At 69.2% G+C, this 57065-nt stretch carries 52 protein-coding genes and 1 riboswitch (2 of these 53 only partly in view); of the genes, 25 read left to right on the top strand and 27 right to left on the bottom strand.

Going from position 1 to position 57065, the window contains the following annotated elements:
• Together gatA and gatC are read right to left on the bottom strand one after the other, a co-directional pair.
• A protein-coding gene (gatA, locus tag BLU77_RS21550) for an Asp-tRNA(Asn)/Glu-tRNA(Gln) amidotransferase subunit GatA (protein ID WP_089775588.1) crosses the window boundary here: on the bottom strand, positions 1-1504 show its 5' portion. Its footprint begins 26 nt before the window's first position; the window shows 1504 of its 1530 coding nt (coding positions 1-1504); it begins with the start codon at positions 1502-1504; its stop codon lies off the left edge, out of view.
• An 82-nt stretch (positions 1505-1586) separates the two neighbouring features.
• Positions 1587-1886: an Asp-tRNA(Asn)/Glu-tRNA(Gln) amidotransferase subunit GatC gene (gene gatC, locus BLU77_RS21545; RefSeq protein WP_089775586.1), complete on the bottom strand. Its 300-nt coding sequence runs from the start codon at positions 1884-1886 to the stop codon at positions 1587-1589.
• 37 nt (positions 1887-1923) lie between these two features.
• On the opposite strand from gatC, the gene BLU77_RS23125 reads away from it, so the two are divergent.
• Positions 1924-2814: a DinB family protein gene (locus BLU77_RS23125; RefSeq protein WP_089775584.1), complete on the top strand. Its 891-nt coding sequence runs from the start codon at positions 1924-1926 to the stop codon at positions 2812-2814.
• A gap of 11 nt (positions 2815-2825) precedes the next feature.
• On the opposite strand, the gene BLU77_RS21535 is transcribed toward BLU77_RS23125, so the two are convergent.
• Together BLU77_RS21535 and BLU77_RS21530 are read right to left on the bottom strand one after the other, a co-directional pair.
• Positions 2826-3224: a hypothetical protein gene (locus BLU77_RS21535; RefSeq protein WP_089775582.1), complete on the bottom strand. Its 399-nt coding sequence runs from the start codon at positions 3222-3224 to the stop codon at positions 2826-2828.
• A gap of 218 nt (positions 3225-3442) precedes the next feature.
• Positions 3443-4324 (bottom strand): helix-turn-helix domain-containing protein, encoded by an 882-nt coding sequence (locus BLU77_RS21530; protein ID WP_089775580.1) that lies wholly within the window; start codon positions 4322-4324, stop codon positions 3443-3445.
• A 106-nt stretch (positions 4325-4430) separates the two neighbouring features.
• Between BLU77_RS21530 and BLU77_RS21525 the strand changes: the two genes are divergently transcribed.
• The 6 genes from BLU77_RS21525 to BLU77_RS21500 all read left to right on the top strand — a co-directional run bounded on the left by BLU77_RS21525 (position 4431) and on the right by BLU77_RS21500 (position 13333).
• A complete protein-coding gene (locus tag BLU77_RS21525; protein WP_089775578.1) occupies positions 4431-7820 on the top strand; it encodes a DUF5107 domain-containing protein in 3390 nt (1129 codons plus the stop codon).
• Positions 7817-9091, top strand: a complete 1275-nt coding sequence (locus tag BLU77_RS21520) for a cellulase-like family protein (RefSeq protein WP_089775576.1) — start codon at positions 7817-7819, stop codon at positions 9089-9091. Before BLU77_RS21525 ends, BLU77_RS21520 begins: the two co-directional genes overlap by 4 nt.
• Before the next feature lie 55 nt (positions 9092-9146).
• Positions 9147-10469, top strand: coding sequence for an ABC transporter substrate-binding protein (locus tag BLU77_RS21515; RefSeq protein WP_089775574.1), 1323 nt, complete (start codon positions 9147-9149; stop codon positions 10467-10469).
• 68 nt (positions 10470-10537) lie between these two features.
• Complete coding sequence (locus BLU77_RS21510) at positions 10538-11413, top strand: carbohydrate ABC transporter permease (protein WP_245708993.1); 876 nt, start codon at positions 10538-10540, stop codon at positions 11411-11413.
• Positions 11410-12267: a carbohydrate ABC transporter permease gene (locus BLU77_RS21505; protein ID WP_089775572.1), complete on the top strand. Its 858-nt coding sequence runs from the start codon at positions 11410-11412 to the stop codon at positions 12265-12267. The genes BLU77_RS21510 and BLU77_RS21505 overlap by 4 nt, the downstream gene beginning before the upstream one ends.
• Before the next feature lie 94 nt (positions 12268-12361).
• Positions 12362-13333 (top strand): hypothetical protein, encoded by a 972-nt coding sequence (locus BLU77_RS21500; RefSeq protein ID WP_089775569.1) that lies wholly within the window; start codon positions 12362-12364, stop codon positions 13331-13333.
• A gap of 88 nt (positions 13334-13421) precedes the next feature.
• Here BLU77_RS21500 and BLU77_RS22855 read toward each other — a convergent pair whose 3' ends face one another.
• The 3 genes from BLU77_RS22855 to BLU77_RS21485 are packed head-to-tail and all read right to left on the bottom strand — an operon-like array spanning position 13422 to position 15663.
• Complete coding sequence (locus tag BLU77_RS22855; RefSeq protein WP_089775567.1) at positions 13422-14273, bottom strand: 5-oxoprolinase subunit C family protein; 852 nt, start codon at positions 14271-14273, stop codon at positions 13422-13424.
• Positions 14273-14923 carry a 5-oxoprolinase subunit B family protein gene (locus BLU77_RS22850; protein WP_089775565.1) on the bottom strand — a complete coding sequence of 217 codons (651 nt, stop codon included), beginning with the start codon at positions 14921-14923 and terminating at the stop codon, positions 14273-14275. Before BLU77_RS22850 ends, BLU77_RS22855 begins: the two co-directional genes overlap by 1 nt.
• On the bottom strand, positions 14920-15663 hold the full coding sequence (locus tag BLU77_RS21485) for a 5-oxoprolinase subunit PxpA (RefSeq protein WP_089776120.1): 744 nt from the start codon (positions 15661-15663) through the stop codon (positions 14920-14922). Before BLU77_RS21485 ends, BLU77_RS22850 begins: the two co-directional genes overlap by 4 nt.
• 235 nt (positions 15664-15898) lie before the next feature.
• Here BLU77_RS21485 and BLU77_RS21480 point away from each other — a divergent pair, with 235 nt between their 5' ends.
• Positions 15899-16864 carry a cytochrome c oxidase assembly protein gene (locus BLU77_RS21480; protein WP_342741484.1) on the top strand — a complete coding sequence of 322 codons (966 nt, stop codon included), beginning with the start codon at positions 15899-15901 and terminating at the stop codon, positions 16862-16864.
• Between the two features lie 52 nt (positions 16865-16916).
• Here the strand turns inward: BLU77_RS21480 and BLU77_RS21475 are convergent, their stop codons facing one another.
• Genes BLU77_RS21475 through BLU77_RS21460 form a run of 4 tightly spaced genes read right to left on the bottom strand, consistent with a single transcriptional unit; the run spans position 16917 to position 20968 of the window.
• Positions 16917-17738 (bottom strand): ECF transporter S component, encoded by an 822-nt coding sequence (locus BLU77_RS21475; RefSeq protein WP_245708992.1) that lies wholly within the window; start codon positions 17736-17738, stop codon positions 16917-16919.
• A complete protein-coding gene (locus BLU77_RS21470; RefSeq protein WP_089775563.1) occupies positions 17735-19291 on the bottom strand; it encodes an ABC transporter ATP-binding protein in 1557 nt (518 codons plus the stop codon). The genes BLU77_RS21475 and BLU77_RS21470 overlap by 4 nt, the downstream gene beginning before the upstream one ends.
• Positions 19288-20307, bottom strand: a complete 1020-nt coding sequence (locus BLU77_RS21465) for an energy-coupling factor transporter transmembrane component T (protein ID WP_089775561.1) — start codon at positions 20305-20307, stop codon at positions 19288-19290. The genes BLU77_RS21470 and BLU77_RS21465 overlap by 4 nt, the downstream gene beginning before the upstream one ends.
• A gap of 7 nt (positions 20308-20314) precedes the next feature.
• The gene (locus BLU77_RS21460; RefSeq protein ID WP_089775559.1) at positions 20315-20968 is read right to left on the bottom strand and encodes a hypothetical protein; all 654 of its coding nucleotides are present in this window, start codon (positions 20966-20968) and stop codon (positions 20315-20317) included.
• Between the two features lie 87 nt (positions 20969-21055).
• A riboswitch (adenosylcobalamin-variant (AdoCbl-variant) riboswitch) is annotated at positions 21056-21129 on the bottom strand.
• A gap of 123 nt (positions 21130-21252) precedes the next feature.
• On the opposite strand from BLU77_RS21460, the gene BLU77_RS21455 reads away from it, so the two are divergent.
• Entirely contained in the window at positions 21253-21801 is a 549-nt protein-coding gene (locus BLU77_RS21455; RefSeq protein ID WP_089775558.1) for a cob(I)yrinic acid a,c-diamide adenosyltransferase, read from the top strand.
• 120 nt (positions 21802-21921) lie between these two features.
• On the opposite strand, the gene BLU77_RS21450 is transcribed toward BLU77_RS21455, so the two are convergent.
• Both BLU77_RS21450 and BLU77_RS21445 read right to left on the bottom strand, forming a co-directional pair.
• On the bottom strand, positions 21922-22929 hold the full coding sequence (locus BLU77_RS21450; protein ID WP_089775556.1) for a sugar phosphate isomerase/epimerase family protein: 1008 nt from the start codon (positions 22927-22929) through the stop codon (positions 21922-21924).
• Positions 22930-22960: 31 nt separating this feature from the next.
• Positions 22961-24139 (bottom strand): Gfo/Idh/MocA family protein, encoded by a 1179-nt coding sequence (locus BLU77_RS21445; protein ID WP_089775554.1) that lies wholly within the window; start codon positions 24137-24139, stop codon positions 22961-22963.
• Positions 24140-24234: 95 nt separating this feature from the next.
• Between BLU77_RS21445 and BLU77_RS21440 the strand changes: the two genes are divergently transcribed.
• Together BLU77_RS21440 and BLU77_RS21435 are read left to right on the top strand one after the other, a co-directional pair.
• Positions 24235-25437: an ROK family transcriptional regulator gene (locus BLU77_RS21440; RefSeq protein WP_342741483.1), complete on the top strand. Its 1203-nt coding sequence runs from the start codon at positions 24235-24237 to the stop codon at positions 25435-25437.
• Positions 25438-25484: 47 nt separating this feature from the next.
• A complete protein-coding gene (locus BLU77_RS21435) occupies positions 25485-25838 on the top strand; it encodes an avidin-fold protein (protein ID WP_217632535.1) in 354 nt (117 codons plus the stop codon).
• A 14-nt stretch (positions 25839-25852) separates the two neighbouring features.
• On the opposite strand, the gene BLU77_RS21430 is transcribed toward BLU77_RS21435, so the two are convergent.
• A complete protein-coding gene (locus BLU77_RS21430; RefSeq protein ID WP_245708991.1) occupies positions 25853-26431 on the bottom strand; it encodes an Lrp/AsnC family transcriptional regulator in 579 nt (192 codons plus the stop codon).
• A gap of 132 nt (positions 26432-26563) precedes the next feature.
• Here BLU77_RS21430 and BLU77_RS21425 point away from each other — a divergent pair, with 132 nt between their 5' ends.
• Genes BLU77_RS21425 through BLU77_RS21405 form a run of 5 tightly spaced genes read left to right on the top strand, consistent with a single transcriptional unit; the run spans position 26564 to position 31826 of the window.
• A complete protein-coding gene (locus BLU77_RS21425; protein ID WP_245708990.1) occupies positions 26564-28162 on the top strand; it encodes an ABC transporter substrate-binding protein in 1599 nt (532 codons plus the stop codon).
• A gap of 13 nt (positions 28163-28175) precedes the next feature.
• Positions 28176-29234, top strand: a complete 1059-nt coding sequence (locus BLU77_RS21420) for an ABC transporter permease (protein WP_089775547.1) — start codon at positions 28176-28178, stop codon at positions 29232-29234.
• Positions 29235-29236: 2 nt separating this feature from the next.
• Complete coding sequence (locus BLU77_RS21415; protein ID WP_089775545.1) at positions 29237-30169, top strand: ABC transporter permease; 933 nt, start codon at positions 29237-29239, stop codon at positions 30167-30169.
• A complete protein-coding gene (locus tag BLU77_RS21410; RefSeq protein ID WP_089775543.1) occupies positions 30166-30987 on the top strand; it encodes an ABC transporter ATP-binding protein in 822 nt (273 codons plus the stop codon). The genes BLU77_RS21415 and BLU77_RS21410 overlap by 4 nt, the downstream gene beginning before the upstream one ends.
• Positions 30984-31826 carry an ABC transporter ATP-binding protein gene (locus BLU77_RS21405; protein ID WP_089775541.1) on the top strand — a complete coding sequence of 281 codons (843 nt, stop codon included), beginning with the start codon at positions 30984-30986 and terminating at the stop codon, positions 31824-31826. The genes BLU77_RS21410 and BLU77_RS21405 overlap by 4 nt, the downstream gene beginning before the upstream one ends.
• Here BLU77_RS21405 and BLU77_RS21400 read toward each other — a convergent pair whose 3' ends face one another.
• Positions 31827-32594 (bottom strand): metallophosphoesterase family protein, encoded by a 768-nt coding sequence (locus BLU77_RS21400; protein ID WP_089775539.1) that lies wholly within the window; start codon positions 32592-32594, stop codon positions 31827-31829.
• A gap of 87 nt (positions 32595-32681) precedes the next feature.
• On the opposite strand from BLU77_RS21400, the gene BLU77_RS21395 reads away from it, so the two are divergent.
• Positions 32682-34259, top strand: coding sequence for a hypothetical protein (locus tag BLU77_RS21395; protein WP_139177882.1), 1578 nt, complete (start codon positions 32682-32684; stop codon positions 34257-34259).
• A gap of 23 nt (positions 34260-34282) precedes the next feature.
• Here BLU77_RS21395 and BLU77_RS21390 read toward each other — a convergent pair whose 3' ends face one another.
• The 5 genes from BLU77_RS21390 to ligA form a co-directional block, all read right to left on the bottom strand.
• Positions 34283-34510 (bottom strand): hypothetical protein, encoded by a 228-nt coding sequence (locus BLU77_RS21390; RefSeq protein WP_089775536.1) that lies wholly within the window; start codon positions 34508-34510, stop codon positions 34283-34285.
• Positions 34507-35493 carry a chymotrypsin family serine protease gene (locus BLU77_RS21385; RefSeq protein WP_089775534.1) on the bottom strand — a complete coding sequence of 329 codons (987 nt, stop codon included), beginning with the start codon at positions 35491-35493 and terminating at the stop codon, positions 34507-34509. The genes BLU77_RS21390 and BLU77_RS21385 overlap by 4 nt, the downstream gene beginning before the upstream one ends.
• Positions 35494-35532: 39 nt before the next feature.
• Complete coding sequence (locus BLU77_RS21380; protein ID WP_089775532.1) at positions 35533-35943, bottom strand: hypothetical protein; 411 nt, start codon at positions 35941-35943, stop codon at positions 35533-35535.
• 89 nt (positions 35944-36032) lie between these two features.
• On the bottom strand, positions 36033-36359 hold the full coding sequence (locus BLU77_RS21375) for a hypothetical protein (protein WP_175477279.1): 327 nt from the start codon (positions 36357-36359) through the stop codon (positions 36033-36035).
• A gap of 93 nt (positions 36360-36452) precedes the next feature.
• Positions 36453-38840 (bottom strand): NAD-dependent DNA ligase LigA, encoded by a 2388-nt coding sequence (ligA, locus tag BLU77_RS21370; RefSeq protein ID WP_425441231.1) that lies wholly within the window; start codon positions 38838-38840, stop codon positions 36453-36455.
• A gap of 558 nt (positions 38841-39398) precedes the next feature.
• Between ligA and BLU77_RS21365 the strand changes: the two genes are divergently transcribed.
• The 5 genes from BLU77_RS21365 (at position 39399) to BLU77_RS21345 (ending at position 44039) form a co-directional block, all read left to right on the top strand.
• Positions 39399-39806 (top strand): hypothetical protein, encoded by a 408-nt coding sequence (locus tag BLU77_RS21365; RefSeq protein ID WP_089775527.1) that lies wholly within the window; start codon positions 39399-39401, stop codon positions 39804-39806.
• Positions 39803-40240 (top strand): hypothetical protein, encoded by a 438-nt coding sequence (locus BLU77_RS21360; RefSeq protein WP_089775525.1) that lies wholly within the window; start codon positions 39803-39805, stop codon positions 40238-40240. The genes BLU77_RS21365 and BLU77_RS21360 overlap by 4 nt, the downstream gene beginning before the upstream one ends.
• A gap of 35 nt (positions 40241-40275) precedes the next feature.
• The gene (locus tag BLU77_RS21355; RefSeq protein WP_089775523.1) at positions 40276-41514 is read left to right on the top strand and encodes a multidrug effflux MFS transporter; all 1239 of its coding nucleotides are present in this window, start codon (positions 40276-40278) and stop codon (positions 41512-41514) included.
• Positions 41515-41542: 28 nt separating this feature from the next.
• A complete protein-coding gene (locus tag BLU77_RS21350) occupies positions 41543-41968 on the top strand; it encodes a GNAT family N-acetyltransferase (protein WP_089775522.1) in 426 nt (141 codons plus the stop codon).
• A 385-nt stretch (positions 41969-42353) separates the two neighbouring features.
• A complete protein-coding gene (locus BLU77_RS21345) occupies positions 42354-44039 on the top strand; it encodes an HNH endonuclease (RefSeq protein WP_089775520.1) in 1686 nt (561 codons plus the stop codon).
• 96 nt (positions 44040-44135) lie between these two features.
• On the opposite strand, the gene mnmA is transcribed toward BLU77_RS21345, so the two are convergent.
• On the bottom strand, positions 44136-45254 hold the full coding sequence (gene mnmA / locus BLU77_RS21340; RefSeq protein ID WP_089775518.1) for a tRNA 2-thiouridine(34) synthase MnmA: 1119 nt from the start codon (positions 45252-45254) through the stop codon (positions 44136-44138).
• Positions 45254-46453, bottom strand: a complete 1200-nt coding sequence (locus BLU77_RS21335) for a cysteine desulfurase family protein (protein ID WP_217632533.1) — start codon at positions 46451-46453, stop codon at positions 45254-45256. The genes mnmA and BLU77_RS21335 overlap by 1 nt, the downstream gene beginning before the upstream one ends.
• Positions 46454-46536: 83 nt before the next feature.
• Between BLU77_RS21335 and BLU77_RS21330 the strand changes: the two genes are divergently transcribed.
• Positions 46537-48168 carry a PQQ-binding-like beta-propeller repeat protein gene (locus BLU77_RS21330; protein WP_139177881.1) on the top strand — a complete coding sequence of 544 codons (1632 nt, stop codon included), beginning with the start codon at positions 46537-46539 and terminating at the stop codon, positions 48166-48168.
• Between the two features lie 20 nt (positions 48169-48188).
• Here BLU77_RS21330 and BLU77_RS21325 read toward each other — a convergent pair whose 3' ends face one another.
• Entirely contained in the window at positions 48189-49217 is a 1029-nt protein-coding gene (locus tag BLU77_RS21325) for an adenosine deaminase family protein (RefSeq protein ID WP_089775512.1), read from the bottom strand.
• A 144-nt stretch (positions 49218-49361) separates the two neighbouring features.
• Between BLU77_RS21325 and BLU77_RS21320 the strand changes: the two genes are divergently transcribed.
• Positions 49362-50693 (top strand): NCS2 family permease, encoded by a 1332-nt coding sequence (locus BLU77_RS21320; protein ID WP_089775510.1) that lies wholly within the window; start codon positions 49362-49364, stop codon positions 50691-50693.
• Positions 50694-50912: 219 nt separating this feature from the next.
• Here BLU77_RS21320 and BLU77_RS21315 read toward each other — a convergent pair whose 3' ends face one another.
• The 4 genes from BLU77_RS21315 to BLU77_RS21300 are packed head-to-tail and all read right to left on the bottom strand — an operon-like array spanning position 50913 to position 56080.
• The gene (locus tag BLU77_RS21315) at positions 50913-53324 is read right to left on the bottom strand and encodes a PEP/pyruvate-binding domain-containing protein (protein ID WP_089775508.1); all 2412 of its coding nucleotides are present in this window, start codon (positions 53322-53324) and stop codon (positions 50913-50915) included.
• Positions 53325-53368: 44 nt separating this feature from the next.
• Entirely contained in the window at positions 53369-54334 is a 966-nt protein-coding gene (locus tag BLU77_RS21310; protein WP_089775507.1) for a phosphotransferase family protein, read from the bottom strand.
• Positions 54315-55292 carry an electron transfer flavoprotein subunit alpha/FixB family protein gene (locus BLU77_RS21305; RefSeq protein ID WP_089775505.1) on the bottom strand — a complete coding sequence of 326 codons (978 nt, stop codon included), beginning with the start codon at positions 55290-55292 and terminating at the stop codon, positions 54315-54317. Before BLU77_RS21305 ends, BLU77_RS21310 begins: the two co-directional genes overlap by 20 nt.
• Positions 55292-56080, bottom strand: coding sequence for an electron transfer flavoprotein subunit beta/FixA family protein (locus BLU77_RS21300; protein ID WP_089775503.1), 789 nt, complete (start codon positions 56078-56080; stop codon positions 55292-55294). The genes BLU77_RS21305 and BLU77_RS21300 overlap by 1 nt, the downstream gene beginning before the upstream one ends.
• A gap of 82 nt (positions 56081-56162) precedes the next feature.
• Between BLU77_RS21300 and glgX the strand changes: the two genes are divergently transcribed.
• On the top strand, positions 56163-57065 hold the start of the coding sequence (glgX, locus tag BLU77_RS21295) for a glycogen debranching protein GlgX (protein WP_089775501.1). It continues 1284 nt past the right edge of the window; the window shows 903 of its 2187 coding nt (coding positions 1-903); the start codon lies at positions 56163-56165; its stop codon lies beyond the right edge, outside the window.

Here is a 57065-nt window from a genome sequence, read left to right as displayed (position 1 = left end):
TCATCAGTTCCGGGGCGTGCGCAAGCACGCTGGTGCCGTCAGCAGCAAGGAGGCGAGCCTCCAGGGCGGCGCCCACCCGGTACAGGCGCTCATCGGCACGGGCCGGGGCGAGGATCTGGAAGCCGACCGGCAGGCCGTCGTCGGAGAGCCCGCTGGGGAGCGAGATCCCGGGGATCCCGGCTAGGTTCGCCGGGATGGTGGCCACGTCGTTGAGGTACATCGCCATCGGGTCGTCGACCTTTTCCCCGAACCGGAACGCCGTCGTGGGCGCGGTCGGTGAGACGAGCACGTCGGCTGCCTCGAACGCCGCTGCGAAGTCCCGCTGGATGAGGGTACGCACCTTCTGCGCGGAACCGTAGTAGGCGTCGTAGTACCCGGCGGAGAGTGCGTAGGTGCCGAGGATGATCCGGCGCTTGACCTCCGGGCCGAATCCGGCGCCGCGGGTGGCTGCCATCACGCGCTCGGCGGTGACCGGCCCCTCGCTCGGCTCGACCCGCAGGCCGAATCGCATCCCGTCGAACTTGGCGAGGTTGCTGGACGCCTCCGAGGGGAGGATGAGGTAGTAGGCGGCCAAGGCTGCGGAGAAACTCGGGCAGGACACCTCCACGATCTCCGCGCCCGCCTCGCGCAACTGCGCCAGACCGGCGTCGAAGCTGGCCCGTACGCCCGGCTGGTATCCCTCGCCCCCGAGCTCGGTGACCACACCGACGCGCAGACCGGTCAGGTCGCCGCCGCTCCCCTCGCGAGCGGCCGCCGCGTAGGACGGCGCACGCTCCGGCAGCGAGGTGGAGTCGCGCGGGTCGTGCCCGCCGATCACATCGTGCAGCAGCGCGGAGTCGAGCACAGTGCGTGAGCACGGTCCCGCCTGGTCCAGGCTCGAGGCGAGGGCGATCAACCCATACCGCGAGACTGAGCCGTAGGTGGGCTTGATACCGACCGTGCCGGTGACCGCAGCGGGCTGACGGATCGAGCCACCGGTGTCGGTGCCGATCGCCAGCGGTGCCTCATAGGCGGCCACGGCGGCGGCGGATCCGCCACCGGAGCCGCCGGGGATCCGGTCGGTGTCCCAGGGGTTGCGGGTGGGACCGTACGCGGAGTGCTCGGTGCTCGACCCCATGGCGAACTCGTCCATGTTGGTCTTGCCGAGGATCGGCATCCCGGTGGCGCGCAGCTTCTCCACCAGGGTGGCGTCGTACGGCGGGATCCAGCCCTCGAGGATCTTCGAGCCCGCAGTGGTCACCTGATTCTTGGTGACCACGACGTCCTTGACGGCGATCGGCACCCCGGCCAGGTCCGGGAGGTCCTCCCCCGCGGCGCGCCGGGCATCGACGTCGGCGGCGGTGGCGAGCGCTTCGTCGGCGTTCACGTGCAGGAAGGCGTGCACCGCGCCGTCCACGGCGGCGATCCGGTCCAGGTGCGCCTGGGTGGCCTCCACGCTGGAGACCTCGCCGGCGCGGAGTCGGTCGGCGAGGTCGGCGGCGGTCAGTCGGGTCAGGTCCGTCACTGTGTCTCCTCGCGTGATCCCTGCGGTGCCTCGCTCCGGTGCACCTCGTACCTCGGCGCCTCTTCGCGGGGGCTCCTCGCGATCACGAGTCCTCCCCCAGGATCTGCGGCACCGCGAACTGCCCGTCCTCGGCATCCGGCGCCTGGGCGAGGATGTCCTCCAGCGGCAGGGTCTGACCCACCACGTCGTCTCGGAGCACGTTCGTCAGCGGGATCGGGTGGCTGGTAGCGGGGACGTCGTCGCCGGCGATCTCGGAGACCTGCGCAACGGCCTGGACGATCACGTCGAGATCGCCCGCGAGGCGGTCGGTCTCCTCCGGCGTGAGATCGATCCGGGCCAGCGCGGCCAGGCGCGCGACCTCGTCTGCGTTGATGGTGGACATACCGGCGAGTCTACCGACGGGCAGTACCTTGGAGTGCATGCCAGATGACGCAGCCGACCCGGCGCAGATCCCGCCTGACACGAAGGACTGGACGTGGGTGCTGGAGCGCCGATGCCCGGACTGTGGAGCCGACGTGGGCGCACTGAGCCTGGACCAGATCCCCAGCGCCGTGCGCACCCAGCTGGAGGTCTGGCCGGTGGTGCTGCGCCGCACCGAGGTGGCCGAACGCCCCGCGCCACAGACCTGGTCGACGCTGGAATACGGCGCGCACGTGCGGGACGTGCTCGAGGTGTTCATCGAACGGCTCGAGCTGTTGCTCACCGAGGACGACCCACAGTTCGAGGACTGGGACTCCGACGCGGCCGCAGCGGCAGGGCGCTACCACGAGCAGGACCCGGCGCAGGTGGCCGAGGAGATCGCGGAGCGGGGCAGGACCCTGGCAGCGGCTGTCGAGGCAGTGCCGCCCGAGGCTGCGGCACGCCCAGGACGGCGGAGCAACGGGTCCGTCTTCACCGTCACCACGCTGCTGCAGTACCTGCTGCACGACCTGGTGCACCATGCCTGGGACGTGACCGAGGGCCGTCCGAGCCGGGGCGACGCTCCTTCGACGGCAGAACAGACGGACGACACCAGCGCCGAGCACCCACCACCCCCGACCTTCGCGCGGCGGCACCGCCGGGTGATCGGGATCGCGCTGGCCGGGCTGGCGTTCGCGCTCTCCGCGGCGTACCTGTTCTGGACACCGCCGCAGACCGACGGGGATGGGCTGCAGGCGCAGGTCGTGCGCTGGAGTGTGCCCGGGTGCTGGGCGCTGATCGGTGCGGCGTCCCTGTGCTGGGCGTTCGACGTGCGGCAGAAGATCGCCACCGGCATGGCCTATGCCGCCCTCGCGGCATGGGTGGTGTACCTCGGCGCGCGGGTTCTGTGACCCTGTCGTGGTCAGCCCGACTGCTGGACGGTCCAGATCCAGTTGTTCTGGTCGGCGGGGTGGGTGCGCTGATGCGCGATCCGCCCTTCAGTCACTGACACACCGGCTTCCTGGGCTGCCTTGGTGACCTTGGCGAGGACCCTGCGCCAGTCCCCGCCACCGATCGGTTGGCCGTTGTGCTCGCGGAACTGAGTGACGTGCAGCACCGGCTGCGCCGCAGTATCGAGACGCAGGTGGATGTCCTTCGGCTCGATGAACTCCAGCGTCCACCGGTCCTCGCCGGCGGCGCTGATGCGCCGGTGCTTGCCGAACACCTGCTCCACCACCGCGCGGGCACCGGCCGCGTCGGTCGCCAGCACCGCCGTGCGGGAGTAGAGGTCGAGGTGCTCCCCGGTCTGCTTCTCGGCCACCGCCGCCCCGGCACGCTCCCCGCCTCACCGATCGTCCGGCGGAACACCCGCTTCAGAGACCAGAGCACCACCAGCACCACCAGGATGCCGAGCATGAGCAGGAAGTAGCTGTTTCCGGACATGTGGGACGCCCCCTCTGAACGCAGCGCCACCGCGGCGCCAACCGGGGCAGCATCCTATTCGCGTGGTGTCCCGCCGCAGCGACCGCCGGCCCTCGGTCACGGCACGTGCTCGGCCCGGGACGCCTTCCGAAACTGCGACGGGCTGACACCGCTCACCGCACGGAACTGGCGCGAGAAGTAGAACTCGTCGGTGTAGCCGACGGCCCGCGCCACCTCGGCCACGCTCCGGCTGGTCGTGACCAGCATCACCCGTGCCCGTGCCATCCGGGTGCGCTTGAGATAGTCGAGCACTCCTCCACCGGTGGCCTGACGGAACACTGCCGCCAGGTGCGAGGTACTCAGTCCCACATGGGCAGCGACAGCGGGCACGCGCACCTGCTCCTCCAGGTGGTCGAGCAGGTACTCCCTGGCCCGTTGGACCGGGCCGGCTTCGTCCCGTGGCCCGGCGAGCCGATCGGATCCGAGCTGAGCGAGCACGTGCCAGGCTGCCCCGGCCGCGGTCATCAGCGACGGTGTCGTCTCGTCTCGTTCGAGCGCCTGCACCACCTGCTCCATCAGGTGCACCAGTCGCGCAGAATCGTGCAGGTCGACGAGGCGCCGGGAATGCCCGAACGGCTCCAGCAGCTCCGCCAGGTCAGAGCCGGTCGCGTGAAACCACCACAACGTCCAGGGGTCGTCGACGTCGGCGCGGTACAGGTGAGCCACACCCGGCGGGAGGACCAGCGCCTGCCCCACGGTGACGGTGACCGTCCCACCGTCCACGTCGCAGGAACCGCGCCCATCGGTGCAGACCAGTACCACCGCCTCGCGGGCGCCGTGGGGGCGGATTCGACCGTGGTTGGCAGCGTGCGGGAAGTACCCCGCATCGCTCACCAGCAACCGGGAGGTGAGTCCTCGGCCAGTCGCCCGCGCGACCAGCGGGCGCGGCAGCACGCGCATCCGCTGTCCAGGGAATCCGTCCCTCGTGTAGGCCACCATGGACCTAGTCTGACGTACAATCGCACCCCATAGATCATCGAATCGTCCAGGAACTCCGGACGATCCGACATTCCGATCTTCGCGCTCGCGACCTAGCGTCGAGAGCATGCTCACCGATGAGCCGACGCTCACCCTCCCGGCCCGCCCCAGAGACCAAGCCGCCGCCCCCGTCGCCGCCTGGAGCGAACCGCTCCCGCTGCGGACCTACCACCCGGCACCGCCCTCGGACCTCCCGGCCTACCTGGATGCTCGGGTGTACCAGGGGTCCTCCGGTCGGGTGTACCCGCTACCGTTCCACGATCGCATCGCGCCGGAGCCGGTCATCTACGAGTGGGACGCGATCCACCTGGAGAACGCATGGATCCGGTTGGTGATCCTGCCGGAGCTGGGCGGCCGGATCCACCTGGCGATCGACCGGCACTCCGGCGCCGAGATCTTCTACAACAACCCCGTGATCAAACCGGCCCTCGTCGGCCTCGCCGGCCCCTGGATCGCCGGGGGCATCGAGCTCAACTGGCCGCAGCACCACCGACCTGGCACGTACCTGCCCACCGACACCCACATCACCCACGACGACGACGGTTCGGTGACGATCTGGTGCTCCGACCACGACCCCTTCGACCGGATGAAGGGGATGCACGGGGTCCGTCTCCACCCGGACCGTGCCACCATCGAGCTGCGGGTTCGCCTGTACAACCGCACCCCACTGACCCAGACGTTCCTGTGGTGGGCGAACGTCGCCGCCCGCACGCATCGGAACTTCCAGTCCTTCTTCCCAGCCGACGTCGATGTCGTGGCCGACCACGCCAAGCGCGCGATCACGGCCTTCCCCGCCGCCGACCGCCCCTACTACGACATCGACTACCCCAGCCGGCAGTCCGACACGTTCACCGCCGCGGACGGCACGCTGGTGACCGGAGACCGGATCGACTGGCCGGACAACATCCCGGTGCCCACCTCCTACATGGTCACCCGTTCCGATCACGACTTCTTCGGCGGCTATGACCATGCCACCGGCCTTGGCTTCGTGCACGTGGCCGACCGGCGCATCGCCGTCGGGAAGAAGCAGTGGACCTGGGGGGAGTCACCGTTCGGCCGTGCCTGGAACCGGAATCTCGCCGACAGTCGTGAATCTGCCCCCGCCTACGTCGAACTCATGGCGGGGGTGTTCACCGACAATCAGCCCGACTTCGCCTTCCTCGCCCCCGGCGAGACGAAGGTGTTCTCCCAGGTCTGGTACCCGCTGCGGGAGATCGGGCCGGTGACCGAAGCCAGCGAGGAGGCAGCTCTGCGGGTGCAGGTTGCCGGGGACGCCCTCTCCATCGCCGCGTTCACCACCGCCAGCCGGCCGGGGTGTCACCTCGAGGTGCTGGACGCCTCCGGCGACGTGGTGGCCGAGCACATCGCTGATCTCGACCCCGCCACCCCGGTGCGCTGGGAGATCACCACCGACGGCGCAGCACCGCTGACCGTGCGGGTGCGCCATGGCGAGCAGGTACTGGTGAGCCAGCCGACGGCGCAGACTCGCCCGACCGACCAAGGCGACAACGCCGCAGAGGTGCAGGCGGCGACCGAGCCTCCCCCGCCGGCGGAGGTGGGTTCCGTGGAGGAGCTGGGCGAGATCGCCGGGCACCTGCAGCAGTACCGGCACGCCACCCGTTCCCCTGAGCCGTACTGGGCCGAGGCGCTTCGCCGGGAGCCCGGTCACGCGGGGGTGAGCACCGCCGTCGGGATCGCACGCCTGCGGCAGGGCCGCCTGGGTGAGGCAGAGGCACACCTGCGCACCGCCGTCGGCAGGCTCACCGCCTATCACCCCACCCCGGGCGACGCCACGGCGCTGTATCACCTGGGGCTGGTGCTCACGCTCGGCGACCGTACCGAGGAGGCCTACGAGCTGTTGGCCCGTGCCTCCTGGAACCGTCCGTGGCGGGCACCCGCCGGCTACGAGATGGCACGGTTGGATGCCGCCGCCGGGCGCGACGCCACCGCACTGCACCGATTGACCGATGTGCTGCGCGCCGAGCCGGAGCACCTGCAGGCGCGCACGCTGCGGGCACTGCTGCTGCGCCGCACCGGGCGCGCTGCGGAGGCCGAAGCCGCACTGGCTGAGCTGGCCGAGCTCGACCCGCTGCACTGGTGGTCGCGCGACCTGGCCGGCGAGCCGGTCCACGCGGACGCTCAGACCTGTCTGGATGTGGCCGGTGAGTACACCGCCGTCGGTTGTCTCGCCGATGCCCTGCGGATGCTCGACCTCGCCGTAGTACGCGACGCCGGGCGTGCGCTCGGACAGCCCTCGGTCACGGCCCTGGCCCACCTGCATCGCGCCGAGCTTCTCGCCCGGACCGGGGACGACCAGGGAGCGCGGGAGGCACGGGCCGCCGCTGCCCGCGCCGATCGCACCTGGTGCTTCCCCGGCCGGCTCTCCGATGCCCTGATGCTCACCCGTGCGGCGCAACGTCACGACCCGGTGGCACAGGTGCTGCTCGGGCACTGGCTGTACGCAGCCGGACGCAAGGACGAGGCACTGACCGCCTGGACAAGCGGCGCGCGAGGGGCGGGGGACGCCGTCGTGCACCGGAACGTCGGGCTCGCCCTGGTCACGGTGGCGGGCGACCTCGACGGCGCACGCACCGCCTACGATCGTGCGCTCGCCCTCGCTCCGGGGCACCCGCGGATCCTGCGCGAGAGTGACCAGCTGGACCGGCGGCGGGGAACACCGATCGCGGAACGGCTCGCGCACCTGCAGGCGGCAGAGCGCGCAGTAGCCGAGCGGGACGATCTGGCTGCCGAGGTCGCGCACCTGCTGGTCTGCTCCGGGGATCCCTCGGACGCGTACCGGATCCTCAGCTCCCGGCAGTTCCAGCCCTGGGAGGGCGGGGAGGGCGAGGTGCTGCGCGTGTGGGAGCGCACCTGTGCGGCACTGGCGCGCAGGGAGCTGGCCGAGCAGCGGCTCGAGGAGGCGGACGCCTGGGTGCGGAAGGCCATAGCGCCACCGTCCTCGCTCGGAGAGGACCGGCACCCGTTGGCCACCACGTCCGCGTTGCAGCTCCTCGCCGGAGACGTCGCCAACGCGGACGGTCGCGCCGAGGATGCTGAGCGCGCCTGGTCGATCGCTGCCACTCAGGTGGGCGACTTCCGCACGATGAGCGCCAGCCGGCACAGCGAGGCGACCTTCCACAGCGTGCTCGCCCTGCGCCGGCTCGGGCTGCTCAGCGAGGCCGCCGCCCTGACCGAGGATCTGCGGGAGTTCACCGACGATCTCGCCGCCTCCACACCGGTGATCGACTACTTCGCGACCTCCCTGCCGGAGATGATGCTGTTCCCACCGGACCTGAGCGTGCAACGCGATATGCGTGTGCAGTTCCTGCGCGCGCAGTTGAGCGTGCTCGACGGCGATCTGCCGGCCGCCGTGGCTCGGCTGCACACGATCCTGACGACCGTGCCCGACCATCCCGACGTCCACGACCTGCTGACCACGATCGAGGAGCGACGATGACCTACTCCCCCGTACCGATCCCGGCCCATCTTCCGGAACGGCTGACCCTGACCTTGTGGGACTTCTCCTGGTTCGTGCGCACCGGACCGGGTGAACCGTTCGAGGATCTTGACCGTGCCTTCGCTGAGGCGGTCGAGCGCGGGTACAACACCATCCGCATCTGCGCGATGCCATATCTACTGTTCGGCTCCGGGCTGGACACCACCGCGCTGCGGCTCGGCTCGATGGGTGGCGAGTACGCCCAGCGGGTGCGCTGGTACGACGTAGCCGCCGAGACCACCATCGACGCACGCGAGCACCTGCTGGAACTGTTCCGGGCAGCGAAGCGTCACAACTGCTTCGTGATCGTCTCCTCCTGGGAGTACCAGCAGAGCCCGGCGTTCGCAGCCTTGCCGGACTGGTACGAGGCCCTGCACGCGGTGGACCCGGAGGAGCGGGCCGTGGAGCTGGCACGGGCACAGTCCGCCCTGGTGGACGTCCTCACCGAGCACGATCTGGCCGACCGGATCGCCTTCGTGGAACTGCACAACGAGGTCCAGATCGGGCACCTGACCGAAGGGCTCGGGATGGCCGGGGACGAGGCGGTACTGGCCTTGCACGACCGGCTGGAACGAGGACTCCGGATGTTCCACGACCTGCAGCCGGAGGTGCCGGTCACGGTGAACTACGCGGGAGTCCCGGTCGGAGAGATGCGTGGAGTACCGCACAATGCCGACGTACTGGTGGTGCACCCGTACGTGTACGGGGTGCTCGACGCCCTGATCGAGACGTATGGCCTTCGCGGACCCATCGAGGAGTACGCGCAGGAAGCCGCCCGCCGGGAGTTGCTGCGCCCGGGTGCCCCGGACCTGACCGAATGGACGGCAGGCGAGGCCTGGCGGATGCACGCGATGATCGTGAGCAAGCCCGAGATCTATACCCATGACTGGTGCGACCCCGAGGCCTTCGACCGCTGGCTGTACGACCACTACGGCGAGCACCGGCTCGCGATGAACTCCCGCCTCACGCTCTGGCTGGAGACCGCCGCCGATCAGGCAGCCGCCCGCCAGATCCCGCTCGTGCTCGGCGAGGGCTGGGTCGGCTACACGCCCAAGGACGGCCGATTCGAGGAAGGACCGGTCGGCGCGCAGATCTGCCGTCAGGCCATGGCCGAGTCCGCCCGCGTCGGCGCCTGGGGGTCGATCGTGTGCTCCAACGCCGCACCTCAGCACTCGATGTGGGCCGACGCCGACCTGCAACGGGAGGCGAACGCCATCTTCACCCGAGCCTGATCCACCCCCACCACCCGCACGCGCCGGCACGGCGCACACTCCAGGAGGTTCGACGATGAACACCACCACCCGCACCAGCCTCGTCTCCCGGCGAGGATTCCTGCTGGGCGCGAGCGCCCTCGGCACCAGCGGTCTGCTGGCCGGCTGCCTCGGTTCCGAAGGAACCCCAGAAGAGACCACCGGCTCCGATGAGACCTCCGGGTCCAGCGAGCCGACCGGCCCGGTCACGCTGCAGAACTCGCAGTCTGATCCCGCACCGCGCGAAGCGCTGGAGACCCTGATCGGCGATTACCCCGCCGATGCTGAGATCAACACGGTCGCCATCGAGCAATTCCGCGCCCAGCTGTCCACCTACCTCACCTCCGCCAACCCGCCGGACGTCCTCACCTGGTACGCCGGATCGGTGGCCCGGGACTATGCGGCCGAAGGGTTGTTGCTGGACGTCTCGGACATGTGGGAGGGCGACGGGGCATGCGCGAACTTCTCCGACGCCTTGCGCGAGCTGTCCTCCGCTGAGGACGGCAGCCAGATCTTCGTCCCGACGAACTACTACTGGTGGTCGGTCTTCTACAAGAAGTCCGCCTTCGAGGAGTGGGGCGTGAGCGCACCGGAGACCTGGGAGGATTTCCTCGCCCTGTGCGAGGACCTCAAGGGCAGGGGCGTGAACCCGCTCGCCAACGGCATCGGTTCCACTCCCTGGATGGCCTCGGGCTGGTTCGATTACCTGAACCTGCGCATCAACGGCGCCCAGTACCACCGGGAGCTGCTCTCCGGGGAGCACGCGTTCACCGATCCCGAGGTGGAGGCGGTCCTGGAGGAGTACGCGACGCTCATCCCGTACTTCGATCCCAACATGGCGTCCTACTCCTACCAGGAGGCGGTGACGCCGATGGTGCAGGACGAATCGGCCATGTACCTGATCGGAGCGTTCGTCACCCAGTTCTTCCCGGAGGACCAGCGCGACGATCTGGACTTCTTCTCGGTGCCACCAATCAACCCCGATGTACCCAGCGCTGAGGAGGCGCCCACGGACGGTTACTTCGCTGCCTCCGGCACGGACAACCCGCAGGGCACGAAGGAGTTGCTTGCCTACCTCGCCTCGGCGGAGTCGCAGCAGACGTTCATCGAGATCTCCGGCTCCTCGAACCTGCCCACGCATCCGGATGTGGACACCTCCAGCTTCTCTCCGCTGGTGCAGAAGGGCATCGAGCTGCTGAACAGCACCGAGGAGATCACCCAGTTCTTCAACCGGGACTCCTCCGATGCACTGCAGGCGACGGCGGACGATGCCCTGACCAGGTTCCTCGCCGATCCCTCCGACATCCCGGGCATCCTGGAGGGCTGGCAGGCTGCCGCTGAGCGGGTCTGGGACCAGTGACGGCACCAGCCACAGCCACGTCGACCGTGCCCAGAGGTGGTGGCGCGCGCTCGACCCGCCCGCGGTGGGTGACGGCACTGCGGCGCGTGCCGCTGATCGTCTGGGTGTTCCTGCTCGTGCCGCTGGCCGTCGAGGCGTTCTGGGTGTTCTGGCCGGCGATGAACTCGTTCTCGCTGTCCTTCACCCGGTGGAACGGTGTCGGTGCGGCCGAGCCGGTGGGGCTGGGCAACTATCAGGACCTGATGTCCGACCCCACCTTCCAGACGGCGCTGCGCAACAACGTCATCTGGGTGATCGGCTTCGGCGGTCTCTCGGTGGTGATCGGGCTAGCTCTGGCGGTCCTGCTGAACCGCCCGGGGCGGGGTATCGGGCTGTATCGGGCGGCGATCTACCTGCCGATGGTGTTCTCGCTGGCTGTGACGGGCCTGTTCTGGCGGGTGCTCTACTCCCCCGACGGGCTGGTGAACTTCTCGCTCGACTCCCTCGGGCTCGGCGGGTTGGAGCGGCAGTGGCTGGCGGATCCGGACGTGGCTCTCTACGCGGTGCTGGTGGCGGCCGTGTGGCGGCAGGTCGGCTACATCATGGTGCTCTACCTGGCGGGTCTGAAGGGCGTGGACCCGGCACTGGAAGAGGCCGCAGCGATGGACGGGGCGAACCGGTGGCAACGGTTCACCCGGATCGTGATGCCGCAGCTGCGCAGCGTGAACGCCGTGGTCTTCGCGGTCACGGTGATCGACTCGCTGCGCACGTTCGACATCGTGTGGGCGATGACCCGCGGCGGTCCGTACAACTCCACCCACCTGCTCAGCACGTACATGTTCGAGCAGGGCTTCACGTTGGTGAACCTCGGCTACGGGTCGGCGATCGCGGTCGTCATCTTTGCCCTGGCGATCGTGTTCATCATCAGCTACCTCGTCCGTTCCATCCGGCAGGAGGAGTCATGACTCTTGTGACCGCATCGGGGAACAAGCGCCGTGCGATCGGCCAGCGCTCCCCCTGGTTCCACGTGCTGATGATCCCCTTCACGCTGCTCTGGATCGCGCCGATGGTGTTCGTGCTGATCGTCTCGCTACGCCCGTTCTCCGACATCGTCGCCCGCGGTCTGAGCGCCCTGCCCACCACCCTGAGCTGGGAGGGTTTCGGGACGGCGCTGACCACCGGCGGCATCGGCGTAGCGCTGCGCAACTCGGCGATCGTCACGGTCGTGGCGGTGGTGCTCTCGCTGTTCCTGGCCTCACTGGCCGCGTACGCGTTGAGCCGGTTCCGGATCCCGGGCCGCACCGCCATCCTGCTGCTGATGCTGGCCGGCAACCTGCTGCCACCGCAGATCCTGCTCATCCCGGTCGCGAAGATCACCGAGGCACTGGGGATCTACGACACCCTGTTCGCGCTGATCATCGTGCAGGTGGGCTTCGGTCTGGGCTTCTACACCTTCGTGCTGCACGGGTTCATGCGGGCCCTGCCGAACGAGGTGTTTGAGGCGGCGCGGATCGACGGTGCAGGCCCGGTGCGGATCTACGCGCTCATCGTGCTGCCACTGGCCCGCCCGTCCCTCGCTGCCCTGACTGCGCTGGCGACCACCTGGGTCTTCAACGACCTGATCTGGGCGATGACCGTGTTGCGCACTGAGGACAACTTCCCGATCACCGCGGCGCTGCTGAACCTGCAGGGCGGATTCGTCAGCCAGTGGAACGTGGTGGCTGCCGGCGCCGTGATCGCAGCGATCCCGACCGCGGTGGTGTTCTTCATCTTCCAGAAGCAGTTCGTGTCGGGTCTGCTGGTAGGAGCGAACAAGTAGGCGAACCGATGCGGCGACAGCAGCGACACTGCTGCCGAAAGGAGACGCGCCCGGGCCATCCGGCCCGGGCGCGTCTCAGCGGTTCAGCTCAGGGGTGTCAGAAGTTGGAGTCCGAGTCACGCCCGTAGCCGCCCTGCTGGCCACCCTGCTGCTGGTCGCCACCAAAGCCGCCCTGCTGCTGGTCACCGGAATCACTCCCGTAACCACCGGACCGCTCCTGACCGGAGTCACTCCCATAGCCACCCTGCTGGCCACCGGACTGCTCGCCACCACCGAAGCCACCCTGCTGCTGGCCACCGGAATCACTCCCATAACCACCGGACCGCTCCTGACCGGAGTCACTCCCATAGCCACCCTGCTGGCCACCGGACTGCTCGCCACCACCGAAGCCACCCTGCTGCTGGCCACCGGAATCACTCCCATAACCACCGGACCGCTCCTGACCGGAGTCACTCCCGTAACCACCCTGCTGGCCACCGGACTGCTCGCCACCACCGAAGCCACCCTGCTGCTGGCCACCGGAATCACTCCCGTAACCACCGGACCGCTCCTGACCGGAGTCACTCCCGTAACCACCCTGCTGGCCACCGGACTGCTCGCCACCACCGAAGCCACCCTGCTGCTGGCCACCGGAATCACTCCCGTAACCACCGGACCGCTCCTGACCGGAGTCACTCCCGTAACCACCGGACCGCTCCTGACCGGAGTCACTCCCGTAACCACCCTGCTGGCCACCCTGCTGCTGGCCACCGGAATCACTCCCGTAACCACCGGACCGCTCCTGACCAGAGTCACTCCCGTAACCACCCTGCTGGCCACCCTGCTGCTGGTCACCACCAAAGCCACCCTGCTGGCCACCCTGCTGCTGGTCACCACCAAAGCCACCCTGCTGACCGCGCTCGCTCCCGAAACCACCCTGGTTCGGTTCGTTCGCCTCATTCGCTCCGTACGTGTTCTCGTTCATGTGCCCTCCTGCGATCGAGGCCCGCTGGACCGATACCGAACGCGCCGATCGACGCGTTACTCAATTGTTATCGCGCATCCAGGGTGTCCGCTACCGTTGTGAGCACATCCGAGATAATTCGGATGTATAATGCCCGGCTCGCCGGCTCGCCCCTGTGCGAGGCGAATGCGCCCGCAGGGCCCGGTGAATATCACTCCCACCCCCGGTGCCGGAACCGGATCTGCTGGCCAGGCCGCAGCTGTCCGACTGCATCCGCCGCTGCTTCAGTGAGCACTCCGATCACCGGATAGCCACCGGTGACGGGGTGGTCGGGCCCGAAGATCAGCGGCTTCCCGTCCGGTGGGACCTGCACGCTTCCCCGCACCACACCCTCGGAGAGCAGTTCGCCGCTGCGCTCGCGCTCCAGGTCCGGGCCATTGAGTCGCACCCCCACCCTGTCACCGGTGTCGGTCACCGTGTACGGCTCGGACAGGAACGTCGCCACTGCCGCCGTGGTGAACCAGTCCCGTCGAGGCCCCGGGCACACGTCCAACAGGAACGGGGTGTGCTCCGAGCCAAGCTCGACATCTGCGGTCGGCACGGGCCGGTGCGCGGGAGCAACACCGAGCACGTCCCCGGCCCGCACCGGCGGAGGCCCGAGCCCGGAGAGGACGTCGTGACTAGCCGACCCCAGCACGAGCGGCACGTCGAGACCGCCGCGGACCGCCAGGTAACTGCGCAGTCCCCACGGCGGTGGCCGCAGCACGAGCTCGGCGCCTGCCGGCAGCACCACCACGGCCCCGGGTGGGTGCACCATCCCGTCAGCCCTCAGTGGCGCCGGTGCGCCGGCAAGGGTGACGAGTGCCTCTTGCTCGGCGCGCAGGTGCAACCGGCCCAGCATCACCTCCAGAGCAGCCGCATCGTCGGGATTGCCGAGGCGCCGGTTCGCGGCGACGAGCGCACCCCGGTCGGCCGCCCCGGAGACCGGCACCCCGGAGGCCGCGTGGCCGGCGCGACCGAGGTCCTCGATGAGGACCAGCCCGGCGTCGAGCACCCGCAGCATCAGTCCACCTCCCGGAACCGGACCCGGGTCCCCGCACGCAGCAGTGCCGGCGGGTCCGCCTCATGGTCGAAGAGCACGGCGTCGGTGTGGCCCAGCAGCCGCCAACCGCCTGGCGAGGAACGCGGGTACACCGCGGACTTGTCACCGGCGATGGCGACCGCACCAGCGGGCACCGACGGACGCGGACTCTCCAGCCGGGACACGTGCAGGGACGGGTCGAGCCCAGAAAGGTAGGCGAAGCCAGGTGCGAACCCGAGGAAGTCGGCCGTATAGGTCGCGGCCGTGTGCCGGGCGATCACCTCGGCCGCGCTGAGCCCGGTCAGGCGGGCGACGTCCTCCAGGTCCGGGCCGTCGTAGCGGACCTCGATCACGACTGCTTCATCGTCCTGGACCGCCGGCGCCTCTGTGCTGCCGGCCGACACTGTGTTCTGTGCGAGTGCGGCCACGCGCGCAAGCGCGGCGGGGTCGCTCACCGTCACCAGCACCGTGCGGGTGGCCGGCACCACGTCGATCACGCCGCTCAGCTCGCCACGTGCCCTGGCCTCGTGCAGCGACCGGGTGAGGGCGTGCACCGCCGTCAGGTCCTCCACCTCGAGCAGGACGGCCCGCTCCCCGCACGGCAGCGCCCGGATTATGGGGACGGCACTCATGTAAACGGCTCCGGGCTCAGACCAGCTGCGTCGAGAGCGGCACGCACACGCGTGGCGATCGTGACGGCGTCGGGGGTGTCCCCGTGCACGCACAGGGTGCGCACGTCCAGCGGGACGGGGGTACCGTCGTCGGCGATCACCGCGCCGGTGCGCACCAGGTGAGCCACTCGCTCCGCGATCTCCTCGGCATCGTGGAGCACGGCGCCGGGCTCCCCTCGCGGAAGGAGCGCTCCGGTCGCTGTGTACCCCCGATCGGCGAAACCCTCCGGCACCGCGGCCAGGCCCGCCGCCCGGGCCAGGTCGAGCACGAGCGCGCCGGGCGGGCCGACGACGGCGAGCCCCGCCTCGGCAGCAACAGTCACCACTGCACGGGCATGCCCGGGATCGCGGGTAGCCGCGTGGTACAGCGCCCCATGCGACTTCAGATAACTCACCCGTGCCCCGACGGCGGCCGCCGCCTCGATGAGGTTGCGCACCTGGATGCGCAACTCCTCGACCAAGGCTGCCTCCCCGATCGTCACGGGCACGCGCCCGAAGTTCTCCCGGTCCGGATAGGCCGGGTGTGCCCCGATCCGGACCCCCTGGGACAGTGCCGCCGCGCAGGTGGCCGTCATCGTGTCGGCGTCCCCGGCATGCCCACCGCAGGCGATGTTCGCGCTGGTGACGACGGCGAGCATGGCAGCGTCGTCACCCACCCCTTCACCGAGGTCGGCGTTGATGTCAAGCGTTGCCGCATCCATGGCCGAATGATCCCACGAGGCCCTCAGCAGGAACACGGCGGAACCATACAGGGTCGCTCACCATTGACCTGATGAGCATCGGACCGGTCCGAACGCCAGCGACATCAGTGCCTCACAGGTAGGTTGATGTACCTGTGCGTGGTGGAGCGACGAGACAATATCCGGCTCGCCGAACTCTCGGCGTTGTCTCGTCGGCACGAGCCCGCTGGCAAATGATCCTCTTCGTCGAGTTCGGATGACCATGCTTTCACTTCCCCCGTTCGGGGCCGACCGTTCCATGTGGATACCTGCGGTGCCACCGTCGTGGCAGAGCTACTTGGATCTCACGCTGCACCCGCTGCCGGTCCTTCCGGTGATCGGAGCCTTGGCTGGGGGGCTGTACCTGGCAGGGGCACTCCGACTGTGGCGTGCCGATCGGCGCTGGTCTCCATGGGCTACCCTCTCGTTTCTGTCGGGCTGCGCCGTCCTCGTCATAGTGATGAGCGGCAACGTGGAGGGGTACGGCACCCGGATGTTCTCCGTGTTCATGTTCCAGCAACTGACACTCATGATGGCTGTTCCGCCTTTGCTCGTCCTGGGTCGACCTGGGACCCTCTTGCTGCGAGCCACGCCTCATCACCGACTGGGACGGGTCGTATTGGTTGGCGCACGCGGAGCCCTCCGAAGCGGCGTCGGCGCGGTCATACTCCACCCAGCCTTGATGATTCCCCTGTTCCTCCTGTGCTTCTACGGCCTGTACTTCAGCGACCTCGCCACCATGCTGCTGAGGACCACGCAAGGTCACATTGGCCTAGAACTGCTGTTCCTGGTCGCGGGCATCCTGTTCACCGTGCCCATCCTGTCGGAGGACCCGCTCCCCCACAGCCACAGCAACCTGGGCCGCGCGGCGCACCTACTGATCGAGATGCCGACTCATGCGTTCTTCGGGGTCATCCTGATGATGAGCAAGTATCCAATGGTCGAGGCCTTCACCGACCCGCCGGCTTCCTGGGGCGTGGACGTCCTGGACGACCAACAGCTGGCCGGCGCGCTGGCATGGTCCTACGGCGAGCTCCCAGGTCTGGTGATGCTGCTCATCCTTGCCTCGCGATGGTTCAAGGACGAGAACCGCCAGATGGCAAAGCTCGACCAGGACGAAAGCAGCAGCCACGAACTCGACGACTACAACAGGTACCTCCGTAGCCTCGACGCGAAGCATTGAGTTCCTGACCGTCCCGACCGGTGGTCGACGCCACCGTGCGCGTTCGCGGCTTTCAACTTCCGGCCACATCAACTCTCCTCCCGAAAACCGCCCGCCGTGCCGCACGCCGCAGCGTCAGCAGCACGGCATGCCCCGCCACGGCGATCCCCAGCACCGTGGTGATCGCCCGGGTCAGATCCCACGGCAACGAGGTCACCACGCTGTAGGTGAGGAATCGGGTGAGGTTCTCGATCAGCGGACCACCCGGCACGAAGGAGATCTCGGTGGCCCCACCGAGCAGAAACGGCCAGAACGAGAGATTCATCGCCACTCCGAACAGCACCGAGGCGACCGCTCCGTAGAGCGCCAGCATTGCAAGCTCCGCGATGCCGCGCACCCGGATCCGTCCGATGCAGTCCGGCAGCAGCCCGGCCCCCAGCCCCACCCACGCCGCACCCAGCATCTGGTACGGCAGCCACGGCCCCACCCCACCGGTGAGCAGGGCAGAAGCGAACAGCGTGGTACCGCCGAGCAGGAAACCGAACCCCGGCCCGAACACCCGGCCACCGAGCACGAGCAGCACGAACACGGTCTCCACTCCCCCGGTTCCCGCGGCGATCGGGCGGATCAGTGCCCCCACTGCCGACAGCAGGCCGAGCATCGCCACCGCACGGGTGTCCATCCCACCGTCACTGACGGCGATCGCCACCACCAGCAGCGAGGCCGCCAGCACCACACCGAGCACGATCGGCGCGGCTGCCTCGTCGTCGAGGGCCGCACCTGCGTCGAGGAAGAGCGGCCACGCGAAGGCGAGGACACCGAGCATGCTCACCGCGACCAGTGCGAGTGCCAGCCTCGGTGAGAGAGGCAGAGCCGCCGCTCGCGGTTCGCTCACGGCTCCTCCTCGGCCAGCACAGTGCTCACTTCGCCCACTGTCAACCACGGCTGTGGGCTGAGCACCTTCGCTACCTGCGGGGCGAGCAGCGCGGAGTCGGCCAGCACCTCCCGCACAGGTCCGTCGGCAACCACACCACCATCTGCCAGCTGCACCACCCGATCGGCCACCTGCGCCACGAACTCCACATCGTGGCTGGCCACCACCACCGCGTGGCCGGCATCCGCGAGCCCCTCCAGCACCACAACGAGGTGCTCCTTGGCGGCATAGTCGAGCCCGCGCGTAGGTTCGTCGAGCAGCAGCACCTGCGGGCTGCGGGCCAGTTGGATCGCCACCGCGAGCGCCAGCCGCTGCCCCTCGGAGAGATCGCGCGGGTTGGCCTCCTCGTCGACGCCAGGCACGAGCGCGTCCAGCAGGTTCCGGGTGGTCCCGGGCTCGGCACCCGCGTCGGCATCGGCAGTGCGGCACTCCGCCGCCACGGTGAGCAGGTAGAGCAGGTCCTCAGGTGACTGCGGCACCAATGCGGCCTGCTCATCCCCGTGCACGCGGCCGCTCTCGAGCCGCTGCGCCCCGGCGAGCGCCCACAACAGTGAGGACTTCCCGGCACCGTTGCGCCCCATCACGGCAGTCACGTGCCCAGAGCGAACGTCGAGATCGATGCCGTCCACTGCGATCATGCCGTCGTAGGTCACCCGCACCCGTTCGGCGGTCACCACCGCCTCCCCGGGGTCACGCGTGGGGAGCACGGGCGAACCGAGGCGCTCGCGCAGGGGTGCGCTGCGCCGTCGTGCCTCTCGCACGGTGAGCGGCACGGGCTGCCAGCCGGCCACGCGGCCGAGCTGCACCACCGGCGGTGCCACGGGGGCGATGGCGAACACCTCGGCGGGGTCGCCGGCGTGGGCTCGGCCGCCGTCGAGGGAGATCACCATGTCCGCGAAACCGACGACGCGCTCGAGCCGGTGCTCGGCCAGCAGCACCGTGACGCCGGCGTCATGGACCAACCGGGCCAGGGCGGCGAGCACATCTTCGGCCGCTCCCGGGTCGAGGGCGGAGGTGGGTTCGTCGAGCACCAGCACCCGCGGCTGAGCGGTCAGCACGGCCCCGATCGCGACCCGCTGCTGCTCCCCACCGGAGAGGGTGTGCAGCGCTCGGTCGCGCAGGTCGGCCAGTCCGAGCAGGTCCGCCACCTCCTCCACGCGGCGCCGCATCAGCGCCGGTGCCACCCCGAGCTGCTCCATGGTGAAGGCGAGCTCGTCGGCGACGGTCTCGGTGACGAAGGTCGCCTGCGGGTCCTGCCCGACCACCCCGACGACGTCCGCCAGGTCCCGGGGCTGGTGGGTGCGGGTGTCGCGCCCGGCCACCCGCACGCTGCCACTGACCTGCCCGCCGGTCAGGTGCGGCACCCGGCCGCTGACGGCGCCCAGGAGCGTGGACTTCCCCGATCCGGTGGGGCCGACCACCAGGCACAGCTCACCCTCGGCGACGACGGCACTCACCTCGGTCAGCACGGGCTCGCCGCCGTAGCGGACAGTGAGATTCTCGATCTCGATCATGCGGCCTCCGTCAGGGCAGGGGCGGCGAGCGCCGCGGCCGCGACGATGCCGAGCAGCAGCGGGTCAGTGCCGGCTGCACGTCCAGCGAGGGCGACCACGAGCGCGAGGGCACCAACTCCGGCCACGACCCACGCCCGCACGCCCCACGGCAGCGGCCGGTAGCGGGTACGCACCACCGCGCGGGAGGCCAGCACTGACGCTCCCGCTCCCACTGCGGCACCCCCGATCAGCAGGGCGAGACCCAGGCCGCGAGGAGCACTGGCATCGAGCAGGGCGTAGGTTCCGGCGATGGCGGCAACCAGCGCGGCACCCACCAGCACGGTGACGCCGCGGCGGCCACCCCGGTGATCCGGGTGCACGCGGGCGTACCCGCGCGAATCCATGGAGGCAGCCAGATCGAGCGCCTGGTCGAGCGCTCCGGCGAGCACGGGAACCAGCCGGGCAGCGAACGCCCGCAGCCCGCTCCTGACCTCGCCGCGCAGCGCCTGTGCCCGGCGGACCCGCGCGATCGCGGTGATCAGTTGCGGGGTGACGGACACGGCGATCACCGCGGCGGTGCCGAGGTGGTGCAGCGATCCCGGCAGGCACCGCAGCGCCAGGCGCGGGTTCGCGATGGCGTTGACCGCGCCGAACGTGATCACCAGCGTGGCCAGGGACAACCCGGTCAGTGCTGCACTGGTGAGGCCGTCGGCGTGCACTGGGCCGAGGAGTGAGAGGTTGGTGAACCATCCGGGCAGGTCGATCTGCGGCCACGACCACAGCACCGGGCTGGAGTCCGGGAGCCCGACCAGGAGGTAGAAGCCGGTGCGCACCGCCACGATGACCGCGCCGAGTGCGATCGCGGCCGGGAACGCCTTCGCCCATGGCGAGTCCGCCCGGCACGTCACGCCCACGAGCAGCACGGCCAGCAGGATCAGCCCTGTCGCCGCCCCGGCGGGCAGGCGCACGACGGCGACCGTCACCCCAGCCGCCCAGGCCCACCAGGCCAGGGGGTGAGTGAGGGTCGCCGTCGTCATGGCTTACTCAGCTGCGAGCGCGACGGCGCACGACGAGCACGATGGCAGCGACCAGCGCGAGCCCGAGCACGACGGCGAGGATCGGCAGCACCGGGGTGGAGGATTCCTCGGCGGGCTCGTCAGCATCCTCGGCGGACTCGTCGGTGGTCTCCTCCGGCTCGGCCACGGCGAGCACGTCGACGGGTGCGATACCCGGACCTTCGGCACCGTCGGAGTAGCGCCATCCCTCGATGGCGCCGGGCGCGGGGTCGGCCTCGTCGGCGCCGACCTCGTAGCTGGTCCACTCGCCCTCGGGCTCGGCGTTCCAGTAGGACCAGAAGACACCGTCGAAGTCCTCCGGTGCGACACAGGGATCCGGTTGTCCTCCGATCGCGCAGAGGTAGCCAGCCTCGCTGTTGGACGTGTCGAAGCCCGCAGACTCGAGCGCTTCACGACCGGTGGCCGGGTCACCCTCGGCGCAGCCGATCTCGATGTCGCCGCCGAGCTCGGTGGCATCGACCACGACGGTCACGCCAGTGTCATCCGCGCAGGCAGCGCCGACCGGCGCGGAGGTCACCGACTCGGCCCCGGCGGAGGGGGCGCCGAACGCACCGGCGAGGGACGCCGTCGTGAGGGCCGCGGCAGCGACAGCGGCCGGGAGGGAACGGAGGGTCAGGTGCATGGGGTGCCTTTCGCAAGGGACCTTGAGGGCACCGCGGCCTGCGGCCGGGGGCACCACCCGCAGTCCACGACGGGTCGAGCGTCTGCGTCCTGGGCAGGTAATCCGACTCTCACGGTTGCGGGACAGTGCCGGAGTCTCACCGGCTTCCCCTGGGTCCAGGACTGAATGTCCCAGTATGGCCGGTCCTGCCCTGACGGAGCGAATGGTGCGGTTGCGACGTACGGGAGGCGTCGGAATCACACCACAGTGCGCCGGCGACGGCATTGCTGCGCCATGCTGGGGCGATGAGGATCTACACGCGCACCGGCGATGACGGGAGCACCGGACGGCTCTACGGGGGCCGGATCGCCAAGACCGACCCCGTGATGGACACCGGCGGGGACGTGGACGAGGTGGTCGCACTGCTGGGAGTGGCGCGCGCTGAGCAGGCCGGCGAGCCCGAGCTTGCGGAGGTCATCCTCCGGCTGCAGCGCGAACTGTTCGTGCTCGGCGCCGACATCGCGGCGAACCCGGATCGACGGCACAAGCTCGACCCCGGAGTGTCGCTGGTGACCGAGGAGATGGTCACCGGTCTGGAGGAACTCATCGACGATCTGGTCGCGGCCCGGCCGCTGAAGCCAGTGTTCGTAGTTCCTGGCGCCACCGCCCAGGGTGCGGCGCTGGACCACGCCCGCGCTGTGGCCAGGCGCGCGGAGAGGCACGCGCTGGCCGCACGGGAGGCGGGCGGTCAGGTGAGCGACGCCGTCGGGCGTTACCTGAACCGGCTCTCGGACCTGCTGTTCGTGCTCGCCCGGCACGCTGCCGGAGAGACGGAGGAGCCCACCACCCGCTGACCGACCCCCGCCCACCGACCACCAGCCCACCGGGGGTGAAGTTGACGTCGGTTATGGCCAGATAATCGACGTCAAGTTCACCCCCGGTGCGGGTGGCGTCGGTGCAGGTGGCGCCCGACCTCAGCGCGTGGAGAATGCCGCGTCGAAGGCGGCCTCCGACGGCTCGTACTTGCTCAGGTTGCGCACGAACTCCAGTGCCTCGGGGGCCCCGACGAGCCGGTCCATACCGGCGTCCTCCCACTCCACCGAGAGCGGGCCGTCGTAGCCGATGTGGTTGAGCGCCCGGAACGCGTCCTCCCATGGCACGTCGCCGTGGCCGGTGGAGATGAAGTCCCAGCCGCGGCGGGGGTCCGCCCACGGCAGGTGCGAGGACAAGCGGCCGTTGCGGCCGTTGTTGATGCGCACCTTGGTGTCCTTGCAGTGCACGTGGAAGATCTTCTCGGGGAAGTCGAGCAGGAAGCCGACCGGGTCGAGCTGCTGCCAGACCATGTGGCTGGGGTCCCAGTTGATCCCGAAGGACTCGCGGTGCCCGATCGCCTCGAGCGTCTTCACGGTGGTCCAGTAGTCGTAGGCGATCTCGCTGGGGTGGACCTCCAGCGCGAACCGCACGCCCTGCTCGTCGAAGACGTCCAGGATCGGGTTCCACCGGTCGGCGAAGTCGGTGTATCCGGCTTCGACGAGCTCGTCCCGCACCGGCGGGAACATCGCGACGTACTTCCAGATCGACGAACCGGTGAACCCGGTGACGGTCTTGACCCCAAGGCGCTTCGCGGCGCGGGCGGTGTTCTTCATCTCCTCGGCGGCGCGCTGGCGCACACCTTCGGGGTCCCCGTCGCCCCACACCGAGTCCGGGAGGATGTCCCGGTGGCGCTCATCGATCGGGTCGTCGCAGACCGCCTGCCCCTTGAGGTGGTTGGCGATCGTCCAGACCTTGAGGTTGTTCTTCTCGAGGATGGCGAGCTTCTCGGCCACGTAGTCGTCGTCGGTGGCGGCGCGGTTGGGGTCGAGGTGGTCGCCCCAGCAGGCGATCTCGAGGCCGTCATAGCCCCATTCGCCGGCCCGCCGGCACAGTTCCTCGAACGGCATGTCGGCCCACTGGCCGGTGAACAGGGTGATCGGTCGTGCCATGGATGTGCTCCTTCGGACTCAGGCGGGATGGTCAGGCGGGAACTGCGGTCCAGGTGCTGTTCTCGGCCGAGGACCGCTCGACGGCGTCCAGCACGCGCTGCACACGCAGCCCGTCGGCGAAGGACGGCTCGGGCTGGTTCCCCTCGGCCAGCGCGGTCACCAGGTCGACGACCTGGTGGGTGAACCCGTGCTCGTAGCCGAGCCCGTGCCCCGGGGGCCACCAGGCGGCGATGTAGGGGTGCTCGCCCTCGGTGACGAGGATGGTGCGGAACCCGTTCGTGCGGGCCGGCTCGCGGGCGTCGAAGTACTGCAGCTCGTTCAGCCGCTCCAGGTCGAAAGCGACCGACCCCTGAGTGCCGTTGATCTCGATCCGCAGCGCATTCTTGCGACCCCACGCGAACCGGGTCGCCTCAAACGTGCTGATCGCCCCACCGGAGAGGCGCGCCAACCAGATCGCGGCGTCATCGACCGTGACCGGACCGCGCTCCTCACCTCCGACACCGGCGATCCCCACCCGCTCGGTCTCGACCGGCCGTTCCTTGATGAAGGTCTCGGTCAGCCCGGCCACCCCGGTGATGTGCTCACCGGTGATGAACTGCACGGCGTCGGCGATGTGGGCACCGATGTCGCCCAACGCACCGGATCCGGCGACGTCCTTCTGGAGGCGCCACGAGAGCGGAGCCTCGGGGTCGGCCAGCCAGTCCTGCAAGTACTGGGCCCGGACCTGGCGGATCTCGCCCAGCTCTCCCTCGGCCACGAGCTGCCTCGCGAGCTGGATGGCGGGGACGCGGCGGTAGGTGAAGCCGACCATCGCCTTCGCACCGTTCGCGGCGGCCTTCTCGGCGGCTGCGGCCATCTGCTCGGCCTCCGCGACGGAGTTCGCCAGGGGCTTCTCGCAGAGCACGTGCTTGCCCGCCTCCAGCGCGGCGATCGCGATCTCGGCGTGCGTGTTCCCCGGGGTACAGATGTCGACCAGGTCGACGTCGTCCCGTGCGATGGCCGTGCGCCAGTCCGTCTCGGTGTGGGCCCAGCCGAGGTTCGCCGCTGCGCCGGCGAGGTTCTCGGGGTTGCGCCCGCAGATCAGGTGCTGGACCGGAGACAGCGGAAGGTCGAAGAACCGGGGCGCGACCCGCCACCCCTGGGAGTGGGCGGCCCCCATGAACGCATACCCGATCATGGCGACGTTGAGCGGTGGACTCTGACTGCTCATCTGCGTGGTCTCCTTCGACGATGGGGGTGTGCGTACGACGGTACCGGGACTTTTGCTGCCAGTCGAGCAAAAGTCCGGATCTCGGGATACGGTGAGTGCTTCTGACCCACCTGGAGGAGATCGTGACGCAGCACGCCGCCACCACGCCGCGTGCGGCAGGTGCCGGCGCGTTGCTGCAACTGCTCCGCGACGGCGCCGGCCGCACCCGGGCAGACCTGGTGGCAGAGACTGGACTAGGCCGTTCGGCCGTGACCTTGCGCGTCGACGCCTTGCTGCGCACCGGGCTGCTCGGCGCCGAGGCCGGCTCGTCCACCGGGGGCCGACCACCGACCACGGTCCGGTTCGACCCGGGCGCACGGACGATCCTCGCCGTGGACCTCGGCGCCGCCCACCTGGCCGTGGCGGTCACCGACCTTGCGGGCGTCGTGCTCACCGAGCGCCGGGAACAGATCGACATCAGCGCCGGACCGGACCAGGTGCTCGACCTGGTGCGGCGCTCCGGGACTGAGCTGCTCAGCAGCGTGCCGTGCACGCCGCTGGCGGGCGTCGGCGTCGGGCTTCCCGGCCCGGTCGAGCACTCCACCGGGCGGCCGCGCACCCCGCCGATCATGCCCGGGTGGGACGGGGCCGATGTGCCAGGAATCCTCGGTGCGGCCTTCGACGTGCCCGTGCTCGTGGACAACGACGTGGATCTGATGGCTCTGGGAGAGCACACCCAGATCTACCCGGACACCCAGCACCTGATGTTCGTGAAGGTGGCCACCGGGGTGGGCGCAGGAATCATCGCCGGCGGATCGCTGCTGCGCGGCGCCGATGGTGCGGCCGGCGATCTCGGTCATGTGGCAGTTCCCGGCGGTGCACCGGTCCGATGCACCTGTGGGAACAGTGGCTGCCTCGAGGCACTGGCGAGTGCCGGCGCCGTGGTGCGGGCGCTGCAGAGCGCCGGACGTGCCGTGCGATCCGCCGATGAGGTGCTGGCGCTGGTGGCCGACGGCGATCGGGAGGCCGAGCGACGGGTGCACCTGGCCGGGCAGAGCCTCGGCGCCGTGCTGGCCAGCTGCGTCAATCTCCTGAATCCCTCGGTGATCGTGGTCGGCGGACCGCTGGCCACGGAGGCGAGCCCGATGTTCGCGGGCATCGAGGAGATGGTCAGGTCCCGGTCCCTGCCCCTGGCGACCGCCCAGCTGCGGGTGGTGCCGAGCCGGACCCGCGGACGCTCCGCCCTCGTCGGGGCGAGCCGCGCCGTGGCCGACCATGTGCTCGCGCCGGCAGCGGTGGATCGCCTCACCGAAGCCTGAGTGGTCCGGATTGTCGCGCGCACCCCGGCACAGGCGATACTCACCCGATGACTGACGACACCGACACCCAGTTCGACCTGGACGGCCTCCGCTTCCGGATGGTGTCCTCGACCGCATCCCGGGTAGATCCCGAGTCCCCCACCGAGTTCACCTACCACCAGGACGGTCCACTGCTCTGGGGTGAGTATCTCGGAGACACCGTCACCCGGGGCAGATTCGTCGGTACGCTCGCGGCCGACGAGCTGGACATCTCCTTCGCCCACGCTCGTCGCGCCGACGGTTCTGTGGTGCACGGCCGGGCCACCAGCCGGGTGGAACGACGTCAGGATGCTCTGCTCTACCTGGTGGAGTCCTTCGAGGCCGACGGCGTCCCGCACGAGAGCGTGTGCGTGCAGGTCTGAGAGCGTCCGCCGCGTCAGTCGATCCGGCTCGGGCGGTCCGGGTTGGTGCGGGTGTAGCGCATCAGGCCACGTTCGGCCACGGCCTGTCCACGCCCAGACACATCCGTCGGCAGCAGATAGCCACGGTCGAACACCTCGTCCAGGACGAGCACGGTCTCCACACTCTTGACCTGCGGGAGGGCAGCGATGACCCCGACCACGAACCCGTGGATGACGTCCACGTCAGCACCACGGATCAGCAGCATCACATCATGTTCACCCGTGGTGATCTTCGCGGACTCGATGTCCGGCATCTCCCGGATGGCATCGAGGAAGTCGGGCCATGTCTGCGGATGGACGGTCACGAACACGAGGGCGCAGATCCCCAGGCCTGCCCGCGCGGGATCGACGCGGGCGGTGTATCCCATGATGACCCCGGCCTGGGTGAGCGCCTCGACCCGGGCGTAGGCGCTGGCCCTCGAGATGCCCACCTGCTGAGCCAGCGCCGCAATCGAGATGCGACCGTTATCTCGGAGCACCTCAAGGATGCGATAGCCGATCTCGTCGACCTGACCGGCCGAACGTCCAGCCATCCCTACGTTCTTCGCTCCCATTCTGGACATTCTGCCAAAGGGCAGCCCGATTGGGGGAACTCTTGTCACAATAGACCGGCGGCCTAGACATATAGTTCGCCCCAACGCTCGATGTCGATCCACCCGTCCAGGGTGCTTCAGCCGGAGGTTTCCGTGTTCCGTTCAACCCGCCGTACTGCGATTGCCGTCGGTCTCGCTGGCAGTCTCGCCCTCGTCGGCTGCACTGGCGGCAACACCGCCAACCAGGGATCCGACGGGAACGAGACGACCGGCGCGTCGGACAATCTGGTGATCGACACCGCGTTCTCCCTGGAGACCGGTGATCCCGGCCGCAACTATGTCCCCACCGGGAACATGGTGCTGCACGCCGTGTACGACACGCTCCTCACGTTCGAAGGGTCCGCCGAGGCCGAGCCGGTTCCGTCGCTGGCCACCGTGGAGCAGAACGAGGACGCCACCGAGTTCACCTTCACCCTCGATGGTGAGCGCACCTTCTCCGACGGCAGCACCGTTGACGCCGACGACGTGGTCTACTCCCTCACCCGGGTGCAGGGGATGACGGAGTCCAAGGCAAACTTCCTGATGACCGGCATCACGGTGGAGAAGGTCGACGACCTCACCGTGCGCCTGACCACGGAGTCCCCGTCGCTGCAGCTGCCAGCCATCATGACAAACCCGGCGCTGTCCATCCTGAACTCCGAGGTGGTCCAGGCCAATGGCGGGACCACCGGAACCGACGATGCTGCCGAGGAGTTCCTCAATGGTGAGTCGGTCGGCTCCGGTCCGTACCTGCTGGACTCCTTGGACCTCACCACGCAGGTGGTCCTCACGGCCAACCCCGAGTACGACGGCGACACACCCCCGGCGTACGAGCGCATCGTCATCCGGAACGTGAGCGAGTCCGCGACCCAGCTGATCAACCTCCAGGGTGGCGACTCCCAGCTCGCCGTCGACCTGAACGGTGACCAGGTGGCCGGCCTGGGCGAAGAGTTCACCGTCACCTCGGTGCCGTCGGCCGAGACGATCTTTCTGTTGATCAATCAGGATGCCGAGGTCGGTGGGGCCACAGCGAACCCTGATTTCGCCGAGGCCGTCCGGTACGCCGTGGACACCAGCGAGCTGCTCGAGCTGGCCGGAGCCGGGGCCGAGGCCGCTACGGGCGTGATCCCGCCGATGTTCCCCGGATCGCTGGCAGATCCGATCGGCCAGGACCTTGCCCGCGCCGAGCAGGCCCTCGATGCGTCGGGCTATGACGGCGAGACGCTCCGCCTGCAGTTCCCGAACGACTATCCCGTGGGTGGGGTGGAGTTCACACCGGTAGCAGAACGTCTGCAGTCGCAGCTGCAGGAGGCCGGGATCACGGTCGAGCTCGCCCCGGCGCCGTTCGCGACCGAGATCGACCCGTACGTGACCGGCCAGGAGGCGTTCTCCATGTGGTTCTGGGGCCCGGACTTCGCCGACTCGTCCTCGTTCCTGCCGTTCGGCCCCGGCGAGAAGGTGGGGCTGCGGGCCGGTTGGACCGCGGAGGATGCACCGGAGATCGCCGAGCTCACCGCGGCGGCCACCACCGCGACCGACACCGACGAGCGGGAGCAGGCGATGAGTGACTACGCCACCGCGATGCAGGAGAGTGGTCCCTTCGTTCCGCTCCTGGTGCCGGGAGTGAACCTCGCCGGTGACGACTCGGTCACCAACATCGAGTACAACTCCACCTGGACGCTGGACATCCGGTTGCTCGCGCCGGCGAGCTGATCACGAGCAGCTCATGACGTCGACGACACCGCGCCGGCGAGTGCTCGGGCGCTCGCCCCTGGCCGGCTATCTGCTGCGCCGGCTCGGCACGTCTGCGCTGCTCCTGGTCGGTGTCACGCTGGTGACCTTCGTCCTGACCACCCTGGTACCGGGTGACCCGATCGCTGCGGCGCTCGGTGAGGGGGCGGCCTCCAACCCCGCCACCGTGGCTGCGTACGTCGAACGCTACGGCCTGGACCGGTCTCTGCCGGAGCGCTACCTGATCTATCTGGGGAACCTCGCCCAGGGTGATCTCGGCACGTCCCTGCAGACCGGACGGCCGGTGCTCGAAGACCTGGCGACGGCGATCCCGGCGAGCGTGGAGGTGGCGATCGGTGCGATCGTGGTGAGCCTCGCCGTCGCGCTGGCTCTGGGCACGTTGGCCGCGCACCGCCGTGGGAAGGTGACCGACCAGGTGGTCCGCGTGGTCTCCCTGATCGGACTCAGCGTGCCGATGTTCTGGCTGGCGATCATGGCCTATCACCTGTTCTTCCTGCGCCTGGGGATCGCCCCCGGCTCGGGCCGGCTCTCACCACACCTGACACCACCACCGCGCATCACCGGGCTGTTCACGGTGGACTTCGCACTCAACGGAGACCCGGTGGGCTTCTTCGACGCTCTCGCGCACCTGGCGCTTCCGGTCCTGGTGCTCTCCCTGTTCACGATCGGTCTGCTGACGCGTTTCGTCCGCACCAGCGTCCTCGAGGTCCTCAGCAGCGACTACGTGCGCGCGGCCCGGGCGAAAGGACTCCCCCGACGGCGGGTGATCGCCGCCTACGTGCTCCGTGGAGCGTCGCTCCCGGTGCTCACCATGGCCGGGGTGGCGTTCGGCATCCTGCTCTCGGGCACTGTGCTGGTGGAGGCAGTGTTCGCGTGGCCCGGCCTGGGCACCTACGCCTACAACTCGGCGATCGGACTGGACCTGCCAGGCGTGATGGGTGTGGGACTCGTGGTGGGTGTGATCTATCTGGTGATCAACTTCGTGGTGGATCTGTTGTACGGCGTGCTCGACCCCCGGGTGAGGTTGGCATGAGCATGAGTACGAGCCGCCGCCGGAGGCCACTGCTGCGCCGCATCCCTGCCGCGTGGCGCACTCCGCTCGCCGTGGTCGGTGCGGTGATCGCCATCGGGTGGGTGGTCGCTGCCCTCCTCGCACCCTGGATCGCACCGTACGATCCGCTCGCTCAGGACCTCCCGCGCCTGGTGCCACCGGGCACCGAAGGAACGCTGCTGGGCACCGACCAGCTCGGCCGGGACACCTTCTCCCGGTTGCTCACCGGTGCGCGGGTCACGATGCCGCTGGCACTGCTGCTGGTGGTCAGCGCGATGGTGATCGGCACCGTGATCGGAGCGGTCGCCGGATACGTGGGGCGCTGGGTGGACGAGGCGCTGATGCGCCTGACCGACCTCGTCATGGCCTTCCCCACCGTGATCTTGGCCATGGTGATCGCCGCCTCCCTCGGTGCCTCGCTCTTCAACGCCGTGCTCGCCGGCATCATCGTCTCGTGGCCGCAGTACGCCCGCGTGGTGCGTTCGTTGGTGCTCAGCCTGCGCACGCAGAACTATGTGGTGGCGGGACGCCTGCTCGGCTACTCCCCCTGGCGCACGCTCAGTTCGGACATCCTGCCCAACCTGGCCGGCCCTGTCCTAGTGCTCGCTTCGCTCGACATCGGCACAGCGATCCTGCTGCTGACCGGCCTGTCGTTCCTCGGACTCGGCGCGCAACCGCCGATGGCCGAGTGGGGTGCGATGATCTCCAGCGCCATGCAACACATCGACGCGTGGTGGCTCGGGATCTTCCCCGGTCTGGCGATCCTGTCGGTGGTGATGGCGTTCAACTTCATCGGAGACTCGCTGCGCGACATCTTCGACCCGCTCGCGTCCGCTGAACGACTCAGCGCCGGATCGCCGCCATCCACGCACGACGACGCTGATGACCTGGCCGAGCAGGACGGAGGCACCCGATGAGCACCGTGCACATCCGCGACCTGCGGATCGCCTTCGGGCGGCCCGGCCACACCACCGAGGTCGTCTCGGGCATCTCCCTCACCCTGAGTCCTGGCCGGATTCAGGGTCTCGCCGGTGAGTCCGGGTCAGGAAAGACGGTCAGCGGGCTCGCCGTCCTTGGCCTGCTCCCGGAGACTGCACACGTGTCCGGCTCCGTCCGGCTGGCCGGCACCGAGCTGGTGGGGATGAGCGAACGAGACCTGAACAGGGTGCGCGGGGCCAAGGTCGCGATGGTCTTCCAGGACCCGTCGGCCAGCCTGCACCCGCAACTGACGGTGGGCAGTCAGCTCACCGATCATGTCCGCACCCATCTGCGCCTGACCAAGCGTGCCTCCCGTGCCCGTGCCGTGGAGCTCCTCACTCGCGTGCAGGTGCCCGACCCTGACGGTGCGCTGCACCGCTACCCGCACCAGTTCTCCGGCGGGCAGCGCCAGCGCATCGCGATCGCCATGGCCCTGGCCTGCGATCCCCAGGTGCTCCTCGCTGACGAACCCACCACCGCATTGGACGTGACGGTCCAGGCGGGGATCCTGCACCTGCTGCGCGACCTGGCGGCCGAGCGTGATCTGGCCGTGCTGCTGATCACGCACGACCTGGGCGTGATGAGTGCGGTCGCCGATGACGTCGCGGTCATGCGGCACGGTTCCATCGTCGAGTCCGGCCCCACGCACCGGGTGTTCACGGCACCGGAGCACCCCTACACGCGTGAACTCCTCACCTCGATGCCCGAAGCACACGAGAGTCTGATCGATGAGAACAGTTCAGGGGGCCAGGCGTGACCGACGTGCTCTGTGTACGTGATCTCGTGGTCGAGTACCGCGGGCACACCACCGTGCGAGCGGTGGACGGTGTCTCCCTGTCCATCAGGTCCGGTGAGGTGCTGGCGCTCGTCGGTGAGAGCGGGTGCGGAAAGTCCTCCACCGCTCGGGCAGTGGTGGGGATGGAACGCCCGCACGACGGCGAGGTCACCTTCCGTGGACACGCTGTCCCGCCGCTGCGGTTGCGCCGCCGTTCCGCTGAGCTCACCGCCATTCAGATGGTGTTCCAGGACCCGAACTCCTCCTTGAACCCGCGCAAGCGGGTCGGTGAGCAGATCGCCGACGGCGCAACGGCCGCCCGCTCACGTGGGCTCACCTCCGATCCCCCGCCTGCATGGGTCGAGGCAGTCGGGCTCGACCCGGCAATGGTCTCGCGCTTCCCGCACCAGCTCTCCGGCGGCCAACGGCAGCGCATCGCGATCGCACGAGCGTTGGCCGCACGACCGGACCTGCTGGTCGCGGACGAGCCGATCTCCGCCCTCGATGCCTCCAGCCAGGCGTCCGTGGCTGCCATGATGCGCAGGCTCTGCCTGGAAGCGAACGCCGGAATGTTGTTCATCTCGCACGACCTGTCCGTCGTACGGATCATGGCGGATCGCGTGGCCGTGATGTACCGCGGCAGGATCGTCGAGTCCGGCCCCACGGCCACCGTGTGGTCCGACCCGGTGCATCCGTACACCCGCGCGCTGCTCGCGGCGATCCCCCATCCGGACGGCCAAGGGGTGCTTCCCGCCGCCCCGGCGGCGGAGGCACCCGAGGAATGGACGCAGGAGATTCCGGAGGCACTCGAGCGGGTGTGATCAGCCCAATCCGAGCCGCTCGTGCGCTCCGCGATAGATCGCCGTGCGGAGCTCGATCGCGTACGCCGTGAGCTGCGGCATGCCGAGGTCGGCCGCGACCGCGATCTCGGCCTCGATGTCGTACGGGACTCGGACGAACTGGATCCCGAACGGATCGCTCGGACCGCCGTCGGGCGTGCCTTCGATGATCACGTAGCACGCCGTGGGCTCATCGAGCGGGTTTCCGACGCTGCCGACGTTCAGCAGCGTCCTGCCGTCATCGACCTCCAGGTAGGCGTCGTGCACGTCCCCGTACGCGACGACGTCCGGTGCCGGTCCTGGTCCGGTGAGTTCGGTGGTGGCGAACATCGCGTCGAACTGCTCGCTGGTGTGATGGAAGTGGACCCGCGTGTAGACGCTGGAGGCCGATGCGTGGAAGAGCCGGATCCTGCGGCCGCTCAGCTGCAGATCATGGACCAGCGGCAGGGTGCGCAGCCACCTCCGGTCCGCCTCGGCGAGCTCGTCATGCCACCACCGGATCTCTGCAGGAACGTCCGGGCCACCACTGACGGGGAGGAAGTCGTCCCAGTTGCCGCGCACCGTCGTCATGCACCGTTGCCTGCTGATCCGCACCGCTTCGGATCCACGCGGGCCCTTGCCCGCAACATCGCCCAGATTGAGTACGGTCGTGATCCCCCGGGCGTCGATGTCGGCCAGGACCGCCTCCAGCGCGGTGACATTGCCGTGGATGTCGGAGATCAGCGCGACACGCCGTGGAGGGATGGGCACCTGATCAGCCTAGACGTCCGACTGTGGTCGTTGGCGCCGATGGTGGCGTCCCGCGGTGGTGATCCGTCCTCGGGTACCCTCGCGATCATGGTTCACGATGTCACAGCAGTCAACGAGGCTGTGCTGCGAGACCTCACGGTCCTCGACACCGAGCACCTGCTGGCATCACAAGGCGATGACCGGCATCTCGTGCTGGCTTCGGGCGCCAACCGATACTTCAACCGGTACCGCCCAGAGCCGGACCTGCTGCGATTCGGTTCGTGCACCTCCTCGACACTTTCCAGGGCGGCATTCGCCTCGGCCGAGCGCTTGCACGGATGGCTCCGCTCGGTGCCACGGGCGTCCACCGCACATGCGATCGACGACCTCTTCGAACGAGTCCGCACCCAGCTGATCGGGAACCTCGCCCCCTATCGCGTGGCCACCACGGATGTCGTGGTCACGCCGTCAGGGAGCGACGCCGAGTTCATCCCGCTCCTGGTCGGTCTGGCCGGCGGACGTCGGGTCACGAACATCGTCGTCGGTGCGGCCGAGGCCGGTTCGGGTTCGATCCACGCGGCGGGCGGCCTGCACTTCGATCATGCGACGCCGTTCGGCGTTCCCGTTCAGCAGTTCGGACCGGTGAACGAGCAGCTCAGCAGCCGGGTCGACGTGGTGCGAGTGGACGTACGGGACTGTGCCGGCGATCCCCGCCCGGTCTCCGATATCGACGCCGAGGTCACCGCGATCGCCGAGGGACGGGTGGCTGGGGGTGAGGACGTCCTCCTGCACCTCATCGCGCATTCCAAGACCGGCCTGCATGCACCCTCGATCGAGACGGTCGCACGACTCACCGGCGCGCACCCGGGGCGGGTTCTCGCTGTCATCGACGGCGCGCAGGGTAGGTTCAGTCGACGTGGGCTTGAGGAGTCCCTCGCCCGCGGCTGGATGACGATCGTGACGGGGTCGAAGTTCTTCGGTGGCCCCCCGTTCGCCGGTGCGGTGCTCGTGCCACACACACTCTGGGCGGACCGGGATCGCCCGGCCCTGCCTGACGAGTACGGCGACTATCTCGGGCGTTCGATGCTGCCCCGCACCTGGACGCGTGCCCGCGCCGCGGCGCCGGACATCGCGAACGTGGGCCTGCTGCTTCGCTGGTGGAGTGCGCTGACCGAGATCCGGGAGTACTACTCGGTCCCCGCCCCGCTGCGGTTCGAGGTGCTGCAGACTTTTCAGGCACTCGTCCCGACGATCTTGGCGAGGATCCCGGAGTTCGATGCCGACCCGGTGGACCCCCCGGTGGATCCGGCGGGCGCCGTGCGACTCCTGGAGTCCAACACCACCGTGTTTCCGTTCACCTGCAGAGTCGGTGGCGCCATGCTGGACGACACGGCGCTGCGCACCGCACGGGAGCGGCTGCGACTCGGCACCGGCGGTGGGCTACGGGCCGAGATCGGGCAGCCGGTGGTTCTCGGTGCCGAGGGGGAAGGTCGCACCGTCCTGCGGGTGGCGCTCGGAGCACCGAACAACACCGACGTCTGCACGGCCGACGCGGAGGGGTCGACCTTCTTCGACCGGATGAGCCGCCTGGAGACCGACGTCGACCAGGTGCTCCACGCCCTGGCCGAGCAGGTACGGGCTGTGGGCGCCGACGCGGCCTCGGCATCCGGCATGCTCACCCGCTGAGCAGACACCACTGCGCCCGGCCGTCAGCGCATTCCGACCTGTCCGACCACGCGCACGCGTACCGGTACGCCATCCACCTCGTCCCCGATAAGGGTGCGCACGGCCTGGGCGATCTGCTCGGAGGCGACGTTCACTCGGACGGCGTACCCTCCGCCGTCGTCGATGTGCAGTCCGATACTCGTGTCATGGCCGGCGAGCCGCACGGCTACCTGGGCCTTCGCGACGCTCGCTTCCTTGCGCGTGGTCCTCATGGCGTCGTGGCGCAGCCGTTCGCGAGCTGCACACCGAGGGCGTCCAGCACCAGTTCGATCGGGTTGACATAGGTCAGGCCGGTACCGCCCGGTCCCCCGGTCTCCGACCCGGCGAACAGCAGCCCGAGGGCAACGCCGTCCTCGGTGTAGATCAGTGAACCGGAGTCGCCACCGGCGGAGAACGCACCATCGGTTCCCTCGATCTCGATCTGGTCGTCGAACCGAAGCCGTCCCATCTCCGGTCCGTAGTCGACGACCACCTCGTCGAGTTCGATCGCGCTGACCCGGCCTGCCGTGACCGCCGTGGTCCGCCCGATCTTGCCGACCCGCTCACCACCGACGGCGGAGGTGGCCGATTCCACCGGACCCACCGGGTAGGTGGAGTCCACGGTGGTCTCGTCGAGCCGGGCGAGAGCGGCATCCACGGTGGCGACCTGACCCGGCGCGAGCGGCACAGTCATGTCCAGCGTGCCGACGCGGTCAGCCTGCTCACCGCCATCCGCGGGGCCTGGCTGCAGCACCGCATCACCCGACTCGGCGCGGGGTGAGCCAGCCAGCACGTGCCAGTTCGAGAGGGCGAACAGCGATCCGTCCACATCGGTCACGAATGCACCGAGCGTGCCGGCACTGACGTCCTCGTGCGCGATGGAGAGCCCGGGGCGCAGCGGGCGGATACGGCGCTGCAGGTCGGGTGGTGTGGGTGCTGGTGTGCTCAGCGCATGGATCCATCCGGTGTGCCGGATGTCCAGGTCGGCGGCGGCTTCCGCACGGAGTGAGTCCAGGGCACGGCGGCACGGTTCCTCGTCCAGGTACCGCACGGCGATGGCGTAGTCCGGACCCTCCGCGGTCTCCCCGCGCACGGTCAGTCCGAGCGCGAGCCCGCCAGGCCGGGCACCGGCGATCCGCGGTTCGGTCGCAGCGAGCGCCTCGGCAGCGATCCCGAGCAGGTGTGCTTTCCGATCTCGTGCGTGCTGGAGGTGCATTCCTCGAGTCTGCGCTTCCTCGCGGGGGCGCGCATCTGCTCAGTCGGTGGCTTGGTACACCAGGTGCAAGAGGGCACGGGCGTAGGCGTCCTCGACGCCGGCGGCGGTGAAGTCGTGCGTCTGCCCGTCCGGACCGGCAGTGCGCACCAGATACCCGGACTCGGTCCGCTCCATCCGCTGAAACGTGCTGCCGAGCAGGTCACGGAGCTGATCCTCACGCGGCAGCCAGAGGGCGTCGTCCTGGTCCAGGTTGTCCAAGGCCCACTCGGTGGTGCCGTTGAAGTTCAGCACCGTACCGGTGTCGTACGTCCGCGGCTCGATCACCATGTGGGAGAGGATGAAGACCTCCTCCGTCAAGGCCTGGGCCTCGATGCGGAACTGATCGCCGGGCGCGGGCTGCCAACGCAGACCAGCCTCGCGCAGGGACTGTGCAAGAGCGTCGCTGATCATCGCTCCAGTATGAACCCCGCACCGAACCGTTCCGCACCGCTGCCGAGTGGACACCACGTCCCGTCGATCCGACGGGACGTGGTGTTCGATCACATGCAAGCAGCAGCGGCATCCAGGAAGGCTGCGTCGATCGCCTCGAAGTCGAGGTGACCGATGCCGTGGTTGCTCTGCCCGTGCGCCATGGTGGCGCGCATGTTGATGGGCGTGCTCACACTGACGCCGCCCGCTTCGGCGAGGATCTCGATCCCCGCCGGACACAACCCCGTGAACTCGAAGGCGAGTTCGCCGAAAGTCACGAAGGCGGACGAGTCCGCCATGTTCGCGGCCGCGTTCGGCGTGAGGTTGTTGACGTAACAGAAATGTGCACTGGCAGAAGAAGCGCCCAGTGCGAGCGCCGCTGCGGTCGCTACGACCACAGCCAGGGTACGACGTGCCTTCATCGGCAGTCCTTTCTCGGGTGACCCCTCGGCGCGATCGTACTCCCGGAAACCCGGCCGCGGAATAGCCCGTCAGCTGTCCGACTCACCACCGACCAGATCGGCCACCGCGTCCGGGCCACCGTCGAGCAGCCGCTCGAACCCGGCCTCGTCCAGGATCGACAGTCCGAGATCACGCGCCTTGGTCTCCTTGGACCCGGCACCTGGGCCGACCACCACGAAGTCGGTCTTCTTCGAGACCGACCCGGCTGCCTTCCCGCCCGCGGCAATGATGGCGTCCTTGGCCCCGTCGCGGGTGAAATGCTCCATCGACCCGGTCACCACCACCGTGAGACCGGTGAGCACGCCGTCCTGCTGCGCCGCACCCGGACCGGGGTGGTCCGGGGTGGCGAACCGGACGCCGGCAGCCCGCCACTGGTCGAGGATCTGCTGGTGCCAGTCGACGGCGAGCCACTCGGTGACGGCGGCAGCGATGGTGGGCCCGACGCCCTCGACCTGCGCGAGTTCCTCCTCGCTCGCCGCCTCGATCGCCTGCAGGGATCCGAACCAGTCCGCGAGCGCTCGTGCGGCCACCGGTCCGACGTGCCGGATGTTCAGGCTGACGAGCTGGCGCCAGAGCTCCTTGGTCTTCGCTGCCTCCAGCTCGTCGATCAGCGTCTCGGCCTGGGCGGATGGTTCCACCACGGGGTGGTCCTTGCGGTATCCGGCCTTGCGCCGCTCCTGGGCGGTCATCCCCTCCGCCTCGGGCGGGTAGTCGAGGCGTATCTTCTGGAACGGCTTGCGTGCGACCGGTTCACCGTCGTCGTCGGTGCGAGGCTCGCCGGTCTCGGCGTCGCGCACCACCACCTCGATGGGGACGAGCTCGTCGAGGGTGAGATCGAACAGTCGAGCCTCGGTAATCAGGGGCGGCACCGCCGGCACCCGTGGTTGGGTGAGTGCGGCGGCGGTGACCTCCCCCAGTGCCTCGATGTCGAGCGCCCCGCGGGAGCCGATGTGCTCGACCCGACCGCGCACCTGCGCGGGGCAGGACTGTGCGTTCGGGCAGCGCAGGTCGATGTCGCCCTCCTTCATCGCCCGCAACGTGGTGCCGCACTCGGGACAGTGGCTCGGCATCACGAACTCGGTCTCGGTGCCGTCACGCAGCTCGACAACCGGGCCGAGGATCTCCGGGATCACATCGCCGGCCTTCCGCAGCACCACCGTGTCCCCGATGAGCACACCCTTGGCGCGCACCACGTCCTGGTTGTGCAGAGTCGCCTGCCGCACCACGCTGCCGGCCACGAGCACCGGTTCCATCACCCCGTAGGGGGTGGCCCGGCCGGTACGTCCCACGCCCACCGCGACGTCGAGCAGTCTCGTGTGCACCTCCTCCGGCGGGTACTTGTACGCGATCGCCCACCGTGGGGCGCGACTGGTGGCGCCGAGCTCGTCGTGCAGGGTCAGCTCGTCCACCTTGACCACGACACCGTCGATCTCGTGCTCCACATCGTGGCGATGCTCACCATGATGCGCGACGAACGCCGCCACCTCCTCGATGCTCGTGCAGACCTTCGAGTGCGGACTCACCGGCAGGCCCCACCCGGCGAGCAGGTCGTAGATCTCACTCTGTGCAGCGACCGGCGGGCGTGGCCAGGCACCGATGCCGTGGACATACAACTGCAAGGTCGCGACCCGCGCGTCACCGGCCTCACGCTCGAGACCGGACTTCTTGTCGAGCTGTTGACGCAGCCCTCCACTGGCGGCGTTGCGCGGGTTGGCGAAGGCGGGGAACCGCCGGGCCGCGGATGCTGCTTCGCGCTGTTCGTCGAACGGGCCCCGCGTGGCTTCCGGCCTGGATTCCCACCGCTCCCGTGCTGCCGCGACAGCGCGCTCCTGCAGCTGCGCCTGCAGCTCGTTCAACTCGGCGAACCCGCGCGTGGGGATGAACACCTCACCGCGCACCTCGACGAGAGTCGGGTGATCAGTGCCGCTGAGGTGCTCGGGGATCCCGGCCACGCGCAGGGCGTTCACGGTGACGTCCTCACCCGTGCGGCCGTCACCACGAGTGGCTGCACTGGTGAGTCGGCCGAGCTCATAACGCAACGAGATCGCGAGCCCGTCGATCTTCAGTTCGCACAGCCAGGCCGGCGTCCGGCCGGCCGCGGCCGAGGTCTTCGCGGCCCACTCGGTGAGTTCGTCGATGGAGAAGACGTTGTCCAGGCTGAGCATCCGCTCGGCATGCTCGACCGGGTCGAACAGCGCAGACCGGGAGCCGCCCACCTCCTGGGTCGGCGAGTCCGGGCGCCGTATTGACTCAAAGTACTCTTCTTCTGCCTCGAGAAGATCCATTGTTCGGTCGAACTCGTAGTCCGAGAGAATGCTCGTGTCATCCTGATAATAGGTAGCCTGAGCCTCTCGCAGTTGACCCCGCAGGCTCTCCACGCGAGAAACGACAGACTCGGTGGTCTGACGATTCGCCACTCGCTCTATAAAATCGCTGAGCCGATCCCGTAGTTCAGCGGAACTTCCATCCAAACCTTTCTGCGAAGCGCGCACAGCCTGCTCCAACGCTTCGAGCAGAGTTTCGTTCAACGGGACAGGCGGGAGCCCCTCGAACCGACTCGACAACTCACGTAGCGTTTGCGCTATCAACGGCTTCGATTGTTCGAACGTTTCCACGAATCTCGAGAATATATCCGAGCCTATTTGAGTCCTCAATGCCCCGGATTGGGAGACGGCACGGAGCACCCGATCAGACATTTCACGCCAATGTGCATCTAGTTTGCCAGATCCCAGATTCTGATGAACTATCACATACTGTTTGCCAAGAGAACTTGCCATTCTCGCAAGTTCGTCTAGCTTGTCTATGTGGACAGCATCCGATGCGTGCTCCTGATTGGGCGCAGCCTCAGAAGCGGACTGCCCTTCCTCCTTCGACAGCGACTCTCTCGCGACATGCTCGGCGGACTCCCAGTCTCTCCTGCTGCTCATGGAACCATTGTGCGCCGTCATGTAGGTGATCGTGTGGTGAGATTGAACATGAGCGCACCTCCGCCGTCGGGACCTGATCCGTACCGACAGGTTCACGACGACACGCAGGCCACTGCCGCACGGCCCCGCCCCGAGCTGGCCAACCCGAACGTCGGCGGGGTGGTGCTGCTGCTCGTCCTGGCGTCCATCGGCTACCTCGTCTGGCACGTGATCGAGTGGACCGGGCCGTTCGTCAGCTCGATGGAAGCGTGCGCCGAGGCCGGGGAGACCATCACCTGCCTGACGGGCGAGGAGCCGCGCAAGTGGTTCTATCTCCCGATCGCCGCGGTGATCAGCGCCTGGTCGCTCGCCGCCGGTGCGCGCGTGGAGGGCAAGCAGGGTCGCAGTCGCGGCTTCCTGCTCGCCCTGGCCGGGTTCACGGTGCTTGGTGTGAGCGCCTGGGTGAGTGCCTCATGAACACTGGTGGGGACCCGAGCGGTGCCTACGAGAGCCCGACCGATCCCTTCGGTGGCCGGTACCGCGACACCGGCTCGGCCTCGTACTCCTTCGGTGGTGGTGGCACGCCCCAGGTCTCCGGCACGCTTGTCGCGATCGGCCACCTGCTGGGGTGGCTGGCCAGCGTGGTCCCCCTGCTCCTCCTGGCGCTGATCAGTGCCACCTACCCAGCGGTCGAGTACGGCTGGACGCAGCCCGACGATGCGCCCTCCTTCGCGATCAGCGCTCTCGTGACGGCGGCGATGTTCGTCGTGGCTCTCGTCACCGGTGGGATCGGCCGTTCCCGTGTGCGCGCACTCAAGCCCGCTGTCGGCGTCGTCTGGTTCGTCGTGGCTGCAGCAGTCTTGGTGGGCGGGGCCGCGTGGTTGGTCGGTGCGCACGGCATCCCGCTGTAAAGGGTTTCCGCCAGGTGTGATGTGATGGAGGGGTGATGAGCCGGAACCCTCCCGAGAGTTCCCGGCCCCCGTCGCCCGAACGAGTCGGCCTCCTGTTCACCATCGTGCTCGCCGGCCTGGCGATGATCGGTCCGTTCACGATCGACACGATCTTCCCGGCGTTCGAGCAGATGGGCGGCCAGTTCCGGGCAGACACGGCTGCGATGCAGCAGGTGACGAGCCTGTACCTGCTCTCCTTCGCCGTGATGAGCATCTTCCACGGACCGATCTCGGATGCGATGGGGCGCAAACCGGTGATGATCGCTGGTCTGATCGGGTTCACCATGGCGAGCATCATGTGTGCCCTGGCACCATCACTTCCCGTATTGCTGGCGGGCCGGTTGCTGCAAGGCGGATTCGCCGGTGCGGCCACCATCGTCAGTCGTGTGGTGATCCGTGACCTGTTCTCCGGATCGGCCGCACAACGGCTGATGTCGAACGTGATGATGATCTTCTCGGTGGCGCCTGCGATCGCTCCCGTCGTGGGTGGTTGGCTGCTCAGCATCGGGCCGTGGCAGAGCATCTTCTGGTCCATCGCCGGGTACGGGGTGGTCATGGCCGTGCTGGTGGGCGTGGTGCTGCCCGAGACACTCCCGACGGCGGAGCGTCGCCCCCTCAATCCGCCCTCCGTGGTGCGCGCGGTGGTCCGGGTAGCCACACGCGGTGCGGTGGTCCGGCTTGCGCTGCTCACCGCCTGCACGTTCGGCGCCCAGTTCACGTATATCGCCGCAGCTCCGATCATCGTGGTAGACCTGCTGGGCTTGGGTGAGCGAGACTTCTGGGTCCTGTTCGTGCCGTTGATCGGCGGGATCATGGTGGGCGCGTTTATCTCCGGGCGTACCGCGGACCGGGTGCCGCGGCGCCGGCTCATCGACATCGCCATGACGTTCGCGCTCGTGACGGTCGTTGTGAACGTGCTCATCGTGGCGTGGCAGCCGTCGCTGCCATGGGCGATGATCGCTCCCCCGATCGCAGCGACGGCCGTGGGCACGATGTTCCCGGTGCTGAACCTGGAGATCCTGGACCAGGCGCCGGACGACCGCGGTGCCGCGGCATCGCTGGGCGCGTTCGGCACGCTGTTCGGCAACGCCATCCTCGCGGGAATCATCATCCCGGTGGTCGCTGATTCCCTGCTCCACCTGGCGCTGACGAGCTTGGCGTACGCGCTGCTGGCGATGGCGCTGTGGCGCTGGCACCGATCGAGGCCGGGGACCATGGCAGCCAACGAGGCGTAGCGATGGAGCAGGGACGGTGCTTCCGGTGATGTACGGGGATAGACGCACCGTGCACCTGCGTGCCGCTGACGTGGTCCCGGAGCCGGTGACACTCGCCCTCCTTCGTCCTGCCGTCGGTGGCTCCGGACCTGCCTCCGACGAGACGGCACGGCGACTGCTCGCCACCTCCACGGTCTGGGTTCTCGAAAGGGACGCACCGGTCGCTGTGGTGGCAGGTGGACCCAGCGAGGAAGGATGGACCATCCGTGCGATCGCCGTCGCCCAGGACTGCCGACGCCAAGGCTTGGGTAGGGACCTGATCGATCGCCTGTCGCACCTGGTGGGCGGTCCGTGGTTGCTCGCCGAGACCGATTCGGACGGCGTGGGGTTCTATCGGCGGTGCGGTATCGAGGTGGTCAGCCTGGGTGAGAAGTACCCAGGTGTTGAGCGATTCTCCTGCCGGCGACGCGTCTGACTCCGCACCATCCGGTATCGGCTGAGCCTTCAACCGGCCAGGCACGTCGATCTCGCCCACTATTGAAGATGTGACAGTCACCCTCCGACGTCCACCGTCGATGGCGTCGGCATGACTTGTCCACAGGACTAGTGATCGGCGGGTCATTTGTCAGTGGTTGCTGGAAGACTAGAGGCATGAGTTCGGCAGCCACGTATTCCGCATTCTTGGACCCAGCCGAGAACAAGGCACGTCCTGCGCGACGCGGTCCTCATGAGCCGCGGGTCAACGGATCCCCCATCCGATTTTCCTTCTCCCCGGAAATGCTGAGTACTCACAGCGAGAGTTTTCCACAGGTGCCGATGCTGTCCGGCGCATTGTCGGTGCCTTCTGGGAGAATAAAGCCATGACCTCGACAGCTACCGGTACCGCATTCTCGGCCCCGGCCGGGAATGCGGTGCTGGCTGCCCTCCGGGAGAACGTCACCACGGCTCGGGCGGTCGATGTCGAGCGTGCCGAGCTGGTGGTGGCGTGGGTGGGTGAGCGGGCGATCGACCCGGCCACCATGGACACCACGGCTGGTGGACCGGTGTTCGACCCGGACGAACACGCGGGCCTACCGGTTCCGGACGAGCACGCCGGACTACCGGAGACGCTGGAGCGGGCCGGGTTGCCGGGCGAACATGAGGGGTTGCCGGGAACTGCGCAGCCGATGCGCCTGGCTGGGGATGGTGCCCCATTGGTCTCGGACCTGGAGTTCACTCGGTTGGCGACGGCGTTGGGGCAGTCGAACGAGGCCGCCCTGGCCTATGTGGGCGCCATCGTGGAACTGGCCTACCGGTTACCCCAGTTGTGGTCCCGGGTACGGGCCGGGCAGGTCAGCATCCACCGGGCCCGGACAGTGACCCAGATGAGCAAGAGACTCCCGTTCGCCGGTGCCGCCTGGGTAGACGCCCAGGTGGCGTGGACGATCGGAACCTGCACGGTCGCGCAGATTGAGCGGACCGTGACCGCCGCGATGGTGTCTTTTGATCCTGAGCAGGCTGCCAGGGACGAGGAAGCCGCCCGGGAGGGGCGCCATTTCGATATCCGTCTCGATGAGGCAGGCACCACCGCGGCACCGGGACTGGGATTGGGTGTGGGGTCGGTGGTGCGGGTCGAGGGCGGCCTCGACCTCGCTGACGCGCTGGACCTCGAGGCTGCGGTGACCGACCAAGCACGTGCGCTGGCAGGGTTCCTGCCCGGCACCAGTGAGAATGTGCGCCGCTCCATCGCCATCGGCGACCTCGCCCGCGGACACACCACACTCCCCATCCCCGACAGCGGTGAGGGCGGCAGTGAAAGAGTTGCCAGCAGTGGCGCAGGAGCGACCACCACGACCGGGACCAGCATCGTGGGGGCGACTGGTGTAACTGGTGGGATGGGTCGGACCGTGATGCTCTACCTCCACCTGCCCGCCGATGCCCTCAATGACGAGACCATTGCCGGTGCGGACGATATCGGGAGCGTGTTCGGATCCGGGATCGTGGGCCGGTGCGAAAACACCAAATCACCGGTCTCGAAGGAACAGATTCGCCACTGGTGCGCCACCGCCGGCCGAATACTGGTGCGCCCCGTGATCGACCTGGCCGGACATACCGATGCCACCACGTATGAGGCCAGCCCGACACTGCGTGAACAGATCATTCTTCGTGACGGACGGTGCCGGTTCCCCTATTGCCACCGCTCCGCTCGTTCCGCCGATCAGGATCATAGTGTTCCCTTCGACCGCGGCGGCCGAACCAGTTCGGCGAATATGGCCGCCTTGTGCCGCCGTCACCACCGGGCGAAAACCCATACCGGGTGGTCGTATTCGATGATCACCCCGGGCGTGTATTACTGGGCCGCACCCGATGGTGTGCAGTACCTGGTCACGCCCGCCGGCACGTATCCCATCCCCACCGCCGGCACCAGCGTGGGGGCGCGAAACGGGCGGAGCAGCCCTCGTGGCGGCAGTCCGCCCGAAAGCAGACACGACCAGCCACGCAGCGAAACGGTCACGGATCCACCGCGCCCAAACCCGCCCGGCCACACCGACCCACCACCAGACTGACCACCCCGCCCCGAACCCCGCCGACACCACCCGTCGACGGGGACCTCGGCATGTCTCGAGCAGCCAATCCGGTCAGAGCCCATCAAGCCGAGCAGGTCACGCGCGGCTCAGCGCAGCCCCTCGCCCCGCCTTGACGATGTTGCCCTGCCCCAGCACCCGGCTGCCCTGATAGACCACGATCGACTGCCCCGGCGCAATCCCCCGCAGCGGCGATGCCAGCTCCGTGAACAGCCGGCCGTCCTGGAGCAGCACGCGAGCGGGCACCGGGTCTCCGTGCGCACGCACCTGCACACTCACCTCGGTCCACTCCCCGGCCGGCACGTCCTCGGCCAGCCAGGTGACCTCACCGGCGCTGATCTCAGTCACCGAGAGCAGCTCGCTCGGCCCCACCACCACGCGGTTCGCTGCCGGATCCACCTCGAGCACGTACCGCGGCTTCCCGTCGGCCGCCGGCCGGTTCAGCCCCAGCCCCCGGCGCTGCCCCACCGTGTAGGCGTACGCCCCGTCGTGCTCGCCGACCACGTCGCCGTCGGCGTCCACCACCTCACCGGGCGCGGCCCCGAGTCGCTCCCGCAGAAATCCCTGCGTGTCACCGTCGGCCACGAAGCAGATGTCGTAGGAGTCCGGCTTCACCGACACACTCAAACCCCGCTCAGCTGCCTCCGCACGAACCTCGTCCTTGCTCGCCGCATCACCCAGCGGAAACATCGAACGTGCCAGCCGGTCGGCCCCCATCACGGCGAGCACATACGACTGGTCCTTTGCGGCATCCTCAGCGCGGTGCAGTTCCCGCCGCGCGCCGCCCTCAGCGTCCGGCACGTCCACGATCCGCGCGTAGTGCCCCGTTGCCACGGCATCGAAACCGAGTGCCAACCCGCGGTCCAGCAGCGCATCGAACTTGATGTGCTGATTGCAGCGCACGCACGGGTTCGGCGTGCGCCCCGCCGCGTACTCGGACAGGAAGTCCGCCACCACCGTGTCCTCGAACTCCTCGGAGAGATCCCACACGTAGTACGGGATCCCCAGCACGTCCGCCGCACGGCGCGCGTCCGAGGCATCCTCGATCGAGCAACACCCACGCGAGCCGTTCCGGTGCTGGGCACGGGACCGGCTCAGCGCCATGTGCACGCCCACCACGTCATGTCCGGCATCGACGGCCCGCGCCGCCGCCACCGCCGAGTCCACTCCACCGGAGAGTGCTGCCAGTACCCGCATCAGGCACCCACCTTCCTGTCAATCGCACCCGTGTGCGCACGCCGTGGCCGGAATGCCGCACGTGCCTGCTGCACCGCCGTCGGCAACGCCGCCAACAGCGCGTCCACGTCGTTCTCCCCCGAGGTCCAGCCCAGGGTGAGGCGCAGACCGGAGCGGGCTGCGCCGTCGTCATCTCCCATCGCGGCCAGCACGTGCGAGGGCTGCTGCACCCCCGCCGTGCACGCCGAACCGGACGAAGCACACACGCCGGCGGCGTCAAGGGCGAACAACAGTGCGTCCGCATCTGCTCCCGGCACACTGAAGTGCGTGTTACCGGGAAGCCGGCCCACGCCCGCCGGCGCCCCACGCAGGTGCACGTCCGGCACCCGGGCGAGCACGCCGTCGATGATCCGCTCCTGCAGATCACGAAGGCGCACGGCCTCGGCCTCCCGAGCTGTGACGGCCTCGTGCAGAGCCACCGCGAATGCCCGGATGCCCGGCACCGGTACCGTCCCGGATCGCACTGACCGTTCCTGCCCACCGCCGTGCAGCACCGGGGTCAGACCCAGCTCCCGGCGAGCCAGCAAGGCACCGATCCCGATCGGGGCGCCGAGCTTGTGACCGGAGATCGACACGGCGTCCAGACCGGAGGCAGCGAAGTCCACCGGGACCTGCGCAGGTGCCTGTACGGCGTCGCTGTGCACCGCCACCCCGGCACGCGCGGCGATCTCCACCACCCGATCGACCGGCTGGATCGTGCCGACCTCGTTGTTTGCCCACATCACCGAGACCATCGCGGACCGCTCGTCCACGGCCGCCTCCAGCTCGCTCAAGTCGATCCGGCCGGCCGCGTCCACGCCCACCTCGACCAGTTGTGCTGACTCGTGCGCCGCCAACCATTGGGCCGGTTCCAGCACGGCGGGATGCTCGACGGCGGAAATCACCAGACCACGCCGCTCACCGGTGGCCCGGGCCCGCCAGATCCCCTGCACAGCGAGGTTGTCCGCCTCGGTTCCGCCCGCGGTGAAGACCACCTCGGTCGGGTGCGCACCAAGGTCCGCGGCAATCGACTCCCGGGCTTCCTCCACCAACCGACGCGCCGTCCGGCCGGACGCGTGCAGCGACGACGGGTTCCCGACCTGCTCGAGCGCCTCCGCGAAGGCAGCAGCAGCGGCCGGACGCACCGCAGTGGTCGCCGCATGATCGAGATAGGTGGTCACAACTCCCCAGTCTACGAGCCGAGATCCCAGGGCCGGGGCGAGTAGCCTCCAGGCCAGCAGGGCGAGAGCGAGAGGACGGGCGCGTGGCACGCGAGGACGAGATCGGCGAGGACTACCCGCACGCGCCCGCGCCAGATGCAGGCGCCCCGGCATCGACTCCCTACTCTGGTGGGCCGTACGGCAGCGAACCGACTCCCGGCACCGCCGATCATCCGTCACCCAACCCGTACCAGGCGCACAGCCCACAGCCGCCACCCCCACCGAACACCCCACCCCGGTGGGAACCGAATCAGGCACCGGCGCCGAACCCGTATCTCAGCTACACCCCGGCGAAGCCGCCCCGGAAGAAACGACCGCTCCTTCGGATTGTCATCATCGGCGTCGCCGTCGCTGCCATGGCCGTCTTCAACGCCCTCACCGACGACGACTCCGGTAGCACCGCCGACCCAGCACCCACCCCCGAGCCCACCCCCGACCTCGAGAACGCGTGGATCATCACCCCGCCCGAGGCAACCGGCAGTGATGACGCGGCCGAGTTCCTCATCGGTGCCGATGGCGCGTTCACCGGGCCCCCGTTCATCGCGACCGAGGAGGCCTGGGTGGTGCTCGCCGGACCGGCCGACGCCCGCAGCGCCAGCACCGTCGTGGGTGTGGACCCGCAGTCCGGAGCCACCCTGTGGCAGCACGACCTCGCCGCCGGCCTGTGCGGGATCGAGGCCGTGGACGGGCAGGTCGGGTGCCTGTACCGCGCCGACGGCGGATGGTCCGGCATGGTCATCGACGTCGCCACCGGTGAGATCGCCCAGGACTGGCAGACGACGGCGATCGGTTCCGCGCGCATGGTGCGGTTCACCGAGGCGGGACTGCTCGTGGTGGGTGAGCTGGAGGGAGAGGCACCGCACGCGATGGTCACCCTGATCGAGCCCGACGGCGCCCTCGGCTGGCAGGTCGACCTGGCCGACGTCGAGAACTCCGAGCTGCTCTTCGACACCTTCCTGCAGGAGGAGATGCAGGGCGAGGAGAGCCCCGACCCGCAGATGGAGCGGGCTCGATGGCGTGAGCTCGAGGGTCCGCACGTGCTGCTCTGGTCCACTCCCGGCGCCGCCGTGATCGACACCGCCACCGGGGACGTCGTGGCGCACGCGTGCCGCCGCGCTACGGCGAGCGTGGACCACTACTACTGCGCCACCGACGACGGGATCGTGCGGCACGAGCTGGACGGGTCGCCGGCGTGGACGCTGCCGCACCTGGACCTGGCGATCCCGCCGGACACCTCCCCCGCGAGGCCGGTGGCCCTGGACTCCCAGGGTCAGGTGATGGCCGTCGACTGGGAGACACCCCAGGCCGAGGGCACCGTGATCACCCTGCGCCCCCAGAGCGGCGGGTTCACGAACATGCAGCTGCCCCCGACGGCCGGCGGATCGCCGCAGCACTACACCGTGCGCGGCGAAGAAACCCTGATCGGGCTGGAACCAGACGCCGATGCGCTGCGCTGGCAGCTCGACCTCACCGAGCGCGGCTACATCTCGGACGTGTTCGCCGTCGGCGACATCCTGGTCACGGACTCCTTTCCGCTGCTGGGCATCGATCCGGCGACCGGTGAGGTGCTGTGGGAGCGCAGGAACTTCTCCGGGCTGTACTTGCAGGTCATCGAGGACGACACGCTCGCTTCCCTGGGTTTCGACGAGCTGGTCCGGTTCGAGCTCCCCCGCTGACCCCGCTCAACGCACGCCGGTCAACGCTCGCCGGCGAGTCTGTCGATCTCCGCCTGGAACTCGGACCGCAGCGCGCTCCGCTCGGTGTCGTCCAGCCACGTAGCATCCACCGCAGCCAGGGCGAGTGCACCGACCTCCGCGATACCGAGCCCGAGCACCTCGGCAGCAAACGTATACACCTCTCCCGGGTTTGCCCCGTGCATCGCCGGGTCGTCGCTGTGCAGGCTCACCGGCAGCCCGAGCTCCAGCATCGTGCGGATGCTCTCGATCCGCGCCGGACGCAGCACCGGGTTCGATCCCGGCAGGCAGCAGGTGAACGGCACACCGGCGTCGCGGCACCGCTGCACCACCGCTTCGTCGGCGAGGATGTTGTAGCCGTGGTCGAGCCGGTCACAGCCGAGCAGGTCCAGGCAGGTGGTCGCGTTCCGCGGCGGCCCACCGTCCAGGCCGGCGTAGTCCTCACACGCATGCGCGGTGCGGCGCAGCCCGGCACGTCCCGCGATCGCGAACGCCTCGGCGAACAGCTCGGGTGGGCCCGCCGGCTCGGAGGCGTCCAGACCGATCCCGATCACCTCGTCCCGCCGGTGCGCCACCACCTGCTCCACCATCTGCACACCGATCTGCGGCGACTGCATGCGGTTGATCGACGGCACCAGCCGGCACCGCACCCCCAGGTCGGTCTCGGCGGCGGCGATCCCGTCCAGCAGGCCGGTGAGCATGTCCGGATAGCTCGCGTGGTGGTGGTCGGTCGGGTTGAAGAACAGCTCGCGGTAGCGCACGTTCCCGTGCTCGGCCCCGTCCTGCAGGACGGCGTAGACCGCCTCGGCGAAGTCCGCCGGCCGGCGCAGGGCGGTCGCCACCGTCATGTAGCGGTCGATGAACTGGTGGAAGTTGTCGAACCGGTACAGGGTGGCTGGCCCGTCGGCCGGCAGCGGCACGTCGTTGCGGGCGGCGATCCGCCACGCCACCTCGGCCGGGATCGCGCCCACGAAGTGGCAGTGCACCTCCGCCTTGGGGACACGCTCGCAGAACTCGGCCAGAGTGGGCATCGGGACTCCTCGTCTCGGTCGGATCGACCTGCCCACTCAAGCGATCGCAAGGTCCTGCGTCAAACCACCGAGTGGCCGGCTTTGACCTGCCGGTGACCATCGCTGGATACTCCGATGGTCCTATCGCCTCGCCTGGAGCCGCACATGAGCACCGACACCCCCACCGCTCGGCCACGCGCCCTGGAGCGGTGGTTCCGGATCCAGCAGCGAGGGTCGTCCCTGCGGATCGAGCTGATCGCCGGGTTCACCACCTTCGCCACGATGGCGTACGTCCTCGCGGTGGTCCCCGGGATCCTCGCCGAGGGTGGTGTGCCTCGCGGGCCGGTCACTGTCGCCATCATCGTGATGGCTGCACTGTCCACCCTGGCGATGGGGATCGTCACCAACCGGCCGCTGGCGCTCGCCCCGGGCCTCGGGTCGGTGGCCTTCATCGCCTTCACCCTCGGCGCCGTGGAGGGGATCCCGTGGCAGACCAGCATGGGGATGGTCTTCATCAGCGGCCTCGTGTTCGTGCTGCTCACCGTACTGAAGCTGCGCGAAGCGATCTCGTCCATGATGCCCAAGGCGATCAAGCTCGCCATCGGCGCCGGCGTCGGACTGTTCATCTGCTTCATCGGGTTCCGCAGCGGTGGACTCTCCCAGGCGAGCGAGTCCTCGAATGCGCTCGTGGTCGGAGACCTCGGGTCGCCGGAAGCGATCCTGACCCTGATCGGCTTGGCGCTGGTGCTCGGCCTGCACCTGCGCAAGGTGCCCGGTGGCCTCCTCATCGCGATCGTGGCCACCACGATCATCGGTATCCCGATGGGTGTCACCACCGTGCCGGACACCCTGTGGCAGGCCCCCACCGGCCTGGGAGAGGTGGCCTTCGGGATCGACATCCTCGGAGCGTTGAAGCTGAGCTTCTTCCCGTTCATCTTCGCGCTGTTCGTCTCCGACTTCTTCTCCACCTTCGGCACCCTGTTCGCCGTCGGCAGCCGCGGCAACTTCCTGGACTCGGACGGCAACTTCCCGGAGATCAACAAGCCGTTCCTGGTGGACAGCATCAGCACCGTGGCCGGGTCGCTCGTCGCAGTGCCGGTGATGACGACCTACGTCGAGTCCACCTCCGGGGTGGAGGCCGGCGGCCGCACCGGCCTGACGTCGATCACCACCGGTGCCCTCTTCCTCGCCACGTTGCTGTTCACCCCACTCGCCCTGATGATCCCGAGCCAGGCCACCGCGCCGGTGCTCATCCTCGTCGGGCTGCTCATGCTTGCTCCGCTGCGGGAGATCGACATGACGGACCTGTCCGAGGCGCTCCCGGCGTTCCTGGCCGTGGTGGTGACGATCTTCACGTTCAACATCGGCACCGGCATCTCCGCGGGCATCGTCGCCTATGTGGTGGTGAAGGTTCTCTCCGGCGAGGCGCGGTCGGTTCCGGGCGGGCTGTGGATCCTGCTGGTGCCGCTGGTGTACTACTTCACCACCCTCGCCTGACTGGTGCGAGACTCGGAGGATCATGAACCGCCCGGGCCGCCGACCGCGACGACGCCCTTCGCCGTATCCGCCTCACCACCAGTGGCGGCCACCGCGCCCGTCCGGCGGGGGGCGCTCGCACAACTGCCTGGTGCAGGCCGTTGTGATCGTCGGAGCGATCATCGTGTTGACGATCGCGCTCGCCCTCTTCGCGGCCCTGACCATGGGCGCGTTCAGCGGCTAACCGATCCGGACCACCCCGGCGGCGCCGTCGATCGTGATCAGATCGCCGGTGCTGATCTCGATGGTGGCGTCCCGCACGCAGATCACCGCCGGGATGCCGTACTCGCGCGCCACCGTGGGCCCGTGCGCCATCGGTGACCCGGTCTCGGTGACCAGACCGGCCGCCGTCATGAACAGCGGCGTCCACCCGGGGTCGGTGGTGGGTGCCACGAGGATCTCCCCCGGTTCGATGCGTGCCCCACGCGGATCGCGGATCACCCGGGCCCGTCCGGTCGCCGTCCCCGGGGCCGCGCCCATCCCGGTGAGACCATCGGTCGACTCCGGCCGCGGCAGCACCGCCTCCACGTCCGTCCCGTCCGAGAGCAGCAGGCCGGGCACCTGCCGACGGCGCAGCTCACGGTGATAGGTCAGCGTGCGCTCGCGCACCTGGTCCCGGTGGTCGACGCCCTGCCCGACGGCGGAGCGCACCTCGGCCAGGTCGAGGAACATCACGTCCGCGTCCGAGTCCAGCAGGCCGCGGTCGGCGAGGGTCGCCCCGACCGCGAGCAGCTGTCGGCGTACCTGTCGCAAGGCGAACAGCCAGAGGAACTTCGGCAGCTCACGTAGCCCGATCAACGCCCTGGCCCGGCGTAGCAGCAGGCCGGCGATCGCGGCACGCACCGGCCCGGTCCGGCGGGCCCGCCACATCAGGGCACCGAGGGCCGCATTCGCCTCAGCGCCAGCACGACGGAACCGCACCTCCGGTGCCTGGTTCGTGTCGGTCAGTTGCAGGTACCCGGCCAGCACGTCGAACAGTGGCGCGGGATCCTCCTCCCAGCGCGGCACTCCGACGTCGATCTCCGCCGCGGTGCGATGACCGTAGGCCGCGAGGAACTCGTCCAGGCCGATGTCCGGCAGCGTTCCCTCCTGGTAGCGCCTGGCCAGCTCCTCACTCGGGGTCCCGGTCAGCAGATCCCGGTGCTCGCGCGCCTCGTCGGCCAGCTGCCACAGGGCAAGGTCCATCTGCGTGGTGACGTTGTGCGGGGCGCCACGCATCACGGCCGCCACGTCGGACTCGTCGGCGATCGGTTCGAGCAGACCGGCAGCGACCTGCTGGCAGATCATCGCCGCCCACAGCGGGCTCAGGGACTCCATCATCGGGCCGGCGAGCATCCGCACATGTACGTCCTCGGCGACGTCCAGTCGGTCCTCCGGCGTGTGCAGGCCCTCGGGTTCCGCGCACGCCTCGCGGACCTCGTCGATCGCTGCCAGCGTGCGACGTGCGCTCTGTTCCGGCGAACGAATGCCATTAATGAGTCCACCCACGATGGTCGGCAGCATCCGTGCAGTGATCCGCAGCACCGTCCCTACCGCTACCGGCCGGCCGCGCCGCGGCGCGAACTGCGACTGCTCGCACACCCACTCCATCCCGCGGACGGTCCGTGGTCCGTACATGGCCATCATGGCCGGTAGCCGCGAGCGCATCGATGCGCTGCGCACGAAGGCGGTCAGGTCGATATACATGCGGCCGCCGATGTAGGTGACCATGGTGCTGCCCGTCCCTGGCTTGGCGCCGAACGCCTCGAACCACCGGCTCGTCACGTCCTGCAGCACGGACTGTCCCATCGGCGTCAACGGGCGGAGCATGCCCTGCATGTGCCCGGCCTCCATGTACACGTGCGGTCCGTCGTCGGCCGGGTCGGGCACCGGGAACAGGCTGGTGATGGCGCGGGACTGCAGCAACCACAAGGTGCCGTCGGTGTCGAACGCCCACTCGATGTCCTGCGGGGATCCGAACCGGCGTTGCACCCGTTCCCCGGCTGCCCGCAGCCGTGACAGCTGGTCGGCGTCGAGGCAACCGCCGGGATCGGCAGGCTGATCGTGGCCCAGCACGTAATGGTCGGTCTCGACGTTCCCGTCGACCACGGCGGTACCGAGTCCGGGAGCGGCATCGACGACCATCTCCGACCTGCTCCCGGTGATCGGGTTCGCGGTGAACAGCACCCCGGCGGCCTGCGGGGCGACCATCCGCTGCACCACCACCGCCATCTGTGCGTCGGCGATTCCCTGGGTGCGGCGATAGGCCACCGCGCGGTCCGTGTGCAACGACGCCCAGCAGGTCTCGATCGCCGCCAGCAGCGCCGGTCCGCCCCGCACGCCCAGCACGGTGTCCTGCTGGCCGGCGAAGCTCGCCCAGGGCAGGTCCTCTGCGGTGGCGCTGGAACGGACCGCGACCGGGACGTCGTCACCGAGCGCAGCGTAGGCCGCCGCCACCTCCTCGGCCGGGAGGCGACCCTCCGCGGCGGTGGTGAGGCAGAAGCCGTCCGGAACCCGCTCGCCCGCACGGATCAGGGCGCCCAGACCCGCTGCCTTGCCGCCGACCAGGTCGATCCGGTCCGGATCGAGGTCGGCCAGTCCGATCACGGTCATCGTGCATCCTCCTCGCGCCCGTCACGGGACAGTTCATCACCGCCTCATGACATCCGCCCCTGCAGCCACCGCAGCCCGACCAGCCCCTGGTCCCGTTGGAACGCTCGCACGTGCGGGATCCCCGGAGGCGGCGGCTGCACAGATCGCTCCAGGAACATGCCGGTCAGCGCCGCGATCGCCACCGTCACCGCGTCCGGATCGGCGGCGGCACCCACCGGATGAGCGGTGAACACCTCCTCGGGGTCGCCGCCGCCCTCCAGCGCCAGGCTCGGCATCATCCCGAGCAGGTCCACCCACGGCGCGCCCCGCCGCGCGTGCGGCCAGTCCACGGCAAGCAGCCGCCCGCCGGCGCGCACCATGTTGTCCGCGCGCAGGTCGTGGTGCACGAGAGAGGTCCCGTCCGTGGCCTCCGGCCACCGGTCGGCCAGCGCTGCCAGGTCGGCCACCCGGGGAGCCAGCCATCCGCTGGAGTCCAGGGCGAGCACCCGACGGCGTACCTCGTCGTCGGAGGAGACGGTGTGCCACTCGTCGAAGACCATCTCGGCCAGCGGCTGGATCGCCGGATCGTCAGGAGCCGGTACCTGGCCGACCGCGGCCACCAGGTCGAGCGCCTCGGTGAGCTCCGCCGGCTGCCACGGGATACGTGGACCGGGCCCGTCCGCGGCGTCGAAGGCGAGCACCACCCAGGTGTCGTCGCCGATCTCGGTCTCCACGGACCACCGGTACGCGGGAGCCGGCACCTCGTTGCGGACCGCCCGCAACGCCACGGAAACCGCTGCCTCCTTGCGGTACAGCTCCACGCTGTGGGCGTTCTGGCGTGCGGAGGCGACCTTCACGAACAGCCGGCCGTGCGCCGTCGTGAGCACGGATGCCATGCCGGGGCTGTACCCGCCCTCCTGGCTCACCGCCGAGCGCACCGGGCCGGTGCGTTCGGTGATCAGCGCACCGACGCCGTCGGGAAGCTGGTCCCAGGTGAGCCGGCGGCGGGGCTCAGCCGCCTCGGTGGGCACGGATCGCCTCGGCGGCGTCGGTGAGCACCGAGGCCAGGTCTCCCACCACCGCGAAGTCGGCCATCTCCACCAGCGGCGCCTCGGCGTCGATGTTCACTGCCACGATGGTGCCGGAGGCGGACATGCCACCGATGTGGTGCGGGGCGCCACTGATCCCGGCGCCGATGTACAGCCGCGGCGCCACGGTCACGCCGGTTTGCCCCACCTGTGCGTCGTGCCCGAGCCAGCCCTCGTCGACGCAGTCGCGCGTGGTGCCCACGGCGGCGCCGAGCGCATCCGCCAGCTCGTTCACGGGGTCGAAGTCGCCGAACGTGCCGCGCCCGCCGGCGACCACGATCGCGGCTTCGGCGAGCGAGGGCCGTGAGTCGGCGTCGGACTCGTGCACCTCACGGCCGACCAGCTCCAGACCCGCCGGGGTGGTCACGCTCACCGTCAGCACGCCCGGCTCAGCCGAAGCCGGCCGTGGCGCAGGCTCGGGCACCACCGCGTTCGGGCGCACCGTGGCCACGCCCCGGGCGGTGGTGACCGCGCAGGAGGTGTCCCAGGTGCCGCCGAACACCCGCTTGTCGCCGGCGAGCCGTCCGTCGTGCAGGTGCAGACTGCCCACGTCCACCAGCAGGCCTGCGCGCAGGTGGTGCGCCGCGTGCGCGGCGATCTCCTTCGTCACGAAGGAGGAGGTGAGCAGCACCGCGGTCGCGTCGATCTCCTCCGCGGCGGCAGCCACGGCCTGCCCGACGACGGCCGGTAGCCTCAGGTCCGTCTCGCCGGCATCCAGGCGCAGCACCCGGGTGACGCCGTACTGACCGAGGGTCTCCCGGGTCGCCTCCGTCGGTGGCTCCGCGGTGGCGGCGACGACGTCCCCCAGCTCCCGGCCCAGGGTGATCGCCTCGAGCGCGGCGGCCCGGGTCGGGTCACCGTCGAGGTAGACGAGCACGGTCGGTGTCAGCTCAGTGGTCATCAGATCAGCCCTCCGGAGATCAGGTACTCGGCGAGCTTGCGTCCGCCCTCGCCGTCGTCGTCGGTAACCAACTCCGGTCCCGGGTGTGGGGGCCGCTCGGTGGCGCTGAGTACCTCGGTCCGCGGCGCCACGTCGGCGGCAGCGACACCGAGATCGTCGAGAGTCAGGGTGGCCACCTCCTTGCTGCGAGCCGCCAGCATCTCCTTCATCTTCGGCAGCCGCGGGCTGTTCGCCACATCGGTCACCGAGAGCACCACCGGCAGCGGGGCACGCCAGGTCTCCGTGGCACCGGCCACGTCACGCTGGATCGTGACGACATGATCAGGGGGGCCCGAGCAGGACACCTCGTGCGCCACGGTGAGCTGCGGCAGACCGAGCTCGGCCGCCAGCAGCGACGGCACGACCGCACCGAGGCCGTCCAGTGCAGCCATCCCCGTCACCACAGCATCCACGCCGCCCGCGTGGCGCACTGCGGCGGCGAGCACCGCCGCAGTCGCGGCATAGTCGGCACCGACGAGCGCGTCGTCGCTGATGTGGATACCACGGTCCGCGCCCATCTGCAGGGCGCGCCGCACCGCGTCCACCGCACTCGGCGGGCCGACTGTGAGCGCGATCACCTCGGCATCCTCACCCCCGCCATCGCGCAACGTGAGGGCCGCCTCGACGGCATTCTCGTCCACCTCGTTCAGCGTGCCGTCGGCCGTGCTGCGTACGGTTCGACCCTCAGCGTCGAACCCACGCACGGAATCCAGGTCCGGCACATGCTTCACGCACACTACGATTCGCATACGCCCAGCCTGCCACTGCCAGAGGGGCAGGCGGCACCATCCCCCGATCGTGGACCACAATGTGACCCCTTCTTCCCCCGCAATGCTGACCCCCGCCCGGACCGAGGTGAGCAACGCCGTCAGGCTCGACCCCGAGCCGGACGCCTTCGGCGTCCACCTCGCCGGAGACGGAGCGGACGTGCTGGTGCACGCCCCGCACGCGAGCGCCGTCGACCTCTGCCTGTTCGACGACATCGAGACCGATGCCTGGTCCGAACGGCGCGTGCGGCTGCACCGCGGTCGGCTCGGACGCTGGTCCGGGCACGTGCCCGGGGTACGCGCCGGGCAGGCGTACGGGCTGCGGGTGCACGGCCGGTGGGACCCGGCGCACGGCCTGCTGCACAACCCGAACAAGGTGCTCCTGGACCCCTACGCACGCGCCACCACACGCGCACTCCGGCTGGGTCCCGAGGTCTTCGGTCATCCCGTGGACGACTCGCTGCAGCCCAGGGAGGGGATCAACCGGCCCGATGCGCGGGACAACGCCCGGCACGTGCCGCTCGGCGTCGTGGTCGAGGACGCCTTCGCCGGTGCGGTGCCACGGCCCCGCACCCCCTGGGCACGCACGGTGCTGTACGAGGCGCACGTGCGGGGCCTCACCATGACGCTACCGGGCGTACCCGAGCACCTGCGCGGCACCTACGCGGGCCTGGCACACCCCGAGACCCTGGCGTACCTGAAGACCCTGGGGGTGACCGCCGTCGAATTACTCCCGATCCACGCCAAGGTCGACGAACCGGCGCTCACGCTGCGTGGGGCGACAAATTACTGGGGATACAACACCCTGTCCTTCTTCGCCCCGGAACCCTCCTACGCCACCCAGGAAGCACAGGACGCCGGTCCGGCCGCCGTGCTCGCCGAGGTCCGGGGGATGGTGGAGCTGCTGCACGAAGTGGGCCTGGAGGTGATCCTCGACGTCGTCTACAACCACACCTGTGAGGGCGGG

Origin of the sequence: Ruania alba, from assembly GCF_900105765.1 — a bacterium.
In the GTDB taxonomy this organism is placed as follows: Bacteria; Actinomycetota; Actinomycetes; order Actinomycetales; family Beutenbergiaceae; genus Ruania; species Ruania alba.
Note: the sequence above shows the minus strand (reverse complement) of the source record. Positions and strands in the feature narration are given on the sequence as shown.

What these genes read in the sequence shown, in the direction of transcription:
- gatC (WP_089775586.1), bottom strand. Translation starts at nt 1,886, where the DNA reads ATGTCCACCATCAACGCAGACGAGGTCGCGCGCCTGGCCGCGCTGGCC.
- BLU77_RS23125 (WP_089775584.1), top strand. Translation starts at nt 1,924, where the DNA reads ATGCCAGATGACGCAGCCGACCCGGCGCAGATCCCGCCTGACACGAAG.
- BLU77_RS21530 (WP_089775580.1), bottom strand. Translation starts at nt 4,324, where the DNA reads ATGGTGGCCTACACGAGGGACGGATTCCCTGGACAGCGGATGCGCGTG.
- BLU77_RS21525 (WP_089775578.1), top strand. Translation starts at nt 4,431, where the DNA reads ATGCTCACCGATGAGCCGACGCTCACCCTCCCGGCCCGCCCCAGAGAC.
- BLU77_RS21520 (WP_089775576.1), top strand. Translation starts at nt 7,817, where the DNA reads ATGACCTACTCCCCCGTACCGATCCCGGCCCATCTTCCGGAACGGCTG.
- BLU77_RS21515 (WP_089775574.1), top strand. Translation starts at nt 9,147, where the DNA reads ATGAACACCACCACCCGCACCAGCCTCGTCTCCCGGCGAGGATTCCTG.
- BLU77_RS21505 (WP_089775572.1), top strand. Translation starts at nt 11,410, where the DNA reads ATGACTCTTGTGACCGCATCGGGGAACAAGCGCCGTGCGATCGGCCAG.
- BLU77_RS22855 (WP_089775567.1), bottom strand. Translation starts at nt 14,273, where the DNA reads ATGCTGCGGGTGCTCGACGCCGGGCTGGTCCTCATCGAGGACCTCGGT.
- BLU77_RS22850 (WP_089775565.1), bottom strand. Translation starts at nt 14,923, where the DNA reads ATGAGTGCCGTCCCCATAATCCGGGCGCTGCCGTGCGGGGAGCGGGCC.
- BLU77_RS21485 (WP_089776120.1), bottom strand. Translation starts at nt 15,663, where the DNA reads ATGGATGCGGCAACGCTTGACATCAACGCCGACCTCGGTGAAGGGGTG.
- BLU77_RS21480 (WP_342741484.1), top strand. Translation starts at nt 15,899, where the DNA reads ATGACCATGCTTTCACTTCCCCCGTTCGGGGCCGACCGTTCCATGTGG.
- BLU77_RS21470 (WP_089775563.1), bottom strand. Translation starts at nt 19,291, where the DNA reads ATGATCGAGATCGAGAATCTCACTGTCCGCTACGGCGGCGAGCCCGTG.
- BLU77_RS21465 (WP_089775561.1), bottom strand. Translation starts at nt 20,307, where the DNA reads ATGACGACGGCGACCCTCACTCACCCCCTGGCCTGGTGGGCCTGGGCG.
- BLU77_RS21460 (WP_089775559.1), bottom strand. Translation starts at nt 20,968, where the DNA reads ATGCACCTGACCCTCCGTTCCCTCCCGGCCGCTGTCGCTGCCGCGGCC.
- BLU77_RS21455 (WP_089775558.1), top strand. Translation starts at nt 21,253, where the DNA reads ATGAGGATCTACACGCGCACCGGCGATGACGGGAGCACCGGACGGCTC.
- BLU77_RS21450 (WP_089775556.1), bottom strand. Translation starts at nt 22,929, where the DNA reads ATGGCACGACCGATCACCCTGTTCACCGGCCAGTGGGCCGACATGCCG.
- BLU77_RS21445 (WP_089775554.1), bottom strand. Translation starts at nt 24,139, where the DNA reads ATGAGCAGTCAGAGTCCACCGCTCAACGTCGCCATGATCGGGTATGCG.
- BLU77_RS21435 (WP_217632535.1), top strand. Translation starts at nt 25,485, where the DNA reads ATGACTGACGACACCGACACCCAGTTCGACCTGGACGGCCTCCGCTTC.
- BLU77_RS21430 (WP_245708991.1), bottom strand. Translation starts at nt 26,431, where the DNA reads ATGGGAGCGAAGAACGTAGGGATGGCTGGACGTTCGGCCGGTCAGGTC.
- BLU77_RS21420 (WP_089775547.1), top strand. Translation starts at nt 28,176, where the DNA reads ATGACGTCGACGACACCGCGCCGGCGAGTGCTCGGGCGCTCGCCCCTG.
- BLU77_RS21415 (WP_089775545.1), top strand. Translation starts at nt 29,237, where the DNA reads ATGAGTACGAGCCGCCGCCGGAGGCCACTGCTGCGCCGCATCCCTGCC.
- BLU77_RS21410 (WP_089775543.1), top strand. Translation starts at nt 30,166, where the DNA reads ATGAGCACCGTGCACATCCGCGACCTGCGGATCGCCTTCGGGCGGCCC.
- BLU77_RS21395 (WP_139177882.1), top strand. Translation starts at nt 32,682, where the DNA reads ATGGTTCACGATGTCACAGCAGTCAACGAGGCTGTGCTGCGAGACCTC.
- BLU77_RS21390 (WP_089775536.1), bottom strand. Translation starts at nt 34,510, where the DNA reads ATGAGGACCACGCGCAAGGAAGCGAGCGTCGCGAAGGCCCAGGTAGCC.
- BLU77_RS21385 (WP_089775534.1), bottom strand. Translation starts at nt 35,493, where the DNA reads ATGCACCTCCAGCACGCACGAGATCGGAAAGCACACCTGCTCGGGATC.
- BLU77_RS21380 (WP_089775532.1), bottom strand. Translation starts at nt 35,943, where the DNA reads ATGATCAGCGACGCTCTTGCACAGTCCCTGCGCGAGGCTGGTCTGCGT.
- BLU77_RS21365 (WP_089775527.1), top strand. Translation starts at nt 39,399, where the DNA reads ATGAGCGCACCTCCGCCGTCGGGACCTGATCCGTACCGACAGGTTCAC.
- BLU77_RS21360 (WP_089775525.1), top strand. Translation starts at nt 39,803, where the DNA reads ATGAACACTGGTGGGGACCCGAGCGGTGCCTACGAGAGCCCGACCGAT.
- BLU77_RS21355 (WP_089775523.1), top strand. Translation starts at nt 40,276, where the DNA reads ATGAGCCGGAACCCTCCCGAGAGTTCCCGGCCCCCGTCGCCCGAACGA.
- BLU77_RS21350 (WP_089775522.1), top strand. Translation starts at nt 41,543, where the DNA reads ATGTACGGGGATAGACGCACCGTGCACCTGCGTGCCGCTGACGTGGTC.
- BLU77_RS21345 (WP_089775520.1), top strand. Translation starts at nt 42,354, where the DNA reads ATGACCTCGACAGCTACCGGTACCGCATTCTCGGCCCCGGCCGGGAAT.
- mnmA (WP_089775518.1), bottom strand. Translation starts at nt 45,254, where the DNA reads ATGCGGGTACTGGCAGCACTCTCCGGTGGAGTGGACTCGGCGGTGGCG.
- BLU77_RS21325 (WP_089775512.1), bottom strand. Translation starts at nt 49,217, where the DNA reads ATGCCCACTCTGGCCGAGTTCTGCGAGCGTGTCCCCAAGGCGGAGGTG.
- BLU77_RS21320 (WP_089775510.1), top strand. Translation starts at nt 49,362, where the DNA reads ATGAGCACCGACACCCCCACCGCTCGGCCACGCGCCCTGGAGCGGTGG.
- BLU77_RS21315 (WP_089775508.1), bottom strand. Translation starts at nt 53,324, where the DNA reads ATGACCGTGATCGGACTGGCCGACCTCGATCCGGACCGGATCGACCTG.
- BLU77_RS21305 (WP_089775505.1), bottom strand. Translation starts at nt 55,292, where the DNA reads ATGACCACTGAGCTGACACCGACCGTGCTCGTCTACCTCGACGGTGAC.
- BLU77_RS21300 (WP_089775503.1), bottom strand. Translation starts at nt 56,080, where the DNA reads ATGCGAATCGTAGTGTGCGTGAAGCATGTGCCGGACCTGGATTCCGTG.